The organism is Prosthecomicrobium pneumaticum (assembly GCF_014199915.1).
Taxonomy (GTDB): Bacteria; Pseudomonadota; Alphaproteobacteria; order Rhizobiales; family Kaistiaceae; genus Prosthecomicrobium; species Prosthecomicrobium pneumaticum.
In genome coordinates this window covers 1-47802 of record NZ_JACHOO010000015.1, presented here as the reverse complement: position 1 = coordinate 47802, position 47802 = coordinate 1, and the positions used below count along the sequence as shown (strand labels likewise).

The following is a 47802-nucleotide window of genomic DNA, read 5'->3' as shown; positions in this document are numbered from 1 at the left end:
AGGATGGCGGGGGCCACGAACGCGGCCGCCGGGATTCCCCTCTCCCGCCCCGCGGGAGAGGGTAGGGTGAGGGCTCTTCCCTTCATCGAGGAAGAAAGGTGCACCCTCACCCTTCGCATCCAGGCTCGCTCCGCTCGCCAAGAGGCGAAGCCCTCTCCCGCGAGCGGGAGAGGGGGGTCAGGCGCGGCTGTCGGCGGGGGGGGCGAGGTGGCGGGCGATGGCGGCGAGCATCAAGGCGTGGGCGCGGTCGGCGATCGCGTCGAGCGAGCGTGTCTTGTCGAGCGAGCGTGTCTTGGCGAACATCGCCCGCGCCTCGGCGAGCAGGTCGTCGCGGCTCGGCACCTTGGGGAGGTGGACGGCGGCGAGCACCTCCTCGGCGCGGTGGCGGGCCGAGGCGAGCCGCTCCTGCAGCGCCGCGAGCTCGGCCGCATGCAGCGTCGCGGCGAGGCCACGGGCGATCCGCTCCGGGTTGAAGCGCGCGGCGAGCTGCTCCGCGGCCCGGTTGATGACGCGCGCGCCGAGCCGCTGCTCGTTGCGCACAACCTCGACAGGGGGCGACTTGAGGTCCCAGACCAGGCCGGTCCAGGACAGGGCCTTCAGGATGTAGAAGGTCGGGTCGATCTCCCACCAGCGGAAGCCCTGACGCACGCTCGACTGATAGGCGTGGTGGTTGTTGTGCCAGCCCTCGCCCATGGTGAAGAGGGCGAGCAGCCAGTTGTTGCGGGAATCGTCGCCCGTCACATAGCGCGCCTTGCCGCGCACATGGGCGAGCGAGTTGATGCAGAAGGTGGCGTGATAGACGAGCACCGTGCTCCAGAAGAAGCCGACGACGAGGCCGGACCAGCCGGCGACGGCGAAGCAGAGCACGGCGAGCAGGATCGCGGGCAGGATCTCGAAGCGGTGCAGTGCCATCAGTTCGGGATAGCGCGCCAGATCGGCGACCTTGACGAGATCGACCTCGCCATGGCGGCGGGAGAAGATCCAGCCGAGATGGCTGTAGAGGAAACCGGTGTGGCGGGGCGAATGGACGTCCGCCTCGGTGTCGGAATGGAGATGATGGTGGCGGTGCTTCGCCGCCCACCACAGCACGCTCTTCTGCGCCGTCGTCTGGGCGAGGAAGGCGAGCACGAACTGGAAGGCGCGGCTGGTCGAATAGGCGCGATGCGAGAAATAGCGGTGATAGCCGGCGCCGATCGCGAAGATGCGCAGCCAGTAGAGCCCGACGCAGAGCGCCACGGCTTCCCAGGTCACGCCCGTCCAGAACGCCGCGAAACAGGCGAGATGGACGAGAACGAAGGGGATCGACGACGGATAGACGATGTCGTCATGGTCCTCGGTGGGGTCGGCCATACGGGTCTCGCGTCCTCTCGGGGCTCGGTATCGGGCTTAGAACCGCAGTCTCGCGCGGGGCTTGCGTCTGCAGATGGCGCGCCGACGCGGCCCCCGCAACCACACCCCGCCGATCTTCGCGAAATTCCGAGCAATTCTGAGGCGCGGCGCTGGAGCGGGCGGGCGCCCGGACCGCGGCCCGGAGGGTGGCCCAACGGCGGCGGCTTATCGCTTTCCATTCGCAGCGCAGCATGCTACTGACCCGCGCCAATCCTTCGTTACGCGAATCGAGCGCGCCGCCGGAATGATTCCCGCGGACGCTTGCGCGCAATCCGGAGTCTGGCATGGCCGCGATCATCGAATCCTCCACCGGGCGCGAAGCTCTCACCTTCGACGATGTCCTCTTGCAGCCCGGTCATTCGACCGTGCTGCCCGGCGAGGTCGACCTGCGCACGCGGCTCACCCGCGAGATCGAGCTCACCTTGCCGATCATCTCGGCGGCGATGGACACCGTCACCGAGGCCCGCCTCGCCATCGCCATGGCGCAGGCCGGCGGTCTCGGCGTCATCCACCGCAATCTCGCGCCGGAACTCCAGGCCGAGGAAGTCCGCCAGGTGAAGAAGTTCGAATCCGGCATGGTGGTCAATCCGGTGACGATCGGGCCGGAGGCGACGCTCGCCGAGGCGCTCGGCCTGATGCGGGCGCACGGCATTTCCGGCATTCCGGTCGTCGAGGGCGCGAATGGCGGGCCGGGGCGGCTCGTCGGCATCCTCACCAATCGCGACGTGCGCTTCGCCTCCAATCCGGGCCAGACCGTGCGCGAGCTGATGACGCACGAACGGCTCATCACGGTGAACGAGAATGTCGACCAGGAGGAGGCGAAGCGCCTCCTTCACCAGCACCGCATCGAGAAGCTGCTCGTCGTCGACGAGGCCTATCGCTGCGTCGGCCTGATCACCGTCAAGGACATCGAGAAGAGCCGGCTGAACCCGAATGCCGCCAAGGACGAGCAGGGGCGGCTGCGCGTCGCCGCGGCGACGAGCGTCGGCGATGACGGCTTCGCACGCTCGGAGCGGCTCGTCGATGCCGGCGTCGACCTGATCGTCGTCGACACCGCGCACGGCCATTCGCAGCGCGTGCTCGAGGCGGTGACGCGGGTGAAGATGCTGTCGAACCGCGTCCAGGTGATCGCCGGCAACATCGCGACGCGCGACGGCGCCAGGGCGCTGATCGATGCGGGCGCCGACGCGATCAAGGTCGGCATCGGCCCCGGCTCGATCTGCACGACGCGGATCGTCGCCGGCGTCGGCGTGCCGCAGCTGACCGCGATCATGGATGCCGCCGAGGCGGGCGACGCGGCCGGCGTGCCGGTGATCGCCGATGGCGGCATCAAATATTCCGGCGATCTCGCCAAGGCGCTCGCCGCCGGCGCGCGCTGCGCCATGGTCGGCTCGCTCCTCGCCGGCACGGACGAGAGCCCCGGCGAAGTCTATCTGCACAAGGGCCGCTCCTATAAGTCCTATCGCGGCATGGGATCGGTGGGCGCGATGGCGCGCGGCTCGGCCGACCGCTATTTCCAGGCCGAGGTGCGCGACACGCTGAAGCTCGTGCCGGAAGGCATCGAGGGGCAGGTGCCCTATAAGGGCCCGGTGGCGGGCGTGCTGCACCAGCTCGCCGGAGGTCTCCGGGCCGCCATGGGCTATGTCGGCGCGGCCGATCTCGCCGCCTTCCGCGACAAGGCGCGCTTCGTGCGGATCTCCTCGGCGGGCCTGCGCGAAAGCCACACCCATGACGTGACGATCACCCGGGAGAGCCCCAATTATCCGAGCAATGTCTGACCGACGCCCGGAGAACGGAGCCCGCCGATGCTGAACACCGCCATCCTCTGGCCCGCCATCGTGCAGGCCCTCCTGATCTTCGCCATCTATGTCCGGCTCGGCGCGACGCGGAGCCGGGCGGTGCGGTCGGGCGCGGTCCCCTCGACCGACTTCGCGCCCTGGGACAAGGAGCCCGACGACAGCCGCGCCGCGCGCCGGCACCTCGCCAACCAGTTCGAGCTGCCGGTGCTCTTCTTCGCCGTGGTCGGCTTCCTCTTCCTCGTCGACGGCGTGTCGCTGCTCGAGCTCGTGCTCGCCTGGCTCTTCGTCGCCGCCCGGATCGGCCATACGGTCGGCGCGCTGTCGGGCCCGCTGGCGCTGCGGCACGGCGCCTTCGCGCTCGCTTTCTCCGCCGTTCTCGCGCTCTGGATCGATCTCGCGGTGAGGCTCATTTGAACGGAGACGGCCGATGACGCCCGCGGCGCGGATCGCCGCCGCGATCGAGGTGTTCGACGATATCGAGGCGCGCCGCCGCCCGGCGGCCGACGCGCTCAAGGACTGGGGCCTCGCGCACCGCTTCGCCGGCTCGAAGGACCGCCGGGCGATCGGCGATCTCGTCTATGACGCGCTGCGGCGCAAGCGCTCCGCCGCCCATGCGGCGGGCGGGGAGGGGGGGCGCGCCACGCTCGCGGGCCTCATCGCCGTGCATCACGGGCTCGGCCTTGCGGGCGTCGAGGCGCTCTTCTCCGGCGAGCGTTTCGCCCCCGCGCCGCTCGAGGCGGAAATCCGCGCCGCGCTCGGCGAGGACCGGCTCGCTGCCGCGCCCGCGGCGGTCCGCGGCGACTATCCCGACTGGCTGGAAGCCGATCTCGCCGCGGTCTTCGGCGACGGGACGGCCGCCGAGATGGCGGCCTTTGCGCAGGCCGCGCCGCTCGATCTGCGCGCCAACACGCTGAAGGGCGAGGCGGACGCGATCGCCGCCCGCCTCGCCGAGGAGCTCGGCCGCGCGCCGGAACGGCCGGAGCTCGCCGCCGCGGCGCTCCGCTACGGGGCCGAGCGCGGCACGCCCGAGCCGCACGTCGTCTCGACCGAGAGCTATCTGAAGGGCCTCGTCGAGATCCAGGATCTCGGCAGCCAGCTCGCGGCGGTGCTCGCCGGCGCGAGGCCGGGCGAACAGGTGCTCGATCTCTGCGCCGGCGGCGGCGGCAAGACGCTCGCCCTCGCCGCGGCGATGGACAATCGCGGCCAGATCTACGCCCATGATTCCGACCGCCGGCGGCTCGCGCCCATCCACGACCGGCTCGCCCGCGCGGGCGTGCGCAACGTCCAGATCCGCACGCCGCGGCCCGGCGCCGATGTGCTCGCCGATCTCGAAGGGGCGATGGACCTCGTCCTCGTCGACGCGCCCTGCACCGGCACCGGCACCTGGCGCCGCAATCCGGACGCCAAATGGCGGCTGCGGCCGGGGAGCCTCGCCGAGCGGCTGAAGGAGCAGGCGGCGATCCTCGACGGCGCCGTCCGCTTCCTGAAGCCCGGCGGCCGGCTCGTCTATGTCACCTGTTCCGTGCTCGAGGCGGAGAACGGCGCGCAGCTTCGCCGGCTCGCGGCGGCGCGGCCGGAGCTCGCGCTCGACGACGGCGCGGCGCTTCTCGCCGGCGACGGCGCGCCGCCGGCCGACCGCGTCCTGCCGCGGCCCGAGGGCCTGCTCATGACACCGCGCCGCACCGGCACGGACGGCTTCTTCGTCGGCCGGCTGACGCGGCGCTGAGCGGCGCCGCGATGCTTGCCGCACTTCCGTTTCCCGCTTAACCCGATCGCCGAACCCGCCGAGGAGCCGAGATGCCCGAAACCATCCTGATCGTCGATTTCGGCTCGCAGGTGACGCAGCTGATCGCCCGCCGCGTCCGCGAGGCCGGCGTCTATTCCGAGATCGTGCCGTTCCAGAAGGCGGAGGACGCCTTCGCGCGGCTGCAGCCGAAGGGCGTCATCCTGTCGGGCGGACCGGCCTCGGTGCTCGATCCCGGCTCGCCGCGGGCGCCGCAGGCGGTGTTCGAGGCGGGCCTGCCGATCTTCTCGATCTGCTACGGCCAGCAGACGACGGCGCTGCAGCTCGGCGGCGCGGTCGAGGGCGGCCATGCGGCGGAATTCGGCCGCGCCTTCGTCTCGGTCGAGGCGCCGAGCGCGCTCTATGAGGGGATCTGGGAGGTCGGCAGCCGGCATCAGGTCTGGATGAGCCATGGCGACCGCGTCACCCGGCTGCCGGAGGGCTTTTCGGTCAAGGCGACGTCGGAGAACGCGCCCTTCGCGGTCGCGACCGACGAGGCGCGCCGCATCTATACGACGATGTTCCACCCGGAGGTCTATCACACGCCGGACGGGGCGCGGCTGATCGCCCGCTTTGTGCGCGATATCTGCGGCTGTTCGGGCGACTGGACGATGGCGGCCTATCGCGCCGCCGCGGTCGAGACGATCCGCGCGCAGGTCGGCGAGGGACGGGTGATCTGCGGCCTGTCGGGGGGCGTCGATTCCTCCGTCGCGGCGGTGCTGATCCACGAGGCGATCGGCGACCGGCTGACCTGCGTCTTCGTCGATCACGGCCTGATGCGGGCCGGCGAGGCGGACGAGGTGGTCTCGCTCTTCCGCGGCCACTACAACATCCCGCTCGTCCATGTCGACGCCTCCGACACCTTCCTCGCGGCGCTCGAGGGCGTCACCGACCCGGAGGTGAAGCGCAAGACCATCGGCAAGCTCTTCATCGATGTGTTCGAGGCGGAGGCGAAGAAGATCGGCGGCGCCGATTTCCTCGCCCAGGGCACGCTCTATCCGGACGTGATCGAGAGCGTCTCGTTCACCGGAGGCCCTTCGGTGACGATCAAGAGCCATCACAATGTCGGCGGCCTGCCGGACCGCATGGCGATGAAGCTCGTCGAGCCCTTGCGCGAGCTGTTCAAGGACGAGGTCAGGAAGCTCGGCCGCGAGCTCGGCCTGACCGACGCCTTCGTCGGCCGCCATCCCTTCCCCGGCCCCGGCCTCGCCATCCGCATTCCCGGTGCGATCACGCGGGAGAAGCTCGACATCCTGAGGAAGGCCGACACGATCTATCTCGACGAGATCCGCAAGGCCGGCCTCTACGACGCGATCTGGCAGGCCTTCGCCGTGCTCCTGCCGGTCCAGACGGTGGGCGTGATGGGCGACGGCCGGACCTACGATTCCGTCTGCGCGCTGCGGGCGGTGACCTCGGTCGACGGCATGACGGCGGATTTCTACCCCTTCGACATGGCCTTCCTCGGCCGCGCCGCCACCCGCATCATCAACGAGGTGAAGGGCATCAACCGCGTCGTCTACGACGTGACCAGCAAGCCGCCGGGCACGATCGAGTGGGAATGATTCAGGCCCATCCGGTGCTATCCTACAGCACGCCAGAATACGCCGTAACGCACTGATAAATAAATAAAAATATCACAGAGACGTTCGGGGACTATCGGCCGGCAGAGATCGCCGCTGACGTACTCCCTGACGGTCCGGCTCCCCGTTGCGAAATCCGATTTCATCCGATACCGTCAGGGTCTGAGCGCCATGTGACGGTCTTTTTTTCGACCTAAGATGCTGTAAGAAAAAGAGATATTTTCGTGGTGGCGCCCGAAATTGACCTGACGGTCTTTTTTCGAGGAGGCGACCCGAATGCTGACGGATGCAGCTCTTAAGCACCTGAAACCAAAAGACAAAATTTATAAGGTGACGGACCGGGACGGCATGTACGTGCTGGTGAAGCCGTCCGGGACACTCACGTTTCGCCTGGACTACCGGATGAATGGGCGGCGCGAGACCGTCACCTTCGGCAAGTACGGCCCGGCGGGGCTGTCCCTCGCTCGAGCACGAGAGCTGTGCATCGACGCCAAGCGGGCGATCAGCGAGGGACGATCGCCGGCGATCGAAAAGCAGCGGGAGAAGCGCCGGCTCCTGGAAGCGAAGAGCTTTGGCGAGTTCGGCGAGAAGTGGCTGACCGCGGCGCCGACGATGGCGGACAGCACGCGGGCGATGCGCCGGTCGATCTTCGAGCGAGAACTGCTTCCGAAATGGCGCAACAGGCTGCTGACCGAGATCACACCGGATGACCTCCGGGCTCTTTGCGGGGCGATCGTCGAGCGGGGCGCGCCCGCTACGGCGATCCACGTCCGCGACATCGTCAAGCAGATCTACGGCTTCGCGATCTTGCACGGGGAGAAGGTCGCCAACCCCGCTGACGACGTGGGGCCGTCTTCCATCGCTACCTTCGTGCCCAAGGACCGCTCGCTCTCGCCAACCGAGATCAGGATCATGCTCAAGCTGATCGAGAAGGTCGCGACATTGCCGACCATCAGGCTCGGCATGCGGCTTTATCTACAGATCATGGTGCGCAAGAGCGAGCTGCAGGATGCCACGTGGGACGAAGTCGATTTCGAGAATGCCGTGTGGACGATTCCGAAGGAGCGCATGAAGCGTTCGAAGGCGCACAACGTCTATCTGTCGCGGCAAACACTCGACATCATGATCGCGCTGAAGACCTGCGCAGGGAATTCGCGATACCTGTTGCCGTCGCGGTACGACGCGGATGCGCCGATGTCGCGCGCGACGTTCAACCGGGTAACCTACTCGGTTGTTGAATTGGCGAAGAAGGAAGGTCTGCCACTCGAGCCATTCACGGTTCATGATCTGCGAAGGACAGGATCCACGCTGCTCAACGAGCTGGGCTTCAACAGCGACTGGATCGAGAAGTGTCTTGCCCACGAGGATGGTCGTTCTTCGCGCGGCGTCTATAACAAGGCGGAGTACGAAGTTCAGCGTCGCCACATGATGCAGGAGTGGTCGGACATCATCGACGCCTGGGTCGCTGGGAAGAAGCGCGTCCCGGTGCTCATCCCGCCTTCGATGCCGCTGCTTGAGCCCGATCCGGCTCTCGAACCGGGCGCGACCGCCGTTGCCTGACGTCGGGAGCCTGCGCGCGCCCGATTGGGGCTGATCGACGCGACGCTAGCCAGGCCTCGACTTCGGCCAGGTCCCAGACCACGCATCTCGGCGAGAGCGCAAAACGGCGCGGGAAGTCGCCGCGCTGTTCCATCTCGTAGATCGTGCTGTCGGCAAGTGGGACGATTTCGCGGAGTTGCTGTCGGCGGATGGTCCGCTTCATTGGCGCGCTATTGCGGTCAGCCATCATCATCTCCTCAGTTCGTCTTCTCGAGGAAATGAGCGCGATAGACGCCGAAAGGGAAGGAGCGAAATTCAGCGCGCAGACAGGCGGATACTGTGGCGTGCAAATAGAAAGGAGTCTCGGCTTCGTGATCGCGAGACATCTCTCCTAAAGAGGTGTGACCCTCCGAAGGCAGAGGTCGTGAGTTCGAATCTCGCCGGGTGCGCCAGCTCCCTGAAATTGTTTGCATCTCAGTACCAAAGTCCCGACCAACGGCGACGTGGCGGCGGATCAACTCGCCTCATGCGAACGGGGAGGACCGCGGCAGGCGGTCGAGGCAGCTCAGCCCGGGCGGGCGGACGCTCGGCCAGATCAATCAGGCGCCGGATCCGCTCCTCGGTGGGAGGATGGGTGCGAAGGAGCGAGGGATCGGGAATGTGTTGCTGGGGAAGAAACAGATTTTCCCAGAAGCGCCCCTGACGTTCGAGCTTAGCGAGTGCGGAAGCGAGTCCCCGCGGGTCGCCGGTGAGAATCGCAGCAGAAAGATCTGCATCGAACTCGCGCGACCGCGACAGTGCGAGCTGCAGAAAGCTCATGATGGTCGGCCCAAACATGAGCAGCAGAATGAACAGCCAGGGGATGACGACCTGCCCTGTGAGGACGAGCGGCATATTAAGGGTCAGGAGCAGAAAGCTGAAATACGACATGATCGTCATCATCCGGCTCATCATGTCGGCGAGTCCCATGATCCACAGATCATTGTTTGCAATATGGCCGACCTCGTGCGCCAGCACATTGGTGAGCTCGCGAAGGTTCAAGGTCCGCAGCATGCCGTCGGTGAGAGCGATCGCTGCCGCTTCGCGGTTGCCGACCGTGAATGCGTTGACTGACCGGCTGGGAACGTAGCAGATACTCGGTACTGTCGGCAGCTTTGCGCGGCGGCTCAGCTCCTCCAGGACACTATGGATGTTCGGCATCTCTTCCGGGGACAGCGGCGTGGCGCCGTAGAGCGAGAGGATGAGTCCGGGAGCAATCGCCGGCGTGACGAGCAACGCAAAGAAGGCGCCGATCACACCCCATAGGAGGCCTTCCGCTCCCCATAGGGTCCAGGCGCAAAGGCCCACGATCAGCGCCATCGCGGCTATCAGCAGCGCCGATTCAACGAGATTCCGCAACCTATGCCGAGCAAGCCGGCTCACCCTTTTGTTTCCCTCTTGATTGGAGACTATCTTTCGCCGGCGCCCCCGGATCTTGCTCAACAAGCGCCGCATGCTCCTTCTAGTTGAACGCGGCGTTGATGACGAGCACCGCGCCCTTCAGCAGAGCAAAGAGGACGCCCGCCACGACGGTAATGGTGGCCACAAAAGCAAGGGAGCCAGCGATCACCCACGCGCCATCGCGCTCCAGAACGCCCAGGCAAAAGAGACAGATGGCAAAGGCGGGCGGAACATTGCCGAACGGGATAGGCAGGGCGAGAATGATCGCGAGGATCAAGCAATGAGCGCCAATCACCCGTTCAGCCGGCGGAGCGACAAGGATCGTGAGCCGCGGCTTGAGCAACTTTTCCAATCTCGTCACCCATTTCTCCGCACGGTCGAGAATCAGGATGAGATCCGCTCTCGATAGGGAGCGCTTGGCAACGATCCTTGGAAGCCACGGTTTACGACCGAGCATGAACTGCGTGGCCAGGATTGTCAGCGGAAGCCCGAAAATGCCGGAGGCGCCGGGCGGCATCGGAAGGATGTTCGGGAGCGCGAAAAAGAGCATCAGTGGGCCGAAGGCCCGGTCGCCCATGGCGACAATCAGATCGCCGACTGAAATACGCTCGCGTGAGGTATCGTCCGTGAGGGACCGCAGGATTTCGGAGACTTTGGGTCCGCGCCTGCTGTGCGGCTCCCGCCCGGCGCGGACCACTTCGCTCGGTAAATCTCCGTCAGGCATTCGTGGGCATCGAGAGGTCGGTTGAGCTTCTCCAACTTGTGTAGGATCAATATGGTTCGCCGCATCAGCGGCGCAAGTTTCAGAACAAATCGGTCCTATCGGCTCCGGCTAGCCAGATGTGAAATATCGCTCGCCGCCGCGAGACTGACGAAACCGGAAGCACAGCGGGTCGCCCGATGCGACGACACATATTGGTCCGCGTCGGGCGTTCCGGTTCAGTTGAGCTTCAGGTGCGTTGCCGCCGCCGAAGACGCTAGAGCACAATGTGGCCTCAGTCTCAGCCACCAGCACGAACCTCCGGGCCAGGATAAACGTTGCGGCGGCTCCGGCGGGGCGGCGTGTCGCTGTCGCTCCATTCGACCACAATTTCCTCGGCGTCAGGCCGGGAAGCCAACACTTGAAGGCATGAATAGCCTGCCTATGTCTTTGATGACCCTAGCTTCTGACGCGAAAAGGGAGAGCGAGGACAGCAAGAGCTTGAAGGTGAGGTCGCCATGTCTGCCGTCGACGATCCCACTCCTGTTGCCCCACCTGCCCCGGGCGATTCGACGCCGCGCGATGCGTCGGCCGAAGCGCTATGGCGGGCCACGCTGCAAGGTGACCGGGACGCCTTCCAGCGCCTGGTCGGTCCGTATCTTGATGAGCTGTTCGCGGCTGCCCGCCGGGACGTCCGCTATCATTCGGCGGTCGGCGACCTGCGCGAGGACGAGATTTCCCCCGAGGAAGTGGTCGGCGAAACCCTGTTGCGCGCGTGGCGCGATCGCCATCGGCGGCCGCAGGGGCTCGATATTCGTCCGTGGCTGCTGGGTCTCCAGTTCCGTGTCCTGACGCGCATCGTCCGGCAGGAGCAGGTCCTGCGCAAGTTGGTCTCCGTTTCACTCGAAGCACCGGCTCCCGCCGAGCCGATCTACGACGACGATGAGTCGTTTTGGGAATGGTATCAGCCGGACGAGATGCTACGGTGGGAGGATATCGTCCCCGCCGACGTCACGGCCGAGGCGGCGGAGCCCGCGGTCTTCGAGCGGGAGGTGCCCGGACTGTCGGCGCTCGCGCGGCAGGTGCTCGTCTTGCGCCATGTGCATCGGTTCTCCGTCGGAGAAATCGCATCCGTCCTGGGCCTGTCCGCTCGCCGAATTGCGGAGCTTTGGCAGGATGGCCATGCGCTGCTGGTAAGCACCAAGAAGGAGGCGATATGAACTCGCTCACCGTCTCGCTGGGGGTGCATCGCCCGCTGACGCCCGAAATGCGGGATCGCATTCTTGAGACGACGCGCGCGCGAATGGAGGAGCCTGCCTACAGGCTCCTGTCGCCCGCGCATCTGCGTGGGCTCGCGCGGCTTGAATCGAGGGACGATCCGATCATCAGCGTCTATCTCTGCCTGACGCCGGAAAGACGGGCGGCCAGCGGATGGCAATCCGTGCTGTCCAGCCTTGCCCATGAGACGCTACTGAAGTCCGACGAGGCGGCCTCCGAGACCATAAGGAGGCAGCTCGACCGCATCGAAGCGGCGTTGAACGAACAGCTCCCCGAGCTGGGGCGGAGCGTGGTCTTCTTCGTCTGCGAGAGGCTGGGGATATGGGGGCAGATCACGCTGCCAATCGCGCTGGCGGACAGGATCCATGTCGGGCCGCGCCCCTATATCCGTCCGCTTCTGCGCTGCTGGGGCGAAGGGGACCGCAATCTGGTCGCTCTTCTCTCGCAGGAACGGAGCCGGTTCTTCGTCCAGCACCTGGGGCAGGTCGAAGAGATCTACCGGATCAAGGGGCAGAGAATCCGCGGGATGCTGACCGACCGCGTTCCGCGCGACCGCCGCGATGTCCTTGCCACCCAGGTGCTCAAGGACGAAGCGAGAGCGCTTGCGCAGATGGCGGAGATCATCATGCGCGAGCTCGAGACTTCACATCTGCTGGTGGCCGCGCCGCCGGACATGTACGCGGCCTTCGTGGAGAACCTGTCCAAGGCGCTTGTCGAGCGCGTGCAGGCATTCGCGGTGGATATCCATGCGTCTCCACATGAGATCGGAGAGGCGCTCGGTCCGCTGCGCGAAAAACTGCGGCGCGATCGGGAAGGCGCCGTCCTGCAGGAGTTCGAACAGGCCACCTTCGAAAAGCTTGCGATCGGGGTGCAGGAGACTTTGGATTGCCTGCGCGAAGGCCGCGTCGCAGCGCTCGTGGTCGATGACCGCTTTGCCGCACCCGGCGAACAATGCGCCGAGTGCAAGGCGCTCTTCCAAGAGGCGCCCGGCGACGGCTGTCCGGTCTGCAAAAGCCGGGGGCTCCAAAACGTGGATGATCTCGTGGATGCCGCTGCCCAGCAGGCCCTCGACAGCGCCGCGCGCGTCGCGTTCATGCGTCATCCGGAGACACAGGCCCGGCTTGGCAAATTCGCTCCGATGAGCGCGCTCCTACGGTATTGACCGCCCCGCGCGCGGGCCGGAAGGCGGGACTTTGAACCTGCAAAGATCCTGTCGAAAAAGTGTCTCCCAAGGGTATTCGTCTGGCGCCGGGTTGGATCGCGACGGAAGCAGCGGTGCGTCACGCCCGAAGATTGCGTTCAGCCTGCCCGCGGCAAAAGCTGAGCGATTTCTTGAACATGGCGCGACCGCTTCCTAATTCGTACGTCGCACAGGTCCAAACTGCGCGCGCAACCAACTGCTGAAGGAGGGTCCTGCCAGACGGCCGCCATCTCCAAGTCGCGCGAACCGAGGATGCGGACATGCCGGTCCTTGGGAAGCGACGGATGGCTTCGGACATCGTGGAGGCTAGCCACGCCTTGCGGGGTGGCACCGGGCCTCTCCCGATGCGGCTCATTGTCAACACTTTGCTCAATCGAGGAGGTATTGTCGATGAAGATCGCCCAGATCGCCCCGCTCGCGGAACGCTGCCCACCCCGCCTCTATGGGGGGACGGAACGGATCGTAGCCTACCTGACCGAGGAATTGGTGCGGCAGGGACACGACGTCACGCTGTTTGCCAGCGGCGACTCCAAGACCAGCGCACGGCTGGTGCCATGCTGTGATGTCGCACTAAGGCTCAACCCTGCGGTCAGCGATCCTCTTCCCTACCACATGATGATGCTGGAGGAGGTCCGGCGGCGCGCCGATGACTTCGACGTGCTGCATTTCCATATCGATCTCCTGCACTATCCCATGCTCGCCAGTTTCTCCGACAAGGTCGTCACGACGCTGCACGGGCGGCTGGACCTTGCGGATCTGAAGCCGTTCTATTCGATGTTCTGGCGCTATCCTTTGGTCTCGATCTCCAACGAGCAGCGTCGCCCGATGCCGCCGGTGAATTGGGCCGGCACAGTGTATCACGGTCTGCCCCAAGACCTTCTGCCCTTCACGGCCAAGCCGAAGGGAGACTATCTTGCCTTCCTCGGCCGGATTTCGCCGGAGAAGCGGCCGGACCGGGCGATCGAGATCGCCGCGCGCAGCGGACTTCCTCTCAAGATCGCCGCTAAGGTCGACAAGACAGACCAAGCTTATTGGGATGAGTTCATCAGTCCTCTGGTGGCAAATCACCGGAATGTAGAATTTATTGGTGAGATCAACGAGCGCCAAAAGGCGGATTTCCTCGGGAATGCCCGCGCGCTCCTGTTCCCGATCGATTGGCCAGAACCGTTTGGCCTGGTGATGATCGAAGCCATGGCCTGCGGCACGCCGACCGTCGCCTTCCGCTGCGGGTCGGTGCCGGAGGTCATCGATGATGGCGTGACCGGCTTCGTCGTTCGCGATCTCGATGAGGCTATCGATGCGGTTCGGCGGGTGGACAGCCTGGACCGCGCCAGGGTCCGGGCGACTTTTGAAGATCGATTCACGGTTGAGCGGATGGGCAGGGAGTATGTCGACATCTATCGGAATCTACCCTCCGTGCGGCGTGTGATCTTGCGCAGTGCCGGGCTTTCGGCACCGGGCGTGAGCAACTCCGGGCAGATGGATCTAGGCGCGGTCGCTTGAACGGGGGAAGGCAATGAAGCACGTCAATGTCGATGCGGTTGCTCGTGCCCTCGTGCCAATTGGTGCTGATGACACGACCGCGCAGTCTCTTATTCCGGTGGCCACGTCGCTGCAGGATCGCCGGCCTCGAACGCTCAAGCATGGTGATACCTTTGCCGTGTTCGATCACAACGGTGACGCGGTCTCATGGCCGGGAAGCCCGGAGGGCGTGTTTCACCGCGACACACGGTATCTTTCGCATCTCTATCTGACGATCGAAGGCCAGCATCCCCTCCTGCTCTCCTCGACGCTGCGCGACGACAATGCAACGCTGACCTGCGATCTCACGAACCCCGACATCAGCGACGATGAAGGGCGGATCGTTCTCGAGCACGACCTCGTGCACCTGCGGCGATCCCGGTTTCTGTGGAAGGGGGTGTGCTACGAGCGCCTGGCAATTCGCAATTTCGACGTGCGCCCGCACCAGATCACCCTGAAGCTCGCCTTCTCCGCAGACTTCGCGGACTTGTTCGAGGTGCGCGGGGCGCGGCGTGAGCGCCGGGGTGACATGCAACCTCCGGAGGTGAAAGGCGATCGAGTGACCCTCGCCTATCTCGGCCTCGACGGCCGTCGGCGGACGACGACGCTCCGGTTCGATCCCGCGCCACAGGAGATCAGCGCCGGCCATGCTTCATTCGTGCTCGACCTCGCGCCGCGCCAGGTCAGGACGATGGTGATCGAGATCGCCTGCGACGGCGCCGGCGGCGGGCCGCTGCGGCGCGGCTTCGGCGTGGCGCTGCGGGATGCGCGGGCTGCGCTGCGGCGGTCGTCGGCCCGGGCTGCGGCCGTCGAAACCTCGAACGAAATCTTCAACGAAGCGGTGCGCCGCTCGGTGTCCGACCTCAATATGCTGGTCACGGACACGCCGGAGGGACCTTTTCCCTATGCTGGCATTCCCTGGTTCAGCACAGTTTTCGGCCGCGACGCCCTGATCACGGGGCTGCAGACCCTTTGGCTGGATCCGGCGATCGCGCGCGGCGTCCTGCTTCATCTCGCGGCGAACCAGGCGACCGATTTCGATTCGACGGCTGATGCCGAGCCTGGCAAGATCTTGCACGAGGTCCGTTACGGCGAGATGGCCGAACTGAAGGAGGTGCCGTTCCGCCGCTATTACGGCAGCATCGATTCGACGCCGCTCTTCGTCATGCTGGCCGGCGCCTATCTGGAGCGCACGGGCGACGCTTTCACGCTGCATCGCCTCTGGCCGAATATCGAGGCGGCCCTGTCCTGGATGGACCGGCACGGCGACCGCGACGGCGACGGCTTCATCGAATACGGCCGGCGCAATCCTGATGGCCTGGTCAACCAGGGCTGGAAGGACAGCCACGATTCGGTCTTCCATGCCGATGGTTCCCTTGCCACGGGACCGATCGCGCTCGCGGAAGTGCAGGCTTATGCGTACGGGGCTTGGCGTGCGGCAGCCACTATCGCGCGAGCTGCCGGGCGTCCGGAGCAGGCCGAGGGCTTTGAGCGGCGGGCGGAAGCGATCAGGATTGCTTTCGACGCAAGCTTCTTCGATGAGTCACTCGGCACCTATGTGATGGCGCTGGACGGAGACAAGCGGCCCTGCCGGGTACGCGGCTCCAATGCAGGGCATGTCCTGCTGACGGGCCTGGCGCTTCCGGAGCGCGCGGAAGCGGTGGTGCGGAGCCTGATGGGATCGGCGGTTTTCTCCGGCTGGGGCGTGCGCACCGTGGCCGCCACCGAGGCGCGCTACAATCCGATGAGCTATCACAACGGCTCGGTCTGGCCTCACGACAACGCCCTGATCGCCGCCGGCTTTGTACGCTACGGCTTCAAGCGTGAAGCGGCTCGGATTTTCGAAGGCCTGTTCGCGGCATCGACCTATATCGATCTTCGGCGCCTGCCCGAGCTGTTCTGCGGCTTCGCGCGTCAGCAGACCAGGGGTCCGACCTTCTATCCCGTGGCCTGTACACCGCAGGCCTGGGCGGCCGGAGCGCCCTTGTTCATGCTCCAGTCTTGCCTGGGGCTCGGTTTCGATGCGGAGCGGATTCAGATCAGGTTCGACGAGCCGGTCCTGCCGGCGTTCCTCGAAGAGGTCACCATCCGCAATCTGGTGCTCGATGGAGGTTCGGCGGACGTCACGCTGCGCAGGTCCCGCTCGCAGGTGGTCGTCGACGTGCAGCAGCGCCGAGGGCCGGTCCGCGTGGTGACGACGACGTGAACGTGACGGGCAGCGCCCGAGCGCCGATCAGTTATGGGCTGGGTGTCGGGGCCACGTTACTTGCCGGGGGCGGAAGCATGAGCGGCTCCGCGAGCTTGACGATTTGCTTCCGCCCCTCGCCGTCAAGGACCTCAACGCTGGAAAGGCCGGTGGTGCCTTCGTCTACAGTCACACTGCGCGGTCGATGTATCAAGTGATCCAGGCCCTCAAGGGCGACTTCGACGATATCGTCTTTGGGATCATAGCTAATACCAAAGATCGGAACCCACTTCGTGGCGATTTGATCCCCCAAGTGTAGTGCAGCGACCTCGATCTGAGCACGCTTTCCCTGCAACCCTTTAGATACGCGATCGCAGTACGATTGCCATTCGCTCTTTGAGAGTTGTCGGACGGACATGCGGAATCTCCTGTGTGGTTATGGCGAGTGGTGCTCCAGGAGGCTAGGACACAACGTGTCGCCTCCGTGCGGAATCCGAAAACGCCGCGCGGTGATTTATGGGCTAACCACATTGTGCCTGATGCAGATCGGTCGTGAATTGACGACCGTCATTGTCGTGGCCGCCTGAATAGGCGAAGCGATTCATCATGAGGGCGGGCTTCGCCTCGCCGATGACCAGGTTTTGCGCTTCCCGGTAGCCTCCTCATATTCAGGGCAAGAATATAGATCTCTATCGAACCGCGACGGAGTGTTGATTGAGCGAAGATCCCTACAGGGTGCTGGGCGTGAGGAAGGAGGCCAGTCAGGAGGAAATCCAGAAGGCCTACCGCAAGCTGGCAAAGAAGCTGCACCCCGATCTCAATCCCGGCAACAAGCAGGCCGAGGAGCAGTTCAAGGCGGCCTCGGCGGCATATGACCTGCTGAGCGATCCCGAAAAGCGCGCGCGCTTCGATCGCGGAGAGATCGACGCCGAGGGCCATGAGCGCCCGCGCCAGCGCTACTACCGGGATTTTGCCGGAGCGGGCGCCGGCGAGCATCCCTACGCCACGGCGGAGGGTTTCTCGGACTTCAGCGACGAGGGTGACCTGTTCTCCAGCATTTTCGGTCGCGGCGGACGCTTTAACCTGAGAATGCGGGGGCAGGATGCGCATTACCGCCTCCCGGTGGAATTCCTGGAGGCCGTCAACGGTGCGGTGCGCCGTGTCACCCTCGCCGACGGCTCGACGGTGGACGTGACCGTTCCGCCGGGCGCGCGCGACGGGCAGGTACTGCGGCTCACCGGCAAGGGAAGCGCCGGCGTCGGCGGCGGCCCGCCCGGCGATGCCTTTATCGAGATCACCGTCAAACCTCATCCGATCTTCACCCGCAAGGGGGACGACATCCACCTGGAGCTTCCTATTTCGCTTACCGAAGCCGTCATGGGGGGCAAGATTTCAGTTCCAACGCCTGCTGGGCCGGTGACGATGAGGGTTCCCCAAGGCTCCAATTCCGGGACCGTTCTGCGCCTGCGCGGCAAGGGCGTCCCGCGGGGGAACGGAACGCGGGGTGATGAATATGTCAGGCTGAAAGTCGTTCTGCCGGAGAAGCCCGACCCGGAGCTGGAGCGGTTCGTACAAGGATGGGCCGCCGGCAAGACGCACGATCCGCGTCGCGGCATGGGGGTATGAATGCTCGATTTTGACGAGTTCGTGCTGCGCGTGAGTCTCAGTCAAGAGACCGTCGAGGCATGGGTTGTGGAAGGGTGGCTGCGCCCCCGGCGAACCGAGCAGGGACGGGCCTTCTCGGAAATGGACGTCTCACGTGTGCAACTGATCCAAGACCTGCGCAACGACTTGGGCGTCAATAAGGAGGGCGTTGCAATCATCCTGGACCTCATCGATCAGATGCATGGTCTGCGCAGGACACTGCGCGAATTGTGCGATGCGATCGGCGTGCAGCCGACCGAGCTGCAGCATCGCATCTTGGCGGAAGTCCGTAGTCGGCGCCCCATTCTGCTGAAGGGGAACGACGAACCGTGACCTGCTTGCCGCCCTGAAGATCGTGTTGTCGCGTAAGTGCGGAGGGAGCGGGTTGTGAAATTGCTCGAACGGTTGGATATCAACACAGCGCAATGGCATTTGGCGAGCACCTACGAGAAGTTCGAGCAGGTGGTCGTGCTGGCTTTGACTGGGCTGATCATCGTCGTCATCGCTTCTGCTGTCTGGCATTTGGCCGCCAAAGTCTTGTTCAGCCTCATTCTGTCAAGTTTCGACCCGACAGATCCGGCGGTGTTTCAAACCGTCTTCGGAATGATTCTGACCGTTATTATCGCTCTGGAGTTCAAGCATTCGATCTTGATAATGGTCAGGCGTCAGCAGAGCGTTGTACAGGTCCGCGCAGTTGTTCTGATCGCAATGCTGGCGGTGATTCGAAAGTTTATCATCATTGATATTTCGACAACGACAGCAAGCCACGTCTTGGCGTTGGCTGCAGCCATTATTGCCTTAGGCGCCGTTTACTGGCTGGTTCGCGAACAAGACCGCAAGGACCAGATCGACGTTCCGGAAAGGGGCACGCGCGAAATCCGCGACCACGCATAGTTCACGCGTAGATCGAATATCCAGCGCGAGCTTGGCCACGGTCTCGATGGTTCGCCCCGACTTTCTACAGCGCGCGGGCTGGGTCTGCAGGGCCTTCGGACGAGTAATGGGACCGGCCGGCCGATCCGCGGTGCGTCACTTCGGCTAGGCGCCCCCTACAGCTGAACTGACGGTTGTCAGGGCGGCTGTTCCTAGCCTGTGCGAATGGTCGGCCGAAGGCAGTCTGTTCAGGCCGGCTGACGAACGCCGCCGAGGATCGGGATTCATGAGATGGGTCAGGAGCGAGCATGTCGTCGCCACACAACAAAGAAGATGAGGTAGTCGCAACCGAGGCCGTAGATATTGGAACGTTGCTCGCGGAGAATGCGTCGCTCCAAGATCGCCTGCTGCGTGCGTTGGCTGAAGCTGAGAACGTTCGGCGACGGGCGGATCGTGACATGGAAGAGACGCGCAAATTTGCCGTAGCGGAATTCTCGCGCGAGCTCTTACCGATTCTCGACAATCTGCAGCGCGTTCTCGACGCGAAAAGGCGGACGGAGAACCAGGTGAGTGACGCGTTGGTAGAAGGCGTCACGACAACGTTGCGCCTTTTTCTTCAGACCCTCGAGCGCTTTGGAATCAAGAAGATCGCTGCCCTGGGAGAGCGCTTTGATCCAACCCTGCATGAGGCGCTGATGGAATCTGCGGACCAATCTCACCCGCCAGGGACTGTCACGCAGGTCCTGGAAGAAGGCTTCACTATCCATGGACGCCTTCTGAGACCAGCGAGAGTGGTAGTAGCGAAGCCGATGCGATCTGATGGCTAACATCGCCAACCGGTTGATGAATGCCCACGGCAGCCACGTGAGGCTTCGCGAGAGCGATGCAACGAGTGAGCAGCGGGAACGATATGGAGGTCGTGCAAACAAAGGTCGGGATGGGCCGAGGCTCACCATGCCGCGTCAGAGTTGCTTCGGGTGGTAGTCGGAGAAAAGCCGGCAGCATGACGGCACGGGCGCGTTGCCATAATCGCAAGACGCGGAGCGCAGCTGGGAAACGTTGGCGCCGCCTACGCAGCCTTCCTGCTTTCCGGCTCCCTGATCAGCGCGTCGGGATCAGATCCGACTTCCGCTGCCGACACCGATCGCTCCCAATTCGGAACGCGCAGCGCGGGATTGGACTGACCTTTAACTGGAGCAGTCTGCAGGCTTCTGAGCGCGATGCTCTGCAACGCGAGCCACGGAAATGCTGCGGCAACGCTCATATGCGAGACGAATGCCATGGAGAGAACCGCCCCTGTGAACATCTTGCTAGCCTCCAGGATTATTGGCAAACGGCCGGAAGGGCTGACCCACGGCCACGACCTCATCCTGTTGTGGTTTCTCCTTCGCGGTGACCGGAATGATGAAGCCGTCTGCTATCCGCTCCGCGGCCTCGATGCGCTTGACAACGCGATCACGCGACGGCCGGAAAGGCTTCCTCGTCCTCCGGACCACCAAACCAAATTGTGCCAAAGCGACGGCGGATGGCCATCCGTCGAGCGGATCGGAGCAGCGCCGCCTTCACGAGCTGCCCCAAGAAAATCCGCAAGTGGAGCGGGGGGACGAACCCCGCCTGATCTCTTCGCGCGGCGTCAAAGGGCTTCGCCCATAGAGGTGATGAAGTAGCATGCCGTCTGCTTTGCAAGGAGCGGCCATGGTGCTTCTCGTGCTGGCGGGAGGACCCGTGCCGAACTTTAGTGCCGAACCCTTCTGCCGCGGGATCGCCGAGCTTCTCCGAGAGCCGGAATACCTACGAATATGTCTAGACAGGGAGCGGGAGGCGAGCGACCAATTGAAGGCTTCGTGGCCTAAGTTCTCGCCGGCGGATCGCACGCGCTGCCTGCACCTCAGCTCACTGGGGAGCGCTCCTAGCTATGTCGAATTGCTCGCCTGTCTCGAGATTGCACAGGAGATTCGCGAGCGCGAAGCCCGTGAACGTGGGAACGGTTTCAGTCTGCCTCCTTGACGCAAGGCCGGCATGGCATAGAGCGGTGGATGACGAGCCCTGAAGGCCCATGTGCTCGGCCAGACTGGAGAGCGTTACGCGTCCGGATCGGGCTCGATCGATTCAAGAATTTCAACAAGCGCGCCGACGCGTCCGGAGGGATGGGGCCGCCCCTCGTTGATCAGCGCCTCATCGGCGTTGAGCCACGCCCACGCTTCCGCCAGCTCTTCGGACGTCGCTCCCGTCTGGTTGATCTCCGCGATCAAGATCTCGTCGACGGGCCCGAGAATGGCGGTGATCTCCTCCTCGGTCATTGTCTGTCCTCCGTCGTGTCCTTGTCGTGGTGGGCGACGACCGCGCGGCGGAGACGTTGTGATCTCGGTCGCCGGCCGTCGCGGTCAAATTGCGTGCTTCAACGATATCCCGCTCGGCTGAGAGCCCAGTCGAGCTCCCGCAGCGACGGCTGGACGAGCACCTGGCCGCCGATCGTCACAGTCGGGCTTCCGATCCGCCCACCCGCCAGCCATTCGAGCTGGTCGCGCGCTTCGGGATGGAGGTCCCAGTCGATGAACCGATAGGGGATGCCGGCCCGGTCCAGATGACGGCGCACCATCATGGTGATGCCGCACCAGCGGCTGCCATAGACGGCCACGTCCGCAACCTGCGGACGGTACGCAAAGGGGGAGTAGGTTGACGCATACATGATCCAATCTCCTCAAGCCGCCTTAGGGGTTGCCAATTGGTCCAGTGCGCTGAACAACTCGTAGATGTCGGGGACGTGCTGGAGCTTCGGCGAGACCTGCGCGTGGCGGATGATGCCGTTCTCGTCGACGATATAGAGCGCCCTTTCGGAGAAGCCGTCGGCCTCGCGCCAGACCTTGTAGCGGCGCGCGACGTCGCCCTTCGGATTGAAGTCGGCGAGCAGCGGGAAGGTCAGCCCGCGCACGGCCGCCCACGCCCCATGGCTGTAAAGGCTATCGACGGAGATGCCCATCACCTCGGCGCCGCGCTTGCGGAACTCATCGAGCTCGTGCTGATAAAGATCGAGCTGGCGGCTGCACCCCGGACTCCAGTCGAGCGGATAGAAGGCGAGGACGACACGCCGGCCGCGATAGTCGGACAGGCGAATGGTGCGGCCATTCGCGTCGGGAAGCGCGAAGTCGGGCGCGGGTTCTCCGACGGCAAGCGGCGTGTTGACAGCATCGCCCTCCATCGGGGGCGCGTGTTCATGGAGATCGACGATGTCATCGATAGTGGGGCCGGACCGGACCTGCCTCGCATTGCCGGACACCTGGATGCGCCAGAGCTCCTGCACCATGCCATGAAGGACGGACAAAGCCTTCCTTTCGGCACTGTCGGGAAGCTGCGGCGCAAGTGAAGCAAAATCAGCCTCAAGCTGCTCAATTCGGCTCGGCCGGACATTTAAAGGGCCTGCATGGCTGTCCATGGCTAAACCTCCTTCTTCAACCTGTATCCTTTCGTTCCTTTGAGTGATGTGCCGTGAACGCCGGACGACGCCACGAGCAGTGGTGATATAAGGACGGCATTTGAGAGATGCCACTCGTGGTAGCCGGTGCGAACGCTCCCCAAATGAAGGGAAAGTGTTTGCACAAGGAATCACGTCGATGGAGAAACGTCGCGTCGTTTGCCCGAACTGTGACAGTATCAATGCCGTGCCGGTGAATCGGCCGGCCGAGGCGGCAAAGTGTGGCCGGTGCCACGCGAAGCTGTTCCAAGGAACGCCGGCCGAGCTTGATGCCGCCCGACTGGAGAGGCACATCGCCAACTCCGACATTCCGGTGGTCGTGGATTTCTGGGCGCCCTGGTGCGGCCCTTGCGGGGCGATGGCGCCGATCTTCGCCCAAGCCGCGAAAACGATCGAGCCGAGAGCCCGGTTCGCGAAGGTGAATGTCGATGAAAATCCTGAGGCGGCGCGCCGATATGGGGTCCAGGGAATCCCGGCTCTTTTGGCCTTTTCGGAAGGCAAGGTGGCAGCCCGGCAAGCCGGCTTGACCGACGCGAACACGCTGCACGGGTGGGTCGAGCGCCTGGTGGTCTGTTCGAACATAGGCTGATCGGGGGGCTTCGCCTCTTGAACCGCTAAAGCGCCGAACTAAATCAAAAAACGCCGGCTGCCACTCCGGGGCCGGCGGCGATCGGTTGGGCGCCAACGGCGCCCGGCGTTCGCTGTGAAGTCTTGTATCCATGTTGCTCAAGGAGGATGTGGCTATGAGCACCGTTTTGGATTTCTCTCCCTTGTTCCGGTCGAGCGTCGGCTTCGACCGAATGTTGAACGCGCTCGAGAATGCGAGGCGCGTCGCGTCCATCGACAATTGGCCGCCCTACGACATCGTCAAGACGGGTGAGGACGAGTACCGCATCACCATGGCGGTGGCCGGTTTCACCGAGGACGAACTGACCATCACGCAGGAGCAGAACATGCTCATGGTGGCGGGCCACAAGTCCGGCGAATCTGAAGAGAACGGGCAATATCTGCATCGCGGTATTGCGGGCCGTGCCTTCCAGCGCCGCTTCGAGCTTGCCGACCACGTGAAGGTCGTCGGCGCCGGCCTTGTCAACGGTCTGCTGACGGTCGAGCTGAAGCGCGAAATTCCCGAGGAAATGAAGCCGCGCCGGATCGCGATCGCGACTGGCGAGACGCTGCCTAGGGTCGAGGCCAGACAGGCCGAGCCCGAGAAGCTCGCCGCCTGAGGCTTTCCGTCAACGCGGTTTCTGAAAGGTGCCGGGCAGCGTTGCCCGGCGCCACGGGAAAGCTTTGCCAAACAACGAACAGAAGGAGAAGCAGTATGAGTGTGCGTGATCTGATTCCGTGGGGTCGCTCCAGCAACCAGGCCCCCACTGTGTTTCGCGACGACGATCGCAACCCGTTTCTCTCGCTACACCGCGAGGTGAATCGGCTCTTCGACGACGTCTTCCGCTCGTTCGACAGCCGCCTGCCGGCCTTCGGCTCGCTGTCGTCGTTCAGCGCGGCCTGGCCGAATGTCGAGATCTCCGAGACCGACAAGGAGATCAAGGTGAACGCGGAAGTCCCCGGCCTTGAGGAAAAGGACATCGAGGTTCTGCTCGATGACGGCGTGCTGACGCTGAAGGGCGAGAAGCGTTCGGAAATCGAGGACAAGGACAAGCAGTTCTCGGAACGATTCTATGGCCGCTTCGAGCGCCGCATCCCACTCGGCGTGGAGGTCGAGCAAGACAAGATCGACGCGCGCTTCAAGAACGGCGTGCTGAGCATCGTGCTGCCAAAGAGCGCGAAGGCGCAGTCGCAGGTGAAGCGCATAGCGATTAAAAGCTGACAGGCCTGACTGCTGGCGGCGGGCCGACTGGCCGCCGTCAGCGGCATTCTTCGCCAGAATGGGAGGGATAGGAAATGATGGAGAACATCAGACAGACAGAGAATAGCGGATCAGCCACAGTGGCGCGGACATGGCCCTTCAACGACAATCGGGTTCAGCCACTTTCGATGGGACGCTCGGTTTTCCCGGAGGATGCCGTCGCCCACATCTACAAGCCGTCCCGTTCGGTGATGACTTCGGGAAAGGCGCGCACGAGGGGCTGGAAGCTCCGTTTTGAGCCGCGCCGCGCACCCTTCATTGAGCCGCTGATGGGTTGGACCGGCAGCGATGACACGCTGACTCAGGTCGAGCTCAGCTTTCCGACGCTCGATTCGGCGGTTCGCTACGCTGAACGGCAAGGTCTGAACTATGTCGTTGAGGGCGACGTGCACCGCGCTCCGATAGCAGCTCGCGCGGGGCGTATGACGCATTCGTTCTCCGACGCAACCCTGAAGAAGCTCGGCCTGACGCATCTTCAGGGAACTTACGGAAAGGCTCTGGAGGACGCGGCCAACCGAAACGATCCTGTAAGCGCGGAACACTGGGATTCGCCAATCCAGGTTCTGGCTGACGCGACTTTGTCGCTCGATGCCAAGCGGTCCATCCTGATGAACTGGGCCTATACGGAGTACCTGATCGATCAGGCGACGAACGAGGGTATGCCGGAAAACGATCGTCCCTCTCGTCTGGACGAGGTCGAGCAGGCCTTGCTGGCGCTTGAACGTAAGGTCGCGGACGGCGGCGGCGCCCGCATACGAAAGGCGGCGTGAGGTGCGATCATGGACCCGTCCGTCGTCTTTGATTGCGAAAGGGTTCTGCCGAACCGCTTCGCGCTGACCTTGGCAGCGGCCGCGCGCAGCCGGGCGCTCAACAGGGGGCACCCTGCGCGGATCGCCCGGCCGGCGACCAGCACGGTCGACCTCGCGCTGCACGAGATCGCTGCGAACGTCTTCACAGAGAAGGAACTCGCCCCGTTCCTGACCAGCCGGGACGGCGCGCGCCTGCTTCCGCCTCCGGCGTACCCCGCGCGTTGGGCCGACGCAGCTGCGCCGCTCTCTCTCGAAGCCAGATCTTTTACTGATGATTGTCATCGCGGGACCGCTTGCGGGTGGGGCATGCAGACGGCTGCTGGTGACGCATCCAACCGACAAGGAGGAATGAACAATGGCAAGGTCACTGTCTTCCAGTAACCGGACGGTCTTCGATATCGTCAACATCGTTGCCGGTCTCGGTCTTCTGCTCTCGCCCTGGTATCTGGGATTCACGAGCGAAGCCTATGCCGCGTGGAATGCCTGGATTGTAGGTGCTGTCGTCGCCGTGATCGCGGCTGCTGCACTCTTTGCATTCCATGAAGCTGAAGAGTGGGTCAATCTGGTGGTTGGCCTCTGGGCCGTGCTCGCGCCCTGGGTGCTTGGCTTCTCAGCGGTTACGGTCGCGATGTGGGCGCATGTGATTGCCGGCATCGTGGTGGCTGTAGTGGCCGGCGCTTGCATCTGGTTCGTCCGTGGCCGTCCGCTCTCAACCGCGTAATGTATTTCGGCAGGACCGGCCCGGCCCGAACGCCGGGCCGGTTTGCAATTCTTCCGTCTGACCTCAGACGGAAAGGAGGAAGCCAATCGTGGGGTCAAACGGAGATTGCCCATGATCAGAAAGGATACGGTCGTCCATCGAGCCATCATTGTTTTCTGGGTGGTGGCTGCAATTGTGGTCGGACTGCCTACCGGCGCTGTCGGACAGGCGGTTCCAGGCGTAGCTAGGCAACTTCCGACGCTCGCGCCTGTGCTTGAACGGGTCACTCCCGCAGTCGTCAACATCTCTGTCATTTCGGAAACGCCGGCGGCGTCCAACCCGCTCTACAACGACCCGTTTTTCCGCCGCTTCTTCGACCTGCCGGACGCGCCGCCGCCTCAGCAGCGCATGAGCGCAGGGTCAGGCGTGATCGTTGATGCGGCGCGAGGCCATGTGCTCACCAATCACCACGTTGTGGCGAACGCACGGGAAATCACGGTCACGCTAAAGGACGGGCGGCGCCTGCCTGCCAAGCTTGTCGGCTCTGATCAGGCGACGGATATCGCCTTGCTCAAGGTCGAGAGCCGCAATCTCGTAGCCTTGGAGATCGGCGACTCCGATCATCTCAAGGTCGGTGACTATGTCGTCGCCATCGGCAACCCGTTCGGGCTTGGCCAGACGGTGACCTCCGGTATCGTCAGCGCGCTCGGGCGCAGCGGCATCAACAACGAGGGCTATGAGGATTTCATCCAGACGGATGCGTCGATCAATCCGGGGAATTCGGGTGGTGCGCTGGTCACGCTGGACGGTAAGCTCATCGGTATCAACACAGCGATCCTCAGCCCGGCTGGCGGCAATATCGGCATAGGATTCGCGGTGCCCAGCAATATGGCCGTTACCGTCATGAAGCAGCTGATCGAGCACGGCGAGGTGCGGCGTGGCCGGATCGGCATTGGCATCCAGGACGTCACTCCGGACCTCGCGGAGGCGCTGGGGCTCGGCGACATGAGGGGTGCCGTGATCGCCAATGTCGAATCGGGCTCACCGGCCGAGCGCGCCGGTTTGCAGGTTGGCGATGTCGTCACTGCCGTTGACGGACACGCTATTCTCGGATCGGCCGACCTGCGCAACCGGATCGGCCTCACGCCCGTCGGGACCGACGTCAGGCTGACCGTGGCGCGTAGTGACGGCGTGCGCGAGGTCAAGGTCCGGATCGAAGCCGGCGAGCGTAATGCGTCCACTCTGCTGGCCGGAACGGCGTTCGAGGGCGCAAGCTTGCGAAATGCCTCCCGCCAGGAGGCGCGGGAGATCGGATCGGGCGGCGTAATTGTCGATAGCGTAACTCCTGGAAGTCGCGCGGCGCGTGCGGGCCTTCGCCCTGGCGACATGATCCTGGCGATCAATCGAATGCCGGTAACGTCCCTCGATGATATCCGCCGCTGGACCTCCGACCGTCACACCACACTCGCCGTTGAGCTCGTGCGGAGCGGCAGCCGCCTGCTGCTGATCATCAGGTGATCGGAGAAGGTGGCGATGGAAATGGACAAGAAGACTCAATTCAACATCTGGTACTGGATCGCAGCATTCTTCTTCCTGATGGTGTTCCAGTATTTATTCACGACGGCCACGCAGGTGGCGCAGATTCCCTACAGTCAATTCGAGAGCTATCTGCGAGACGGCAGAATCGCCGAGGTGGCCGTGTCGGATCGCTTCATTCAAGGGCGATTCAAGCAACCCGTCGAGGGCCGGTCGATGTTCATCACGACGCGGGTTGAGCAGGATCTTGCCCGCGATTTGCAACAGCATGGCGTCGTCGTCAGCGGGCAGATCGAGAGCACCTTCCTGCGTGACCTCCTGTCCTGGATCATCCCTGTGGTGCTGTTCATCGGCATCTGGATGTTCATGCTTAAAAGGATGGGCGGGGGCCTCGGCGGCGGGCTGATGCAGATCGGCAAGTCGAAGGCAAAGGTCTATGTCGAAAAGAATACGGGGGTGACATTCGATGATGTCGCTGGCGTCGACGAGGCGAAGGACGAACTGAAGGAGATCGTCGACTTCCTAAAGGACCCACAGGGCTATGGCCGGCTCGGCGGCCGTATGCCCAAGGGCGTGCTCCTCGTGGGTCCGCCCGGCACCGGAAAGACGTTGCTGGCCAAGGCCGTCGCCGGTGAGGCCGGCGTCCCCTTCTTCTCGATCTCAGGGTCGGAGTTCGTCGAAATGTTCGTCGGCGTTGGTGCAGCCCGCGTGCGCGATCTGTTTGAGCAGGCGCGCGCCAAGGCGCCGGCGATTATCTTCATCGACGAACTCGATGCGCTCGGCCGGGCCCGCGGCATCGGGCCGCTCGTGGGCGGCCACGATGAGAAAGAGCAGACGCTCAACCAGCTCCTCGTCGAGCTGGACGGGTTCGATTCGTCGACAGGGCTCGTACTGTTGGCCGCGACCAACCGCCCCGAGATTCTCGATCCGGCCCTGCTGCGCGCCGGCCGCTTTGACCGTCAGGTCCTGGTCGACCGGCCCGACAAGACCGGCCGCGTCCAGATCCTGAACGTTCATCTGAAGAAGGCGAAGCTCGCGCCAGAGGTGGACGCGGAGAAAATTGCTGCGCTCACCCCGGGCTTCACGGGCGCCGACCTCGCCAACCTCGTCAACGAGGCGACGCTGCTGGCGACGCGCCGCAAGGCCAACGCCGTGACGATGGAGGACTTCAACAACGCGGTCGAGCGCATCGTGGCGGGGCTGGAAAAGCGTAACCGTCTGCTCAACCCGAAGGAGCGCGAGATCGTCGCCTATCACGAGACGGGCCATGCGCTGGTGGCCATGGCGCTGCCCGGCGTTGATCCGGTCCACAAGGTCTCCATCATCCCGCGCGGCGTCGGCGCGCTCGGCTACACGATCCAGCGGCCGACGGAGGATCGCTTTCTGATGACCCGGGAAGAACTGGAAAACAAGATGGCGGTGTTGCTCGGCGGACGCGCTGCGGAACGGATCATATTCGGGCATCTTTCGACGGGAGCCGCAGACGATCTCGCCAAGGTTACCGATATCGCACGCGCCATTGTCACGCGCTATGGCATGACGGACCGGCTCGGCCACGTCGCGCTGGAGAAGGACCGCCGCTCCTACCTTGCTACGGATCAACCCTACTACGGTCCGCAGGAGCGTGCCTATTCCGAGGAAACCGCCTCAGCGATCGATGAAGAGGTGAAGCGCATCGTGGACGAAACCTTCGAGAGGGCCGTCGGACTTCTGCGCGAGCGCAGAGATGCATTGGAGCGGATCGCCCGAAAGCTCCTGGAAAGGGAGACGCTCGACGATAAGGAGCTCGCCGCGCTGGCCAGGATGAAACCAGTAGCAGCGGCCAACGCATGACCGAAGGCCTTTTTACCAACTTGGGAGACGCACCTGCTGAGTGCGCAGAGGAACAGCGTCTGCGCGAACTACAAAAGCTGGAGGTGCTGGGCAGACTTGCGGCCGGCATCGCTCATGACTTTAGAAATCTCATCACGGTCGTCCAAGCCGGCCTTCGGCTGATCGGCACAAAGCTGCGGGAGGGAGCGCCATCGGCCGATGTGGACGCGCTCATCCACGAGATCATGCAGCGTACGCAAAATGCGCAGGCGCTCGCCGGACATCTGTTGGCATTCTCGCGCAATCAGGCACTGGCGCCAAAGATCGTGAACGTCAACGAACGAATTGCGTCGATAGCATCCATTCTCGGCCAGACGTTAGGCAGGGGCATCGCAATTCGGACCGAGCTGGGCGAGGACGTCGGGATCGCTGAGCTGGATGCCGACCAGCTCGACGTCGCGGTGCTGAATCTCGCAGTCAACGGACGGGATTCCATGAATGGGTGCGGCACGCTGACGATCGAGACCAGCGTCGCAGCGGACGGGAGCGAGCCCGAGGACCAGCCGGGTTTCATCCGCGTCACGGTCAAGGACACAGGGATCGGCATGGACGCCGAGACGAAGGCCAGGGCGTTCGAGCCTTTCTTTACCCGCAAAGGCGACGGCAAGGGCACAGGTCTCGGATTGAGCCAGGTCTATGGATTCGTCGTACAGTCGGGCGGCCAAGTCCGCATCGACAGCGAATTGGGAACTGGGACCCAGGTGCATTTGTACTTACCACGGTGCACGCGAGGCCACGACGCAGATCGAAGCGTGACCGTATAAGGAAGCTGGGGAGTCAGGTCAGACGGCCCGTCAGATCACATCGTAGAGCGCGATGAACCGCAGCCGGCGCTGGTGGGCCCGCCTCTCTCACCTCCGCTAGTCACGCGAAGGGCCGCGACGAGGCAGCATCCGTTGCAAGTCAGGAGCTGTCGTCAATCAATTCGACTTTCGTGTTGAAATGCTTACCTCTCTTTCGTGATGGCCAATTGATCGCACAACACCATGCCGCATCACCAGACCGAGCTTATCGCAATGCTGGCCCTCGGGGTGGTGCTTGCCTTCGGGCTGGGACTGATTGCACGGTTCCTGCGCCTGCCGCCTCTGATTGGCTATTTGCTGGCCGGGGTTGCAATCGGTCCGAACACGCCCGGGTTTATCGGCGATGTGGGGTTGGCGGGCCAAATCTCCGAACTTGGTGTCATCCTTCTGATGTTCGGGGTTGGGCTGCATTTCTCGCTTAATGATCTCCTTGTCGTTCGTCGGATCGCGGTTCCAGGCGCAATCATCCAAATCGCTGGGGCCACGGCCATGGGTACTGTCCTGACAAAGGCGTGGGGATGGGACCTGAGCGCTGGGTTGGTGTTCGGACTTGCGCTTTCGGTTGCAAGCACTGTTGTGCTGCTGCGCGCGCTCGATGAGATGAACCTGCTCGACTCTGCCAACGGACGCATTGCAGTCGGTTGGCTGGTTGTCGAGGACATCGCCATGGTCCTGGCGCTGGTGGTGCTGCCGGCTTTCGCTGCGCCGGTGGGGACGAATGATTCAGGCGCGGTAGGCCAGGCGGGAGCGACGAATCTCGGGTTCGCGATCGGGCTGACGCTGGCTAAGGTGGGCGCGTTCACGGCGCTCGTGCTGGTGGTCGGTCGGCGCGTCGTACCCTGGCTGCTTAAACAGGCAGCGCGCGCCGGTTCTCGGGAGCTCTTCACGCTGGCCGTCCTGGCGATAGCACTCGGCATTGCCTGTGGATCGGCGGAGTTGTTCGGGGTGTCCTTCGCACTTGGCGCCTTCTTCGCAGGTGTGGTGCTCAGTGAATCCGAATTGAGCCATCGGGCAGCCACCGAGTCTCTGCCGCTGCAGGATGCCTTCGCGGTGCTGTTTTTCGTCTCGGTCGGCATGCTGTTCGACCCCTCTGTCCTCATCCGGGATCCATTGGCAGTGATCGCTGTGGTCTTGGTGATCGTTGTGGGTAAGGCTCTTGCGGCCGCAGCAATCGTTCTCGTGCTCGGCTATCCGCTTTCAACCGCGGTGATCGTCTCGGCCGCCGTGGCGCAGATTGGCGAGTTCTCCTTCATACTTGCCGAGTTCGGTGTGTCGCTGGGGCTGATGCCAACGGAAGGCCGTGATCTGATCCTCGCCGGAGCCTTGCTCTCGATCACCCTCAATCCGTTTGCATTTGCGGTGGCAACCCTTGCAGAACCGCGCTTGACGAAATTGAGAGCGGGAGCTGGAGGGGATGCGCAGGCTGGCCGCCTGTCTGGCTTTGGCAGTGAAGAGCATCAGCGGAAATGGGCCGACCACGTGATTGTTGTGGGCGCCGGTCGGGTGGGACGAACGGTCGCCGCGACCCTACGACAAGCCGGGGTGCCGCATGTTGTGATCGAGCGCGACCGCCGTCGCGCCGAAGTGTTGCGAGACGAGGGCACTCCGGTGACACGGGGCGATGCCGCAGCGAGGGGCGTGCTGGAAGGCGCCAGAGCGGACCACTCTCGGCTTATCGCGATTGCAGTTCCAGACGGCTATGAAGCCCGGCGTGTGCTGGAACGCGCTCGAGAAGTGAACGCTGGCGTCGAGATTCTGGTGCGTGCGCACAATGATGCCGACCGCATGTATCTCCTGTCGCACGGTGCGACGCGCGCGATCTCGGGCGAGCAAAATGCAGGTCTTGCAATGGCCGAGGCGACCCTCCGCGGGCTTGGTCTGTCGCGGACGACGGCAACGTCTACAGTGGATGCGCTGCAGCATAAGCAGGCGAAAACTGCTGATGCTCCTGGCTCTCCCGAGGAGATGCATGGTGCGCCAGAGCTGCGTCCTCACCAAGAGTAGGGCCACTTCAGATCGGGGGAAGGGAGAGCGTGCATCAGGCTAATTGTTAGCCGCTTCCTGGCCGTATAATCGTGACCTGTCTGGGACCTTCCAGAGATATTGCGCCGCGCTCGCGAAGATCGGTGAATGCTCGGCAGACGGTTTCAGTAGAGAGACCGAGTAAGTCCGCGATGTCGTAGCGTGTGATAGGGAGGGCCAGACCATCTTCACCAGCCTGTCCAACTCTGTCCCGGAAGTGCACCAGGAATGCCTTCACGCGCTCAGGCGCCGACATTGTGCTGACCACCAGCATCTGCTGTTCAAGCCGTTCGATCGCCGCAAACGTGCTCACTCGAATGAGCCGGGCAACGGCAGGGTCCGAATCTGCGAGAGCTTCTGCCGTCTTTCGCGGATAGCAGGCGATCGTTGTTCCTTCGACTATGGCCTGGACGGAGAATCCATGGTTAGCCTTTGACGAGAAGCCAAAGAAGTCGCCGGGCAGGTGGATATCCGCGATCTGTCGGCGCCCGTCGCTCCGGATGCGATATTTGCGCGTTGCGCCAGAGACAATGCGATACCACCAATCACAATGTTGATCGCATTCAAAGATGTCCTGATCGCGCTGAAATGTGCGCAAAATGCTGATCGAGTGGATGTCCTTCCGGTTTCTAATGGTATGTTGTGCAAATTCCGGGTCGGCACATCCTGAGGAACGAAACATTGACACCCCTTTCTAGACAGCACCGCCCAGAAAGGGGGACGGTCGGGGTGACGGTATGAAATGGCACGTGTAAGAGCTATTTGTGGAATCCCCTTATGGAGTTTCTCTCAACGGACAAGAGACCTTCTCGTAGTAGAATAGACGCTTGGAGCGTTCTTCAGGCGATGGGGTGGCCAGGTCTATGCTGAGCCGTTGCTCGAACGAGGCCAAGGCATGTCGTTTCTCATCCTAACGTCTCACCGGCACCGGCGAGCGCCAAGGCCGTCAGCCCGATCTTATTGGGGAAAGGCGAGGTGTAGACGCCGTCGCGGGTGGCACTACTCCTTCAGACCGGCGAGAACGGCGAGCTTGATCGCCTCAGCGACGGTTTTTACTCCAAGCCGCCGCAACATCCGCGACCGATGGACTTCGACGGTTCGGACGCTGATGCCAAGGTCGTGGGCAATTTCTTTGTGTGCCTGGCCATCCGCCAGCCTAACGAGCACCTGTCGTTCGCGCGCGCTAAGGCTCTGTAGACGGGCAGCCGCTTCCTGCCGTTCATCGGAGACCGCTGGGGACGCTTCTTCCTTTAGTTCAACTAATGTCTTCGAGGTGCTGGAGACTTCCTTGCCAATGATGCCGACCGCGACCGGGCCGGTTGTCGGGAGATCGAGGCGATAGCAATCGAAGAGGAAAGGCCTTGCTTCCTTGGACTTGGTATTGAGAAGCCGGAGCGTGCCGGTCCAGCGGCCCTCGGAGAGAAGTCGATGCCAAGCGCCATAGCGCAACTGATCACGGTCGTCGATCGTCAGAAAATCGGCGATATGAAGCTCCGAAGCCTCGCGCATGTCGGCCAGGCCGACGTGCTGAAGGCCGGCCGGGTTCACGAACAGCGGTCGGCCCTGGAGGTTCATGATGCCAATGAAGTCAGAGGAAGCCTCGATGAGCCTTGCGAGATATGCGCTGGGAGCGGTCGTCTCGCGCCGGCGAAGCTCCAGCATGGCCTGGCTTGCGGCCATCCGCTGGAGGAGTGTCTCGACGTCCGTCGGAAAATCCGGTCGTTCCGATGCGACGATAAGGGTTGCCTCTCCATGATTACCGATGGGTGTCGCGTGGACGGTGACCTGATTGCCGCTGACGGGACTGACGATCTTCCCGCCATCGGTGACGGCACTAAGGAGCGAATTGCGGACTGTGGGAACGAATGCCGGTGGAAGGCGCCCGCTGGGGCCGTATGCGAGTTCCACCACGACGTGCAGCGTTGCTATCGACACATAAGCAAAGTCGGCACGGAGTGTCTTCACGAGAAGCGAGGCGAGGCTTTCGGCGACGGCATCCTCGTCGAGATCCTTCCAGTCCGCCTGAAGGGCGGAGAGGCGGAAGAGATCGTCAAGCGCACGGACCAGGTTCTGCTTTTCCGCCTCAGGCATTCGCGTCTCCGCCGATCAGGGTATCCGACAGATCCTGCGGATCGGGTCTTGCCTGCTACAACCAGGATCAGATTTCGGCTACAATTCGATATGCGTTCATCGAGTGACAGTCAGCCTTATCAGCCGCCGTGGGCAGTTGCCAGGATCGATGGACGATCTAAATTTGCAGCGGTGGCTATGTTCTGTCCAGACGGAGCGGCGAAGTTCGAACCGGAAAGTGAGATCATGAGGTTGGACACGAACGTGACTGCGAAGGAGCGACCGATCTACACCGTTCTCGATGACCCCGGGCTGGCTGCCGGGAACGAGATTATAGTGACCATCTTCGACTGGCAGGGAAGGGCCCCTGTGCGGGCAACCCTCGGATGGATGGCGCATGCCCGGAAGGAGGCCGAAGTTGGGCCGGACGAGAGTGACGAGGTCGAAGTCGGTCTCGCCCTTGCTCGGGCCCGGCAGCTTCAGCAGCGCTATGGGTTCCAGAGGATCGTGATCGTGCTCGAGCACGAAGATCTTTGGGACCCGGCTTGGGGCGAACTCGTGCGTCGCTGAGGCCGTACCCGACGGCGATTCAGGACAGTCGCCAGAACTGGATACGCTAGACCAGCATGTGGCTTGCTGCCCCGACGGCTCGGCGCCGTGGCGAGCAGGGGAATCCTGCCGAAGTAGGTCTCGGGCAGTACGCTGGACTGCTGGACCAAAAAGTCGCCGACGGTCGTTCGGATAGGTGTTCCGTTCGTCTTTTTTTCTGAAACTGACGGTCATCAGTGCTGATCCCAGAGCTGAGCTGCCATCATCCCTGTAACATCAGCAAGGGAGTTCGGTGATGCTCGCTTACCAGGGAAATGCGGGGCGCTGGTTCGATCCGCTCCGCCAGATGCGGCTTATGCAACACGATATGAATCGCCTGATGGACAGCCTCCGGGTACCGGCGCTGCCCGAGTTCCCGCTGATGAACATCTGGACGGGTCCCGACGGGGCCGTCATCACCGCTGAGATTCCCGGCGTCTCGCCGGACGACCTCGAAATCACCGTCCACCAGAACACAGTGGCGCTTCGTGGCCAGCGCATGGCCGAGCCGGTCGGCGAAGGCGACATTCTGCATCGTCGCGAACGCGTTGCCGGCGCCTTTGCGCGTAGCTTGGTGCTGCCGTTTCGGGTGGACGGGGACAAGGCAGCGGCAACGTTTCGCAACGGGCTTCTTCGCCTCGACGTGCCTCGCCCGGACGCCGATCGGCCCCGCAAGATCACTGTCAGCCGCTCTTAGGGAGAATCGTCATGGCCGATCAGGAAATCAACGGAAGTGCGGCTGCAGAGACCACACGAGATGCTCCGGTGTTCGTACCGCCCACAGACATTATCGAGACCCAGTCCAGTCTGCTGATGGTCCTCGACGTGCCTGGCGCGGATCCGGACAGCCTCGATGTGACGCTCGACAAGCGGGTGCTGCGGATCGCCGCCCGCTCTGCGTCAAGCCACCCGGAAGGCTATACGTTGCAGCACGCGGAGTACCGGGATGGGAATTACGAGCGGAGCTTCGTCATCTCCGAACCGGTCGATGCGGCAAAAATCGAAGCTGTGTTCAAAGACGGCGTTCTGCGGCTGACGTTACCGAAGGCAACGCCTGCGCCCACCGCCAAGATCCCAGTCAAGGCCGCGTGAGGAAAGACAATGAGGATCACCGATCTTATTCCCTCGCGTACTTCCCGTAGGGACGTAGCTGTACGAACGGAGCCGGCGGATCCGATCCGTGCATTTCGGCAGGACATCGATCGCGCATTCGAGAATTTCTGGCGGATAATGCCGTCTTCATTCCCGGTGCTCAGTCAATCCGAGTTTGCCGATACGGTTCGCGTTGATGTCAGCGATAGCGGCAAAGAAGTCACTGTTACGGCCGAATTGCCGGGGCTCACTGAAGACGATGTCAGCGTTTCCATCGTCGATGGAGATTTGACGATCCGCGGTGAAAAGAGGACCGACCGGAAATCAGAGGATGACGGGCTCATCGTCCGAGAGCGTGCCTATGGCGCCTTCGAACGCACCTTGCCGCTTCCCGAGGGAGTGGATTCCAACGCGGCCAAGGCGACATTCAAGAACGGTCTACTGACGGTGGTGCTTCCAAAGACAGCCGAGGCCCTTGCCAACGTCAAGCGTATCCCTGTGCAGGCGGGTTGACATCGCCGCTTTGTAGCCCCCACCCGCCTTGCCCTGCCCGCCATCCCTACCCCCGGATGGCGGGCATCTCTTTGAGCGGCGAGCGCCGCAGTGACCGTGCGTCAATGATCGGCATACCGGGCGGTGGTTCGTTGACAGTGGGCGTATCCGCTCGATCCTCGCCCATGCCGGTCGGGTCGGCGGCTACTAAATCAGCCGACCGCCTCCGGGGTCATCGATTCCCAACCTGCGGAGTAAAGCACCGATCGAGTTCAACCATATCAGCTGGAGCAAGCCGCAACTCGAGCGCCGCACGATTGTCTCTGACATGCTCCGCGGCTGCGGCCTTCGGAATGGCAAGGACACCCTCCTGGCTCAAGATCCAAGCGAGGGCCAGGCGGGCGCGGCTTACTCCGTAGCGGTCGGCCATGCGCGCCAGCCTTCCGTCTCGAGCGAGTTGACCTCGCTCCATTGGTGAATGGGCCATGATTGGAAGTCCTCTCTCTCTGCACCAGGGCAGGAGATCGCGCTCGATGCCGCGGCTCATCAGGTTGTATGCAACCTGGTTGATCTGAACGGATTTTCCCATCGGAACGGCCGCCAGGTCTTTCAAGTCGTCAATGCTGAAGTTGCTGACGCCCCAGTACCTGATTTTTCCTGTAGCTTTGAGGGTCTCGAAGGCCTCGATGGTTTCGCTCAGCGCAACGTTGCCCCGCCAATGCAGCAGGTAAAGATCGATCCGGTCGGTGCGAAGACGCTTTAGGCTCCGGTCGCAGGAGGTCAGGACGCTGAGGCGGGAGGCATGGTGCGGGTGCACCTTGCTGACAATAAAGACTCTATCGCGCTGCCCCGCGATGGCCTCGCCCACAACCTCCTCTGCACCCCCGTCTCCATACGTCTCCGCCGTGTCGATGAGCGTCATATCGAGGTCGAAGCCGGTTCGCAGCGCTGCTATCTCTGCGCTGTGCGCGCCGCGGTGCTCACCCATCCCGCATGTGCCCTGTCCGAGCAACGGTATCATCTCTCCGGCGGGCAAAAGCATCGTCCTCATCGTGACAGGCATGAAGGTTCCTGTTGGGCTTGGCTGTGCTGAACACCGGGCAGCTTGGGTTCTCTGATGCGAGGCTGATTGACCACGCGGATCGCGAGAGTATGTGGGAACCCCTTATCGTAAAATCCCGTATGGGCCGTTGGGGTGGTCCCGCCTGAAAGCCCGGCCGACCGATCGTCCCGTCGGTCCCGGCGACCGAGCAGGTAGGCAGCCTTATCCGGCACCAACCGCCGAAAGCTCGCTGCTTTGCCAGCGCCCACCGGCAGCCGAGGACCCGCGATGGGGCCGCCCTGAATGATGGCGCGCGCTAGTCCACCTCGATGATGACCTTGAGCGCTCGCGTATCTGATGCTTTCGAGAAGGTCTCGTAAGCGTCGAGAATGGCATCGAGCTTGAAGCGATGAGTGATCAGCTTTTTCGGATCGATTTTCCCGGATCGCACGGTCTTCAGCAGCATCGGTGTGGTGACCGTGTCGACCAGGCGCGTGGTGATGGCGATATTGTGCGACCAAAGCGTTTCAAGATGAAGGTCAGCCTTAACACCATGAACGCCGATGTTGGCGATGACGCCGCCCGCGGCGACGATCTCCTGGCACAGCTCGAATGTTGCGGGAATGCCGACGGCCTCGATGGCTGTATCGACCCCCTTGTTCTCTGTCAGTTGGAGAAGCTGCCGCTTCGCCTCCTCTCCGGTGGCCTTGACCGTCTTTGTCGCACCGAAACGCTTCGCGGCCTCGAGCCGGTTCTCGTCGAGATCGATCACGATCAGTTCTGCAGGTGAGTAGAACTGCGCCGTCAGCAGAGCTGCTAGGCCGACAGGCCCCGCGCCGACGATCGCCACGGAGGCACCCGGCTGGACTCTGCCATTGAGCACGCCGCATTCAAAGCCGGTCGGCAAGATATCGCTAAGCATTACCAGAGCATCTTCATCGGCGCCGTCCGGGATGGGATAGAGGCTGGTGTCAGCGTGAGGAATGCGGACGTACTCGGCCTGCATGCCATCAATGGTGTTGCCGAGAATCCAGCCACCGGTTGTGCAGTGGGAATATATGCCGCGCCGGCAATATTCGCATTTGCCGCAGGAGGAGATGCAGGAAATCAGGACATGGTCGCCCTTCTTGAATTGCGTCACTCCTGCGCCCGCTTGCTCGACGACGCCTACGCCCTCATGCCCGAGGACGCGCCCAGGCGTGCAGGTAGGAACGTCACCTTTGAGGATATGGAGGTCAGTGCCGCAGATGGTGGTTTTCGCCACCCTGACGATGGCGTCGGTAGGATTCTGGACGGCCGGAATATCACGCTCCTGGAGCGATTTCTTGCCGGGCCCTTCAAAGATGAGAGCTTTCATTGTTTTCTCCGTCGCTGACGATCGGTTGGGTGTGCAGTAATCACTAGATCAGCACCACGATTGGCCCTGCACTGATGTTTGTCAGTGTCGCGAGGACGCGCCTGTATACGCGCCAAATGAGCATGATAATTGCGCCCGGCACTGCCGGGGCGCGTCAGCCTCTGTGATCGGGGTGCAATTCACGGTCTTCACGCTGGGCCACGCCTCAAAGCTGGCTCTGACGCAGATACGGATCATTCGAGGGCTCCGGTAGCGCGGCACTTCCGGTGATTTTTTGTGTCGGATTGAGCCGCTTTTCGACGGTGGCCCAAGGCCAAGAAGCTCAACCGGTGAGCCAGTTTTTCGAAGCCGGTGCCGTTCGCCTCCTGACGCTGCGTCGCACCCTGCAATCACAAATGTTGAGCAACGCTGACGAGCGTCAGTGAACGGTCAGCCGCGGACCCTCATCCTACGAGGATGATCGGGACCTTTGGATTCAAGAGGTCAGTCGTGGTTGCGCCTTAGGAGGAGAGCATGATTAAGGTGTTGATGGTCAGGCTCGATGGAACGGGCGGAGACGATTTCAGGCTTGCGGCCACGGAAAGTCTGGCAAAATTGTTCAATGCCCATGTCATTGGATTGATAATTGACGTTTTGCCCGACCCAACCATCGTCGATAGCGTGGTCAATGTGAACGAGTGGTCCCTACTCCTCGATCAGGCGCGGACGGCAGGAAGAGAGTTCGAGGACAAGATCAAGAACCGCCTGAAAGGCCTAGCGTCGTCATCCGAAGTGCGTCGAATCGATGCGTACGCCCATGAGCTGGCGCGTCTCACGGCACGGGAATGCCGGACGGCAGACGCCCTCGTCGGTCTTCGCCTCAGCGATGAGGATGATGCGATTGAACTGCACGACGTGGTGGAGGAAACCCTGTTCGAGGCGGGAAGGCACATCTTCCTCGTGGCTGACCAGAGGAGCTTCGACGGGGGTTTTCAGCATGCGGTGATTGCCTGGAACGGCAGCCGCGAAGCAACACGGGCGGTAGCCGAGGCATTGCCGTATCTTGAGAATGCGAAAGCAGTCACTGTGCTCCGCATCGGCGGGGGAACCGAGTCAATTCTGACCGCGACGCAGGATGACAGGCTTGTTGCCTATCTTCGACGACACGGCATTAACGTTGCCCTGGAGCGGGTTGCAAAGAAGGGACTTGGCGACGTCGCGACGGTGCTGGTGGACGAAGTGGTTACGCGCAAGGGTGACCTGCTTGTCATGGGCGGCTACGGCCACTCCCGATTGCGGGAATGGCTGCTCGGGGGAGCGACGTACCAGCTCCTTCGCAAGTCGCCAGTGTCGCTCGTCATGGCGCATTGAAAAGGCTGTCCATTGGTTTCTGGCAATGAGCCGGCGCGTAGCGGTCTCTGGCGGTCTCTGCAAAGGATCGATGATGATCACGACGAATCCAGATGACGAGGGAATTCTTGAGACGCGGAAGGTCCGTGAAGTGGCCGGCGTGTTTCATATGAAAGACACTCTCGAGGATGCAATCGAGGCCCTCTTGCATGCAGGTTTCGACCGAGCGGATATTGACATCATGGGTGAGCTCGAAGCGGTCAGGCGCTGTCTGGGCATGCTCTACATTCCGCCGGAGGAGATCGCCGATGTGCCGGGGACCCCGCGTCGGGCGTTTGTCGCCAGAGACGATCTCGCAACGGCGACCGCCGGCGTGGCGGGAATCCTCTTCTATGTTGGCGCCACGGCGGCCGTGATGTCCGTCGTCGCTTCCGGCGGAAGTCTCGCAGTGATCGCCGCAGCCGCAATGGCAGCCGGGACGGTCGGAGCGGGCATCGGCACTGCTGCAGTTCGACTGCTTGGCAACAAGCAGGCGGAGGAGCTCGAGCTTCAGCTCATGTCTGGCGGCATTGTACTCTGGGTGCGTGCCCGTACCGCGGAGAAGGAAGCGGAAGCACAGGAGATTCTGGCAAAATACGGTGCCGAAGCGATCCGGGTACATGAGATTGATATCGTGAAGCGGTTGGAAGACGTGCCGCTTGCGAACGTTCATCCGGACCCGTGGCTGGAAAGAGACGCGCCGACCAGAGGCTAAGGCCGCGAGAGGTCGGGGTGCCTCTACGGCGCCTGCTGCGAACGGCGCAGTCCCCCCCACCCTATCGAACGATTGAAAACCGTCCCTGCTGGAGCGCGGTGCATACACCGCTGCACGGTCGGCCCGAGCCGGCCGACCTCATTGCTCCGCGGCCGGCGGCCGGCAAGCTCGTCCGTTCTGCCCGGCATTGCCGCCGGACTGACGTTCGTCAGCGTCGATGACCTGCCCCGCGGCGATACTGCCGGGCAGGTGTTGCATCGAAGTTCCCGACTGACGGAGACACGGCATGGCAGGCAAGGTGATCGGCATCGACCTGGGTACGACGAATTCCTGCGTCGCCATCATGGAGGGCTCCCAGACCAAAGTCATCGAAAACGCCGAGGGCGGGCGCACGACGCCATCGGTTGTGGCCTTCACGAGCGACGGCGAGATTCTCGTCGGACAGCCAGCGAAGCGGCAGGCGGTCACAAATCCCGAGAACACCATCTTCGCCATCAAGCGCCTGATCGGCCGGCGCTATGACGACCCCATGGTGGAAAAGGACAAGACCCTCGTGCCCTACAGGATCGTCAAGGCCGACAATGGCGACGCCTGGGTCGAGGTGCAGGGCAAGAAGTACAGTCCGAGCCAGATCAGCTCGTACATCTTGGTCAAGATGAAGGAGACCGCCGAAGCCTATCTCGGCGAGAAGGTCGAGAAGGCGGTGATCACCGTCCCCGCATATTTCAATGACAGCCAAAGGCAGGCGACGAAGGATGCCGGCAAGATTGCCGGCCTCGAGGTGCTGCGGATTATCAACGAGCCGACGGCCGCCGCTCTTGCCTATGGTCTCGACAAGAAGAAGGCCGGAACGATCGCGGTGTACGATCTCGGCGGCGGAACCTTCGATATTTCGCTGCTCGAGATCGGCGAGGGCGTGTTCGAGGTGAAGGCCACCAATGGCGATACATTCCTCGGTGGCGAAGATTTCGACAAGCGGATCATCGACTGGCTCGCGAGCGAGTTCAAGAAGGACCAGGGCATCGACCTGCGCAATGACCGGCTGGCGCTGCAGCGGCTCCGGGAAGCGGCTGAGAAAGCCAAGATAGAGCTTTCCTCGGCGCTGGAAACCACCATCAGCCTGCCCTTCATCACGGCCGATCAGAATGGACCGAAGCATCTTGAGATCAAGCTCAGGCGCGCCAAGCTGGAAGAACTGGTCGACGACCTGGTCCACCGCACGGAAAAGCCCTGCCGGGACGCAATGAAGGATGCGAAGATCAAGCCGGAGAAAATCGACGAGGTTGTTCTCGTTGGCGGCATGACACGAATGCCGAAGGTCCAGCAAACTGTCACCGACCTCTTCGGCCGAGAGCCGCACAAGGGCGTTAATCCCGATGAGGTGGTGGCGATCGGCGCGGCGATCCAAGCCGGCGTGCTCCAAGGCGACGTCAAAGATGTGCTGCTGCTCGATGTGACACCATTGTCGCTCGGCATTGAAACTCTTGGTGGGGTGTTCACCCGCCTCATCGAGCGCAATACGACCATTCCGGCCAAGAAGAGTCAGGTCTTCTCGACAGCGGAAGACAACCAGGCGGGGGTCACGATCCGCGTCTTTCAAGGCGAGCGCGAGATGGCGGCCGACAACAAGCTGCTCGGCCAGTTCGATCTCGTTGGTATTCCCCCCGCGCCTCGTGGCGTTCCCCAGATCGAGGTGACCTTCGACATCGACGCGAACGGCATTGTGAATGTCTCGGCGAAGGACAAGGCAACAGGGAAAGAGCAACAGATTCGCATCCAGGCTTCGGGGGGCCTGTCGCAGGCAGATATCGATCGAATGATCAAGGAGGCTGAGGCAAACGCCGAAGCCGACAAGAAGCGGCGGGCGCTGATCGAGGCGAGGAACAGGGCAGACTCCGAGATTGCGGCAAGCCAGAAAGCGCTCGACGAGTCAAAGGACAACGCGCCGGCCGCAGAGAAGGAAGCGGTCGAGAAGGCAATCGAGGATCTGAAGTCGGTGGTTGGTACCGACTCGGCCGCAGATATCGAAGCCAAGGCGCAAATGCTGCAGATCGCCCTGTTGAACTTCAAAGCGAAGCTGAACGACAGCTCCGTCGGTGGTGCGAACGGACAGAAACCGACCGGCGATGATGTCGTCGATGCGGACTTCGAGGAGTTGGACGACAAGGACGACAATCGCGATGTCTGATCCTCGCGCTACCGGGAGGCGGATCGATCGGGGGACTGGGCCGGATCTTCGATCGATGGCGCCGACAGCGCCTGCTGTCGACCCCAAGGCGAGGGGCGAATCGAAACGACGTCGCGGAAGGCACGGTCGTCGAGGTTTTGCAGCCAGGCTATCTGCTCCACGACAGATTGGTACGTCCAGCTATTGTCGCTGTCGCGGCTGCTGATAATCGCTCTTCCGATCACCCCAAGACGTAGTTGCTCCGGCTTTCTCGATCTGCGGGTGCCAGCCTGACGGTCATCGCCGGTCACTTCACTAACTTCGAACCTCAGCGTCGCTCAGCCGCTGATTGACAGTGCCATTCGCATTGCTCGAACGACTGTCGCTTTAGATGAATCTGCTGCTCCTCGCCCGAAACTGACACCCGTCAGCGCGCTCCACCTGGCCGGCAGTAGCCTCGTCTGGCTGCAAGTTGCGGAGGACCGGGCGCCGGCCCTCGCAGTGCGGCCATGCCCTAACAGCGAAAGGAAGCACGACAATGAGATCCGACAGCGACATCAAGCGCGATGTGGAAACCGAACTGAAGTGGGACCCTGACATCGATGCCACCGACATCGGCGTGGCCGTCAAGTCGGGCGTCGTGACGCTCACCGGCTTCGTGCGCAGCTATGCGCAGAAATATGAGGCTGAGCGGGCGGCAAAGCGCGTGTCGGGCGTGCTCGGCGTGGCGAACGATATCGAGGTGCGGCTGCCCTCGGAAAACCAGCGCCCTGACCCGGAACTGGCGCGCGAGGCCGTGGCCGCGATCAAGACCGAGCTTCCGTATGCGCACGAGAACATCAAGGTGGTGGTGAAGAGCGGCTGGGCGACCCTGGAAGGCAGCGTGGAGTGGGATTACCAGCGCTCACGTGCGGAACGGGCGGTGCGCGGCCTGAAAGGCCTGAAGGGAATCTCCAACCTGATCACGTTGAAGCCTCGCGTTGCTCCATCCGAGATCAAGGCGAAGATCGAAGACGCGTTCAAGCGCAGCGCCGAGGTCGATGCTAACCGCATCATCGTGACGACAAACGGCGGCGAAGTGACGCTCACCGGTTCGGTGCGCTCCTGGGCAGAACGTCAGGAGGCCGAGCGGGCCGCGTGGCGAGCGCCGGGGGTCACCAAGGTCGACAATCGCATCACGATTGCCGTGTAAGCGCTCGTTACCAAAAAGCGGAGGGGCGGACCGACGTCCGCCCTTTCACGCGGGCTTTGAGAAAAGCCGGCTCTGACTTTAGGCGGTTCTGTACCGGTGAAGAGCATGCCATATGGACCTGGATCGCGGCTGCCGCTCGCCGGGCATGCGAGCCTCCGCATTGAAGTGCGACACCTATGCTATGTGATAGCTGCCGCACAAGCGGGCAGTTTTCGCGGTGCTGCAACCACACTCAATGTCGAGCAATCGGCAATCAGCCGAAGAATTCGCGACCTGGAAGACCGACTCGGCGTCTCGCTGTTTGTACGCGGCCACAGCGGCGTTTGCCTTACAAACGCCGGACAGTCCTTCGTGGGCCGGGCCCGCCGCGCACTGAACCACATAAGACATGCTGCATCGGACGCAGCCTCAGGTGGTCGTGGGGAAGTCGGCGGTATTCGCGTGGGAATATTTACGTCGTTGGCCAGTGGCTTTCTGGCCGACTTGCTGCGCACCTACGGCCAGCGAAATTCGGCTGTCCGGCTCGACCTGGTGGAAGGGGCGCCTGCCGCACATTTGTCAGCTGTTCGACGGCGTCAGATCGATATCGCCTTCCTGACAGGCACACCGACCGCAGACGACTGCGATCGGGAGCCCCTTTGGACAGAACGGATATTCGTCGTTCTGCCCGTGGCGCATGAACTCGCGGGACGGCGAAAGCTCACATGGAATGACCTCCGCGCGTATCGCTTTATTGTAAGCGAGTGTGATCCCGGACCTGAGATCGAAGATTACCTTGTCAAGCACTTGGCCGACCTTGGCCACCACCCGAGTGTAGAGCGCCACGCGGTCGGACGGGACAATCTCATGCATCTGGTGGCGATGAGTCAGGGGCTAACCCTGACAAGCGAGGCCACGACAGCGGACCGCTTTCCTGGCATCGCGTATAGGCCGCTCAGCGGGCATTTGCTACCATTCTGCGCAATCTGGTCGCGCCAGAATGACAATCCGGCCCTGAGGCGGCTGCTCAGTCTTGCCAAAGCAATGTCGCGCCAGCAGCCCGACGCCAGCGGCAGGACCGGTAAAGCGGATGGTGAGAGGCGGCAGGTCAAGGCTGGGGCGGCCGCGATCCCGGGCCGCGGCGAGCCTTCCCAAATGCCCGATCAGTCGCCATGAATCGCTCAATCATTGGCGCGATGAGCTTGGCAGGATCGGGGACGGGCTTACCGGTCTCCCGTGCGAGGACATCGGCATAAGCTACCAACTGCCGATGGACGGCGGCAGGTAGTTCCACCGTCACCTTAACCGGCTTGTCGTCTTCCAGGGCCCCAAGCTTGAGTTTTGCCACGAACTATCCTCCGTAGGGTTCGAGGACCAGATCACGCGTGACGATGACGCGCACGGGAAAGCCAGGCCGGATCGTCAGGGTTGGCGGCACGTTGAGCTGACGCCGGATGATTTGTTGCCCGGCATCGTTGATCGTATCCTGGCCCCCGTTGCGTATCGCTCGCAGCAGGCGATCTTCGTCGTCAATCGCAAGCTCAGCACCGACGCTCAGCAGCGTGGAGAGGCCCGCCGCCTTGGCGAGTTCCCACCAGTGGTAGTCGACCCCGTCCTCAAGACCGGCGTACCCCTGTGTATCTGCCCCCGGTTGGCGCTCCAAAACGATGGAGCGTCCGTTCGGGAAGATCAGGCGATTCCACACCAGCAATACTCGCCGCTGGCCGAACTGCAGGGCGTTGTCATACTGCCCGATGATGCGCGTGCCCTGCGGCACGAGAAGTATCCGCCCGGTGGGGCTGTCATAGATATGTTCGGTTACTTGAGCTGTGATCTGTCCCGGCAAGTCCGAGCGGATTCCCGTGATCAGCGCGGCCGGAATCACAGCCCCCGCCTGCAAAACGTATGGGGATACAGGCGCTAGCACGCGGTCAGGTGCGACGGTGCGACGATCGACGGCGGCATTGAGGAAGGCGACTTGGCGATCCTGCGCAGTTGGAGCGTTGAGTTGCCCGGGAAGGCTGAGACCGGCCAGGTTCGTGGTGGTTGCGGCGCTACCCGTCCCGGCGGGAGCCGTAAGCGTGCGTGCCTCAGTCTGAAAGAACACGCGACTGGTGCGTGCTGCTTCCTCCTCCGCGAGTCGGCGCTGCTCTGCCGGGTCGACCGTCGGTCGAATCGGTGGAGGTACGACCGGTTGGCCGCGGTTCTGCGCATCGAGGATCGGTCGACCGAGATCGCCAGGCAGCGGGGGGCCGAGTCGCGGGCCGGTATAGTCGCGTGGCAGATCAGTGAGACCATCAGCGGTGGGGCGGTTCCTCGTCGAGTAAAGTTCTTCGTTCGCAGAGCCGCCGTGTCGAGTCTGAAGGGCGTAGATCAACGCGCCTCCAAGGCCCGCGCAAGCGATCAGGCCGATCGCCATCAATGCCTTGCGCGACAGGCGGGTGACACGAGGCGGCTCGCCACGCAGCCTCATCGGAGCCGTGGCGTCGCTCGCTCTTCCCATTGTCTCGCCATGGTGGCCCTGATTATCGGTGTCGCTCATGATGAGGGCTTTCCATCGCTGCGGACGATCCTGACGGTCTGCTGCCGGTTACTGCTGCCAAGCCGAAGCTCAGCGGCGCCGAAGAGCCGATCGACGATCAGGATGTTCTGGTGAATGCGACTGTTGACAATCTGGAGTTCACCTTCCGAGCCGATGACGAATATCGGCGGCATCTCGCCCTGGACGATACCGCGCGGAAACTCGACATAGACGCGACGGCCATCATCGTAGACAGCGATAGGCCGCCACGGCGGACTGTCTCCAGTGAGCGCGTAGCGGTAGTTGCGTGCGGCCGCCACCGGGATGATGGGCACTGCCGGCACACCCGGGCGCTGTGAGGCTGGGGGCTGCGGATAGGCCCATGCCACGGCCGGCATGTAGGGACGTTCGCCGGAGCGCAGCTCGATCATGTAGATGCGGCGGTCAGTGGTAATAACAAGGTTCGTGGAGATGTCCGCGCGCGTCGGCTTTACGAGCACGTGGACCCGCCGGGTGGTGCCGGATCCGCTTTCGGTGTCGCCGATGATCCATCTCGCCGTATCGCCCGCCGCGATTGGTCCGGCTCCGGTCAGGCTTTCGCCGGGCTCGAGCGCGATGTTGGTGATCTGTTCCGGTGCGGCATAGACTTGATAGAGCGCCCCCTCGCTCCAGGGATAAATCTGAATTGCGTTGAAGTAGCCTTCGCGACGAGGCTCGACACGAGCGGCGGCGTTGGCGTTCTCGACCCGGCCGGTCGGTGAGTTTGATGCAGCGCCTCCGCGGCTCGGAGTCCAGGCCGGCGGTATGTGCAAGGGTCGCGGTCGCTCATCCGTCAACACGGGAGGTACGGCAGAGAGCGGCGGCACATCGGAGTCGTAGCTGATCTGCGGCGGCCTGTTCGTCGCGCATCCGCCCATCGCCATTGCAGCGAGCATGAGGCACACAGAGGCGGGTTTACGGAAAGCCGGTCTGGCCGGGACTCCCATCAAGCTCATTGTCCCATCTCCCGCGACCAGTTGATGGCATTAACGTAGATGCCGAGCGGATTGGCGCGGAGCCTTTCGGCGTCGCGCGGAGGCTGCACAACGACAGTGAGGATGGCGGTCCAACGTGGCCTGCTGCCGGTTTCGTGGACGCGCAGTTAAGCTAATCCTACCTTCCGCTCGAACTCCATCGGGCTGACGTAGCCGATGGTCGAGTGCCTGC

Annotated in this window: 49 protein-coding genes and 2 pseudogenes; 33 read left to right on the top strand and 18 right to left on the bottom strand. The window is 63.0% G+C overall.

From position 1 onward, the window contains the following. Positions 1-177: 177 nt before the first annotated feature. Positions 178-1350, bottom strand: a complete 1173-nt coding sequence (locus GGQ63_RS21455) for an acyl-CoA desaturase (protein ID WP_183858670.1) — start codon at positions 1348-1350, stop codon at positions 178-180. 323 nt (positions 1351-1673) lie between these two features. Here GGQ63_RS21455 and guaB point away from each other — a divergent pair, with 323 nt between their 5' ends. From guaB to GGQ63_RS21430, 5 genes are all read left to right on the top strand, one after another. Next, entirely contained in the window at positions 1674-3167 is a 1494-nt protein-coding gene (gene guaB, locus GGQ63_RS21450; protein WP_183858669.1) for an IMP dehydrogenase, read from the top strand. 27 nt (positions 3168-3194) lie between these two features. After that, positions 3195-3602, top strand: coding sequence for an MAPEG family protein (locus GGQ63_RS21445; RefSeq protein WP_183858668.1), 408 nt, complete (start codon positions 3195-3197; stop codon positions 3600-3602). 13 nt (positions 3603-3615) lie between these two features. Then, on the top strand, positions 3616-4914 hold the full coding sequence (locus GGQ63_RS21440; protein WP_183858667.1) for an RsmB/NOP family class I SAM-dependent RNA methyltransferase: 1299 nt from the start codon (positions 3616-3618) through the stop codon (positions 4912-4914). Between the two features lie 71 nt (positions 4915-4985). Further along, positions 4986-6533: a glutamine-hydrolyzing GMP synthase gene (guaA, locus tag GGQ63_RS21435; protein ID WP_183858666.1), complete on the top strand. Its 1548-nt coding sequence runs from the start codon at positions 4986-4988 to the stop codon at positions 6531-6533. 294 nt (positions 6534-6827) lie between these two features. Further along, positions 6828-8111 carry a tyrosine-type recombinase/integrase gene (locus tag GGQ63_RS21430; RefSeq protein ID WP_183858665.1) on the top strand — a complete coding sequence of 428 codons (1284 nt, stop codon included), beginning with the start codon at positions 6828-6830 and terminating at the stop codon, positions 8109-8111. Here the strand turns inward: GGQ63_RS21430 and GGQ63_RS21425 are convergent. The 3 genes from GGQ63_RS21425 to GGQ63_RS21415 form a co-directional block, all read right to left on the bottom strand. Beyond that, positions 8041-8337 (bottom strand): helix-turn-helix transcriptional regulator, encoded by a 297-nt coding sequence (locus GGQ63_RS21425; RefSeq protein ID WP_183858664.1) that lies wholly within the window; start codon positions 8335-8337, stop codon positions 8041-8043. The genes GGQ63_RS21430 and GGQ63_RS21425 overlap by 71 nt on opposite strands. 227 nt (positions 8338-8564) lie before the next feature. After that, on the bottom strand, positions 8565-9449 hold the full coding sequence (locus GGQ63_RS21420; protein ID WP_183858663.1) for a zinc metalloprotease HtpX: 885 nt from the start codon (positions 9447-9449) through the stop codon (positions 8565-8567). 142 nt (positions 9450-9591) lie between these two features. Further along, entirely contained in the window at positions 9592-10254 is a 663-nt protein-coding gene (locus GGQ63_RS21415; RefSeq protein ID WP_183858662.1) for an exopolysaccharide biosynthesis protein, read from the bottom strand. 494 nt (positions 10255-10748) lie between these two features. Between GGQ63_RS21415 and GGQ63_RS21410 the strand changes: the two genes are divergently transcribed. The 4 genes from GGQ63_RS21410 (at position 10749) to GGQ63_RS21395 (ending at position 16436) form a co-directional block, all read left to right on the top strand. After that, positions 10749-11450: an RNA polymerase sigma factor gene (locus GGQ63_RS21410; RefSeq protein ID WP_183858661.1), complete on the top strand. Its 702-nt coding sequence runs from the start codon at positions 10749-10751 to the stop codon at positions 11448-11450. Next, complete coding sequence (locus GGQ63_RS21405; RefSeq protein WP_183858660.1) at positions 11447-12670, top strand: baeRF10 domain-containing protein; 1224 nt, start codon at positions 11447-11449, stop codon at positions 12668-12670. The genes GGQ63_RS21410 and GGQ63_RS21405 overlap by 4 nt, the downstream gene beginning before the upstream one ends. Before the next feature lie 429 nt (positions 12671-13099). Next, the gene (locus GGQ63_RS21400) at positions 13100-14212 is read left to right on the top strand and encodes a glycosyltransferase family 4 protein (RefSeq protein WP_183858659.1); all 1113 of its coding nucleotides are present in this window, start codon (positions 13100-13102) and stop codon (positions 14210-14212) included. A 13-nt stretch (positions 14213-14225) separates the two neighbouring features. Next, a complete protein-coding gene (locus tag GGQ63_RS21395; protein WP_183858658.1) occupies positions 14226-16436 on the top strand; it encodes an amylo-alpha-1,6-glucosidase in 2211 nt (736 codons plus the stop codon). 31 nt (positions 16437-16467) lie between these two features. Here the strand turns inward: GGQ63_RS21395 and GGQ63_RS21390 are convergent, their stop codons facing one another. Then, on the bottom strand, positions 16468-16833 hold the full coding sequence (locus GGQ63_RS21390) for a DUF5335 domain-containing protein (RefSeq protein ID WP_183858657.1): 366 nt from the start codon (positions 16831-16833) through the stop codon (positions 16468-16470). A gap of 296 nt (positions 16834-17129) precedes the next feature. Between GGQ63_RS21390 and GGQ63_RS21385 the strand changes: the two genes are divergently transcribed. The 4 genes from GGQ63_RS21385 (at position 17130) to GGQ63_RS21370 (ending at position 19759) form a co-directional block, all read left to right on the top strand. Further along, entirely contained in the window at positions 17130-18041 is a 912-nt protein-coding gene (locus tag GGQ63_RS21385) for a DnaJ C-terminal domain-containing protein (RefSeq protein ID WP_183858656.1), read from the top strand. After that, positions 18042-18392, top strand: coding sequence for a chaperone modulator CbpM (locus tag GGQ63_RS21380; protein ID WP_183858655.1), 351 nt, complete (start codon positions 18042-18044; stop codon positions 18390-18392). 54 nt (positions 18393-18446) lie between these two features. Next, complete coding sequence (locus tag GGQ63_RS21375; RefSeq protein ID WP_183858654.1) at positions 18447-18953, top strand: phosphate-starvation-inducible PsiE family protein; 507 nt, start codon at positions 18447-18449, stop codon at positions 18951-18953. Between the two features lie 287 nt (positions 18954-19240). After that, positions 19241-19759, top strand: coding sequence for a nucleotide exchange factor GrpE (locus GGQ63_RS21370; RefSeq protein ID WP_161138470.1), 519 nt, complete (start codon positions 19241-19243; stop codon positions 19757-19759). Between the two features lie 242 nt (positions 19760-20001). Here the strand turns inward: GGQ63_RS21370 and GGQ63_RS21365 are convergent, their stop codons facing one another. The 5 genes and pseudogenes from GGQ63_RS21365 to GGQ63_RS21345 all read right to left on the bottom strand — a co-directional run bounded on the left by GGQ63_RS21365 (position 20002) and on the right by GGQ63_RS21345 (position 22365). Next, entirely contained in the window at positions 20002-20214 is a 213-nt protein-coding gene (locus tag GGQ63_RS21365) for a hypothetical protein (RefSeq protein ID WP_183858653.1), read from the bottom strand. Between the two features lie 67 nt (positions 20215-20281). Continuing rightward, positions 20282-20428: pseudogene (locus tag GGQ63_RS21360) on the bottom strand (hypothetical protein); the annotation flags it as partial. Between the two features lie 585 nt (positions 20429-21013). Beyond that, the gene (locus tag GGQ63_RS21355) at positions 21014-21232 is read right to left on the bottom strand and encodes a hypothetical protein (RefSeq protein ID WP_183858651.1); all 219 of its coding nucleotides are present in this window, start codon (positions 21230-21232) and stop codon (positions 21014-21016) included. A 98-nt stretch (positions 21233-21330) separates the two neighbouring features. Beyond that, a complete protein-coding gene (locus GGQ63_RS21350; RefSeq protein WP_161138474.1) occupies positions 21331-21621 on the bottom strand; it encodes a glutaredoxin family protein in 291 nt (96 codons plus the stop codon). Positions 21622-21633: 12 nt separating this feature from the next. Further along, positions 21634-22365 carry a peroxiredoxin gene (locus tag GGQ63_RS21345; RefSeq protein ID WP_183858650.1) on the bottom strand — a complete coding sequence of 244 codons (732 nt, stop codon included), beginning with the start codon at positions 22363-22365 and terminating at the stop codon, positions 21634-21636. Between the two features lie 178 nt (positions 22366-22543). Between GGQ63_RS21345 and trxC the strand changes: the two genes are divergently transcribed. The 10 genes from trxC (at position 22544) to GGQ63_RS21295 (ending at position 31995) form a co-directional block, all read left to right on the top strand. Beyond that, a complete protein-coding gene (trxC, locus tag GGQ63_RS21340; protein WP_183858649.1) occupies positions 22544-22993 on the top strand; it encodes a thioredoxin TrxC in 450 nt (149 codons plus the stop codon). Between the two features lie 154 nt (positions 22994-23147). After that, positions 23148-23630 (top strand): Hsp20 family protein, encoded by a 483-nt coding sequence (locus GGQ63_RS21335; RefSeq protein ID WP_183858648.1) that lies wholly within the window; start codon positions 23148-23150, stop codon positions 23628-23630. Positions 23631-23725: 95 nt separating this feature from the next. Continuing rightward, the gene (locus tag GGQ63_RS21330) at positions 23726-24232 is read left to right on the top strand and encodes an Hsp20/alpha crystallin family protein (RefSeq protein ID WP_183858647.1); all 507 of its coding nucleotides are present in this window, start codon (positions 23726-23728) and stop codon (positions 24230-24232) included. 77 nt (positions 24233-24309) lie between these two features. Continuing rightward, a complete protein-coding gene (locus tag GGQ63_RS21325) occupies positions 24310-25041 on the top strand; it encodes an ETC complex I subunit (protein WP_425502098.1) in 732 nt (243 codons plus the stop codon). Between the two features lie 9 nt (positions 25042-25050). Further along, positions 25051-25461, top strand: coding sequence for a DNA-directed RNA polymerase subunit omega (locus tag GGQ63_RS21320; protein WP_183858645.1), 411 nt, complete (start codon positions 25051-25053; stop codon positions 25459-25461). Then, complete coding sequence (locus GGQ63_RS21315) at positions 25436-25801, top strand: SPW repeat protein (protein ID WP_183858644.1); 366 nt, start codon at positions 25436-25438, stop codon at positions 25799-25801. Before GGQ63_RS21320 ends, GGQ63_RS21315 begins: the two co-directional genes overlap by 26 nt. Positions 25802-25912: 111 nt before the next feature. Further along, positions 25913-27298 carry a DegQ family serine endoprotease gene (locus tag GGQ63_RS21310; RefSeq protein WP_183858643.1) on the top strand — a complete coding sequence of 462 codons (1386 nt, stop codon included), beginning with the start codon at positions 25913-25915 and terminating at the stop codon, positions 27296-27298. 21 nt (positions 27299-27319) lie between these two features. Continuing rightward, a complete protein-coding gene (gene ftsH, locus GGQ63_RS21305) occupies positions 27320-29149 on the top strand; it encodes an ATP-dependent zinc metalloprotease FtsH (RefSeq protein ID WP_210308620.1) in 1830 nt (609 codons plus the stop codon). After that, the gene (locus GGQ63_RS21300) at positions 29146-29952 is read left to right on the top strand and encodes an ATP-binding protein (protein WP_183858641.1); all 807 of its coding nucleotides are present in this window, start codon (positions 29146-29148) and stop codon (positions 29950-29952) included. Before ftsH ends, GGQ63_RS21300 begins: the two co-directional genes overlap by 4 nt. A 222-nt stretch (positions 29953-30174) precedes the next feature. Beyond that, entirely contained in the window at positions 30175-31995 is a 1821-nt protein-coding gene (locus tag GGQ63_RS21295; RefSeq protein ID WP_183858640.1) for a cation:proton antiporter domain-containing protein, read from the top strand. Between the two features lie 46 nt (positions 31996-32041). Here GGQ63_RS21295 and GGQ63_RS21290 read toward each other — a convergent pair whose 3' ends face one another. Continuing rightward, entirely contained in the window at positions 32042-32695 is a 654-nt protein-coding gene (locus tag GGQ63_RS21290) for a helix-turn-helix domain-containing protein (protein ID WP_183858639.1), read from the bottom strand. Positions 32696-33012: 317 nt separating this feature from the next. Continuing rightward, positions 33013-34104 (bottom strand): LuxR C-terminal-related transcriptional regulator, encoded by a 1092-nt coding sequence (locus GGQ63_RS21285; RefSeq protein ID WP_183858638.1) that lies wholly within the window; start codon positions 34102-34104, stop codon positions 33013-33015. A 225-nt stretch (positions 34105-34329) separates the two neighbouring features. On the opposite strand from GGQ63_RS21285, the gene GGQ63_RS21280 reads away from it, so the two are divergent. From GGQ63_RS21280 to GGQ63_RS21265, 4 genes are all read left to right on the top strand, one after another. After that, entirely contained in the window at positions 34330-34653 is a 324-nt protein-coding gene (locus tag GGQ63_RS21280; RefSeq protein WP_210308619.1) for a hypothetical protein, read from the top strand. A gap of 274 nt (positions 34654-34927) precedes the next feature. Continuing rightward, positions 34928-35368, top strand: coding sequence for an Hsp20/alpha crystallin family protein (locus GGQ63_RS21275; protein WP_183858637.1), 441 nt, complete (start codon positions 34928-34930; stop codon positions 35366-35368). Between the two features lie 11 nt (positions 35369-35379). After that, positions 35380-35763 carry an Hsp20/alpha crystallin family protein gene (locus GGQ63_RS21270; RefSeq protein WP_183858636.1) on the top strand — a complete coding sequence of 128 codons (384 nt, stop codon included), beginning with the start codon at positions 35380-35382 and terminating at the stop codon, positions 35761-35763. Positions 35764-35772: 9 nt separating this feature from the next. Next, complete coding sequence (locus GGQ63_RS21265; protein ID WP_183858635.1) at positions 35773-36276, top strand: Hsp20/alpha crystallin family protein; 504 nt, start codon at positions 35773-35775, stop codon at positions 36274-36276. Positions 36277-36487: 211 nt separating this feature from the next. On the opposite strand, the gene GGQ63_RS21260 is transcribed toward GGQ63_RS21265, so the two are convergent. Then, on the bottom strand, positions 36488-37318 hold the full coding sequence (locus tag GGQ63_RS21260; protein ID WP_183858634.1) for an aldo/keto reductase: 831 nt from the start codon (positions 37316-37318) through the stop codon (positions 36488-36490). A 295-nt stretch (positions 37319-37613) separates the two neighbouring features. Further along, positions 37614-38654 (bottom strand): zinc-dependent alcohol dehydrogenase family protein, encoded by a 1041-nt coding sequence (locus GGQ63_RS21255; RefSeq protein ID WP_183858633.1) that lies wholly within the window; start codon positions 38652-38654, stop codon positions 37614-37616. 513 nt (positions 38655-39167) lie between these two features. On the opposite strand from GGQ63_RS21255, the gene GGQ63_RS21250 reads away from it, so the two are divergent. The 6 genes from GGQ63_RS21250 to GGQ63_RS21225 all read left to right on the top strand — a co-directional run bounded on the left by GGQ63_RS21250 (position 39168) and on the right by GGQ63_RS21225 (position 45251). After that, positions 39168-40004, top strand: a complete 837-nt coding sequence (locus tag GGQ63_RS21250; protein WP_183858632.1) for a universal stress protein — start codon at positions 39168-39170, stop codon at positions 40002-40004. 73 nt (positions 40005-40077) lie between these two features. After that, on the top strand, positions 40078-40737 hold the full coding sequence (locus GGQ63_RS21245) for a hypothetical protein (RefSeq protein ID WP_183858631.1): 660 nt from the start codon (positions 40078-40080) through the stop codon (positions 40735-40737). 286 nt (positions 40738-41023) lie between these two features. Next, positions 41024-42925 (top strand): molecular chaperone DnaK, encoded by a 1902-nt coding sequence (dnaK, locus tag GGQ63_RS21240; protein ID WP_183858630.1) that lies wholly within the window; start codon positions 41024-41026, stop codon positions 42923-42925. Further along, complete coding sequence (gene grpE, locus GGQ63_RS22285; RefSeq protein WP_183858673.1) at positions 42922-43161, top strand: nucleotide exchange factor GrpE; 240 nt, start codon at positions 42922-42924, stop codon at positions 43159-43161. The genes dnaK and grpE overlap by 4 nt, the downstream gene beginning before the upstream one ends. A 281-nt stretch (positions 43162-43442) precedes the next feature. Further along, a complete protein-coding gene (locus GGQ63_RS21230) occupies positions 43443-44096 on the top strand; it encodes a BON domain-containing protein (protein WP_183858629.1) in 654 nt (217 codons plus the stop codon). A 105-nt stretch (positions 44097-44201) separates the two neighbouring features. Beyond that, a complete protein-coding gene (locus GGQ63_RS21225) occupies positions 44202-45251 on the top strand; it encodes a LysR family transcriptional regulator (RefSeq protein WP_183858672.1) in 1050 nt (349 codons plus the stop codon). Here GGQ63_RS21225 and GGQ63_RS21220 read toward each other — a convergent pair. The 4 genes and pseudogenes from GGQ63_RS21220 to GGQ63_RS21205 form a co-directional block, all read right to left on the bottom strand. Further along, positions 45184-45423 (bottom strand): DUF2274 domain-containing protein, encoded by a 240-nt coding sequence (locus GGQ63_RS21220; protein ID WP_161138495.1) that lies wholly within the window; start codon positions 45421-45423, stop codon positions 45184-45186. The two genes, GGQ63_RS21225 and GGQ63_RS21220, sit on opposite strands and share 68 nt — an antisense overlap. 3 nt (positions 45424-45426) lie before the next feature. After that, complete coding sequence (locus GGQ63_RS21215; RefSeq protein ID WP_183858628.1) at positions 45427-46617, bottom strand: TraB/TrbI/VirB10 family type IV secretion system protein; 1191 nt, start codon at positions 46615-46617, stop codon at positions 45427-45429. After that, positions 46614-47591 (bottom strand): P-type conjugative transfer protein TrbG, encoded by a 978-nt coding sequence (trbG, locus tag GGQ63_RS21210; RefSeq protein WP_246429926.1) that lies wholly within the window; start codon positions 47589-47591, stop codon positions 46614-46616. The genes GGQ63_RS21215 and trbG overlap by 4 nt, the downstream gene beginning before the upstream one ends. After that, positions 47588-47707 (bottom strand): annotated as a pseudogene (locus tag GGQ63_RS21205) (VirB8/TrbF family protein); the annotation flags it as partial. The pseudogene GGQ63_RS21205 and the gene trbG, both read right to left, overlap by 4 nt. Positions 47708-47802 lie beyond the last annotated feature (95 nt).

Bases quoted from the DNA above. Each gene is read 5' to 3' on its own strand.
- GGQ63_RS21395 (WP_183858658.1), top strand. From the start codon at position 14,226: ATGAAGCACGTCAATGTCGATGCGGTTGCTCGTGCCCTCGTGCCAATT.
- GGQ63_RS21345 (WP_183858650.1), bottom strand. From the start codon at position 22,365: ATGGACAGCCATGCAGGCCCTTTAAATGTCCGGCCGAGCCGAATTGAG.
- GGQ63_RS21355 (WP_183858651.1), bottom strand. From the start codon at position 21,232: ATGACCGAGGAGGAGATCACCGCCATTCTCGGGCCCGTCGACGAGATC.
- GGQ63_RS21320 (WP_183858645.1), top strand. From the start codon at position 25,051: ATGGACCCGTCCGTCGTCTTTGATTGCGAAAGGGTTCTGCCGAACCGC.
- GGQ63_RS21420 (WP_183858663.1), bottom strand. From the start codon at position 9,449: ATGGCGCTGATCGTGGGCCTTTGCGCCTGGACCCTATGGGGAGCGGAA.
- trxC (WP_183858649.1), top strand. From the start codon at position 22,544: ATGGAGAAACGTCGCGTCGTTTGCCCGAACTGTGACAGTATCAATGCC.
- GGQ63_RS21370 (WP_161138470.1), top strand. From the start codon at position 19,241: ATGTCGTCGCCACACAACAAAGAAGATGAGGTAGTCGCAACCGAGGCC.
- GGQ63_RS21335 (WP_183858648.1), top strand. From the start codon at position 23,148: ATGAGCACCGTTTTGGATTTCTCTCCCTTGTTCCGGTCGAGCGTCGGC.
- GGQ63_RS21455 (WP_183858670.1), bottom strand. From the start codon at position 1,350: ATGGCCGACCCCACCGAGGACCATGACGACATCGTCTATCCGTCGTCG.
- GGQ63_RS21390 (WP_183858657.1), bottom strand. From the start codon at position 16,833: ATGTCCGTCCGACAACTCTCAAAGAGCGAATGGCAATCGTACTGCGAT.
- dnaK (WP_183858630.1), top strand. From the start codon at position 41,024: ATGGCAGGCAAGGTGATCGGCATCGACCTGGGTACGACGAATTCCTGC.
- GGQ63_RS21350 (WP_161138474.1), bottom strand. From the start codon at position 21,621: ATGTATGCGTCAACCTACTCCCCCTTTGCGTACCGTCCGCAGGTTGCG.
- GGQ63_RS21310 (WP_183858643.1), top strand. From the start codon at position 25,913: ATGATCAGAAAGGATACGGTCGTCCATCGAGCCATCATTGTTTTCTGG.
- GGQ63_RS21315 (WP_183858644.1), top strand. From the start codon at position 25,436: ATGGCAAGGTCACTGTCTTCCAGTAACCGGACGGTCTTCGATATCGTC.
- GGQ63_RS21445 (WP_183858668.1), top strand. From the start codon at position 3,195: ATGCTGAACACCGCCATCCTCTGGCCCGCCATCGTGCAGGCCCTCCTG.
- guaB (WP_183858669.1), top strand. From the start codon at position 1,674: ATGGCCGCGATCATCGAATCCTCCACCGGGCGCGAAGCTCTCACCTTC.
- GGQ63_RS21265 (WP_183858635.1), top strand. From the start codon at position 35,773: ATGAGGATCACCGATCTTATTCCCTCGCGTACTTCCCGTAGGGACGTA.
- GGQ63_RS21440 (WP_183858667.1), top strand. From the start codon at position 3,616: ATGACGCCCGCGGCGCGGATCGCCGCCGCGATCGAGGTGTTCGACGAT.
- GGQ63_RS21380 (WP_183858655.1), top strand. From the start codon at position 18,042: ATGCTCGATTTTGACGAGTTCGTGCTGCGCGTGAGTCTCAGTCAAGAG.
- GGQ63_RS21260 (WP_183858634.1), bottom strand. From the start codon at position 37,318: ATGCCTGTCACGATGAGGACGATGCTTTTGCCCGCCGGAGAGATGATA.
- GGQ63_RS21410 (WP_183858661.1), top strand. From the start codon at position 10,749: ATGTCTGCCGTCGACGATCCCACTCCTGTTGCCCCACCTGCCCCGGGC.
- GGQ63_RS21280 (WP_210308619.1), top strand. From the start codon at position 34,330: ATGAGGTTGGACACGAACGTGACTGCGAAGGAGCGACCGATCTACACC.
- GGQ63_RS21245 (WP_183858631.1), top strand. From the start codon at position 40,078: ATGATCACGACGAATCCAGATGACGAGGGAATTCTTGAGACGCGGAAG.
- GGQ63_RS21270 (WP_183858636.1), top strand. From the start codon at position 35,380: ATGGCCGATCAGGAAATCAACGGAAGTGCGGCTGCAGAGACCACACGA.
- GGQ63_RS21215 (WP_183858628.1), bottom strand. From the start codon at position 46,617: ATGAGCGACACCGATAATCAGGGCCACCATGGCGAGACAATGGGAAGA.
- GGQ63_RS21325 (WP_425502098.1), top strand. From the start codon at position 24,310: ATGGAGAACATCAGACAGACAGAGAATAGCGGATCAGCCACAGTGGCG.
- guaA (WP_183858666.1), top strand. From the start codon at position 4,986: ATGCCCGAAACCATCCTGATCGTCGATTTCGGCTCGCAGGTGACGCAG.
- GGQ63_RS21295 (WP_183858640.1), top strand. From the start codon at position 30,175: ATGCCGCATCACCAGACCGAGCTTATCGCAATGCTGGCCCTCGGGGTG.
- GGQ63_RS21230 (WP_183858629.1), top strand. From the start codon at position 43,443: ATGAGATCCGACAGCGACATCAAGCGCGATGTGGAAACCGAACTGAAG.
- GGQ63_RS21275 (WP_183858637.1), top strand. From the start codon at position 34,928: ATGCTCGCTTACCAGGGAAATGCGGGGCGCTGGTTCGATCCGCTCCGC.
- GGQ63_RS21365 (WP_183858653.1), bottom strand. From the start codon at position 20,214: ATGGCATTCGTCTCGCATATGAGCGTTGCCGCAGCATTTCCGTGGCTC.
- GGQ63_RS21255 (WP_183858633.1), bottom strand. From the start codon at position 38,654: ATGAAAGCTCTCATCTTTGAAGGGCCCGGCAAGAAATCGCTCCAGGAG.
- GGQ63_RS21285 (WP_183858638.1), bottom strand. From the start codon at position 34,104: ATGCCTGAGGCGGAAAAGCAGAACCTGGTCCGTGCGCTTGACGATCTC.
- GGQ63_RS21300 (WP_183858641.1), top strand. From the start codon at position 29,146: ATGACCGAAGGCCTTTTTACCAACTTGGGAGACGCACCTGCTGAGTGC.
- GGQ63_RS21290 (WP_183858639.1), bottom strand. From the start codon at position 32,695: ATGTTTCGTTCCTCAGGATGTGCCGACCCGGAATTTGCACAACATACC.
- GGQ63_RS21425 (WP_183858664.1), bottom strand. From the start codon at position 8,337: ATGGCTGACCGCAATAGCGCGCCAATGAAGCGGACCATCCGCCGACAG.
- GGQ63_RS21415 (WP_183858662.1), bottom strand. From the start codon at position 10,254: ATGCCTGACGGAGATTTACCGAGCGAAGTGGTCCGCGCCGGGCGGGAG.
- GGQ63_RS21430 (WP_183858665.1), top strand. From the start codon at position 6,828: ATGCTGACGGATGCAGCTCTTAAGCACCTGAAACCAAAAGACAAAATT.
- GGQ63_RS21330 (WP_183858647.1), top strand. From the start codon at position 23,726: ATGAGTGTGCGTGATCTGATTCCGTGGGGTCGCTCCAGCAACCAGGCC.
- GGQ63_RS21250 (WP_183858632.1), top strand. From the start codon at position 39,168: ATGATTAAGGTGTTGATGGTCAGGCTCGATGGAACGGGCGGAGACGAT.
- GGQ63_RS21225 (WP_183858672.1), top strand. From the start codon at position 44,202: ATGCCATATGGACCTGGATCGCGGCTGCCGCTCGCCGGGCATGCGAGC.
- GGQ63_RS21400 (WP_183858659.1), top strand. From the start codon at position 13,100: ATGAAGATCGCCCAGATCGCCCCGCTCGCGGAACGCTGCCCACCCCGC.
- trbG (WP_246429926.1), bottom strand. From the start codon at position 47,591: ATGAGCTTGATGGGAGTCCCGGCCAGACCGGCTTTCCGTAAACCCGCC.
- ftsH (WP_210308620.1), top strand. From the start codon at position 27,320: ATGGACAAGAAGACTCAATTCAACATCTGGTACTGGATCGCAGCATTC.
- GGQ63_RS21405 (WP_183858660.1), top strand. From the start codon at position 11,447: ATGAACTCGCTCACCGTCTCGCTGGGGGTGCATCGCCCGCTGACGCCC.